The sequence below is a fragment of the Streptomyces hokutonensis genome (genome assembly GCF_042751305.1).
GTDB lineage: Bacteria > Actinomycetota > Actinomycetes > Streptomycetales > Streptomycetaceae > Streptomyces > Streptomyces hokutonensis_A.
This window is the reverse complement of record NZ_JBHYWD010000005.1, coordinates 181154-237971: the sequence shown is the minus strand read 5'-3', so window position 1 is coordinate 237971 and position 56818 is coordinate 181154. Positions and strand designations below refer to the sequence as shown.

The 56818-nt window shown below is 70.8% G+C and carries 48 protein-coding genes, 2 tRNA genes and 2 pseudogenes (2 of these 52 cut by a window edge); 33 read left to right on the top strand and 19 right to left on the bottom strand.

Going from position 1 to position 56818, the window contains the following annotated elements; genetic code table 11:
- On the top strand, positions 1-8 hold the 3' portion of the coding sequence (gene moeZ, locus ACFXC1_RS15980; RefSeq protein ID WP_019072108.1) for an adenylyltransferase/sulfurtransferase MoeZ. 1171 nt of this gene lie to the left of the window's left edge; only the last 8 of its 1179 coding nucleotides appear in the window; its start codon lies beyond the left edge, outside the window; its stop codon occupies positions 6-8.
- A gap of 98 nt (positions 9-106) precedes the next feature.
- Here the strand turns inward: moeZ and ACFXC1_RS15975 are convergent, their stop codons facing one another.
- From ACFXC1_RS15975 to ACFXC1_RS15965, 3 genes are all read right to left on the bottom strand, one after another.
- A complete protein-coding gene (locus ACFXC1_RS15975; RefSeq protein ID WP_381243039.1) occupies positions 107-1663 on the bottom strand; it encodes an alpha/beta hydrolase in 1557 nt (518 codons plus the stop codon).
- A 137-nt stretch (positions 1664-1800) separates the two neighbouring features.
- Complete coding sequence (locus ACFXC1_RS15970; RefSeq protein WP_381243037.1) at positions 1801-3345, bottom strand: alpha/beta hydrolase; 1545 nt, start codon at positions 3343-3345, stop codon at positions 1801-1803.
- A 94-nt stretch (positions 3346-3439) separates the two neighbouring features.
- On the bottom strand, positions 3440-6193 hold the full coding sequence (locus ACFXC1_RS15965) for a lysylphosphatidylglycerol synthase transmembrane domain-containing protein (RefSeq protein ID WP_381243036.1): 2754 nt from the start codon (positions 6191-6193) through the stop codon (positions 3440-3442).
- A gap of 186 nt (positions 6194-6379) precedes the next feature.
- Between ACFXC1_RS15965 and ACFXC1_RS15960 the strand changes: the two genes are divergently transcribed.
- The 5 genes from ACFXC1_RS15960 (at position 6380) to nudC (ending at position 16579) form a co-directional block, all read left to right on the top strand.
- Positions 6380-6766, top strand: a complete 387-nt coding sequence (locus ACFXC1_RS15960; protein WP_381243034.1) for an MGMT family protein — start codon at positions 6380-6382, stop codon at positions 6764-6766.
- A gap of 257 nt (positions 6767-7023) precedes the next feature.
- Positions 7024-10371 carry an ATP-dependent helicase gene (locus ACFXC1_RS15955; RefSeq protein WP_381243033.1) on the top strand — a complete coding sequence of 1116 codons (3348 nt, stop codon included), beginning with the start codon at positions 7024-7026 and terminating at the stop codon, positions 10369-10371.
- Between the two features lie 100 nt (positions 10372-10471).
- The gene (locus ACFXC1_RS15950) at positions 10472-13999 is read left to right on the top strand and encodes a UvrD-helicase domain-containing protein (RefSeq protein ID WP_381243031.1); all 3528 of its coding nucleotides are present in this window, start codon (positions 10472-10474) and stop codon (positions 13997-13999) included.
- 70 nt (positions 14000-14069) lie between these two features.
- Positions 14070-15482, top strand: coding sequence for a dipeptidase (locus ACFXC1_RS15945; RefSeq protein WP_381243029.1), 1413 nt, complete (start codon positions 14070-14072; stop codon positions 15480-15482).
- Positions 15483-15634: 152 nt separating this feature from the next.
- Positions 15635-16579 carry an NAD(+) diphosphatase gene (gene nudC / locus ACFXC1_RS15940; RefSeq protein WP_381243028.1) on the top strand — a complete coding sequence of 315 codons (945 nt, stop codon included), beginning with the start codon at positions 15635-15637 and terminating at the stop codon, positions 16577-16579.
- Between the two features lie 87 nt (positions 16580-16666).
- On the opposite strand, the gene ACFXC1_RS15935 is transcribed toward nudC, so the two are convergent.
- A complete protein-coding gene (locus tag ACFXC1_RS15935) occupies positions 16667-16909 on the bottom strand; it encodes a mycoredoxin (protein WP_019072117.1) in 243 nt (80 codons plus the stop codon).
- 184 nt (positions 16910-17093) lie between these two features.
- On the opposite strand from ACFXC1_RS15935, the gene ACFXC1_RS15930 reads away from it, so the two are divergent.
- The 5 genes from ACFXC1_RS15930 to ACFXC1_RS15910 all read left to right on the top strand — a co-directional run bounded on the left by ACFXC1_RS15930 (position 17094) and on the right by ACFXC1_RS15910 (position 21000).
- On the top strand, positions 17094-19292 hold the full coding sequence (locus ACFXC1_RS15930; protein ID WP_381243026.1) for an ATP-dependent DNA helicase UvrD2: 2199 nt from the start codon (positions 17094-17096) through the stop codon (positions 19290-19292).
- Positions 19293-19460: 168 nt separating this feature from the next.
- Positions 19461-19778 (top strand): hypothetical protein, encoded by a 318-nt coding sequence (locus ACFXC1_RS15925; RefSeq protein WP_381243024.1) that lies wholly within the window; start codon positions 19461-19463, stop codon positions 19776-19778.
- Positions 19779-19952: 174 nt separating this feature from the next.
- A complete protein-coding gene (locus ACFXC1_RS15920) occupies positions 19953-20321 on the top strand; it encodes a WhiB family transcriptional regulator (RefSeq protein ID WP_019072119.1) in 369 nt (122 codons plus the stop codon).
- Positions 20318-20647, top strand: coding sequence for a hypothetical protein (locus ACFXC1_RS15915; RefSeq protein WP_381243022.1), 330 nt, complete (start codon positions 20318-20320; stop codon positions 20645-20647). Before ACFXC1_RS15920 ends, ACFXC1_RS15915 begins: the two co-directional genes overlap by 4 nt.
- A 143-nt stretch (positions 20648-20790) precedes the next feature.
- Positions 20791-21000, top strand: coding sequence for a hypothetical protein (locus ACFXC1_RS15910; protein WP_381243021.1), 210 nt, complete (start codon positions 20791-20793; stop codon positions 20998-21000).
- A gap of 34 nt (positions 21001-21034) precedes the next feature.
- Here the strand turns inward: ACFXC1_RS15910 and ACFXC1_RS15905 are convergent, their stop codons facing one another.
- Together ACFXC1_RS15905 and ACFXC1_RS15900 are read right to left on the bottom strand one after the other, a co-directional pair.
- Positions 21035-22423: an ABC1 kinase family protein gene (locus tag ACFXC1_RS15905; RefSeq protein ID WP_381243019.1), complete on the bottom strand. Its 1389-nt coding sequence runs from the start codon at positions 22421-22423 to the stop codon at positions 21035-21037.
- Positions 22416-23642: a TOMM precursor leader peptide-binding protein gene (locus ACFXC1_RS15900; protein ID WP_381243018.1), complete on the bottom strand. Its 1227-nt coding sequence runs from the start codon at positions 23640-23642 to the stop codon at positions 22416-22418. Before ACFXC1_RS15900 ends, ACFXC1_RS15905 begins: the two co-directional genes overlap by 8 nt.
- 219 nt (positions 23643-23861) lie before the next feature.
- Between ACFXC1_RS15900 and ACFXC1_RS15895 the strand changes: the two genes are divergently transcribed.
- The 4 genes from ACFXC1_RS15895 to ACFXC1_RS15880 all read left to right on the top strand — a co-directional run bounded on the left by ACFXC1_RS15895 (position 23862) and on the right by ACFXC1_RS15880 (position 27696).
- A complete protein-coding gene (locus ACFXC1_RS15895; protein ID WP_201052424.1) occupies positions 23862-24458 on the top strand; it encodes a M48 metallopeptidase family protein in 597 nt (198 codons plus the stop codon).
- A 114-nt stretch (positions 24459-24572) separates the two neighbouring features.
- The gene (locus ACFXC1_RS15890) at positions 24573-26231 is read left to right on the top strand and encodes a TerD family protein (RefSeq protein WP_381243015.1); all 1659 of its coding nucleotides are present in this window, start codon (positions 24573-24575) and stop codon (positions 26229-26231) included.
- Between the two features lie 11 nt (positions 26232-26242).
- Entirely contained in the window at positions 26243-26923 is a 681-nt protein-coding gene (locus ACFXC1_RS15885) for an AIM24 family protein (RefSeq protein ID WP_093629034.1), read from the top strand.
- 17 nt (positions 26924-26940) lie between these two features.
- Entirely contained in the window at positions 26941-27696 is a 756-nt protein-coding gene (locus ACFXC1_RS15880) for an AIM24 family protein (protein WP_019072126.1), read from the top strand.
- 55 nt (positions 27697-27751) lie between these two features.
- On the opposite strand, the gene ACFXC1_RS15875 is transcribed toward ACFXC1_RS15880, so the two are convergent.
- Complete coding sequence (locus ACFXC1_RS15875; RefSeq protein ID WP_381243013.1) at positions 27752-28273, bottom strand: NUDIX hydrolase; 522 nt, start codon at positions 28271-28273, stop codon at positions 27752-27754.
- Positions 28270-29697, bottom strand: a complete 1428-nt coding sequence (locus ACFXC1_RS15870; RefSeq protein WP_381243011.1) for a zinc-dependent metalloprotease — start codon at positions 29695-29697, stop codon at positions 28270-28272. The genes ACFXC1_RS15875 and ACFXC1_RS15870 overlap by 4 nt, the downstream gene beginning before the upstream one ends.
- 192 nt (positions 29698-29889) lie before the next feature.
- Here ACFXC1_RS15870 and ACFXC1_RS15865 point away from each other — a divergent pair, with 192 nt between their 5' ends.
- The 4 genes from ACFXC1_RS15865 to ACFXC1_RS15850 all read left to right on the top strand — a co-directional run bounded on the left by ACFXC1_RS15865 (position 29890) and on the right by ACFXC1_RS15850 (position 33039).
- Entirely contained in the window at positions 29890-31002 is a 1113-nt protein-coding gene (locus ACFXC1_RS15865; protein WP_026179067.1) for an SDR family oxidoreductase, read from the top strand.
- 105 nt (positions 31003-31107) lie between these two features.
- Positions 31108-31569, top strand: coding sequence for a molybdenum cofactor biosynthesis protein MoaE (locus tag ACFXC1_RS15860; protein ID WP_381243009.1), 462 nt, complete (start codon positions 31108-31110; stop codon positions 31567-31569).
- 130 nt (positions 31570-31699) lie between these two features.
- Positions 31700-31888: a hypothetical protein gene (locus ACFXC1_RS15855; protein WP_381243567.1), complete on the top strand. Its 189-nt coding sequence runs from the start codon at positions 31700-31702 to the stop codon at positions 31886-31888.
- A gap of 53 nt (positions 31889-31941) precedes the next feature.
- Complete coding sequence (locus ACFXC1_RS15850; RefSeq protein WP_381243007.1) at positions 31942-33039, top strand: YlbL family protein; 1098 nt, start codon at positions 31942-31944, stop codon at positions 33037-33039.
- 102 nt (positions 33040-33141) lie between these two features.
- On the opposite strand, the gene ACFXC1_RS15845 is transcribed toward ACFXC1_RS15850, so the two are convergent.
- A complete protein-coding gene (locus tag ACFXC1_RS15845; RefSeq protein WP_381243005.1) occupies positions 33142-33684 on the bottom strand; it encodes a PPA1309 family protein in 543 nt (180 codons plus the stop codon).
- Between the two features lie 174 nt (positions 33685-33858).
- On the opposite strand from ACFXC1_RS15845, the gene ACFXC1_RS15840 reads away from it, so the two are divergent.
- The 4 genes from ACFXC1_RS15840 to ACFXC1_RS15825 all read left to right on the top strand — a co-directional run bounded on the left by ACFXC1_RS15840 (position 33859) and on the right by ACFXC1_RS15825 (position 39368).
- A complete protein-coding gene (locus ACFXC1_RS15840) occupies positions 33859-36810 on the top strand; it encodes a UPF0182 family membrane protein (protein ID WP_381243539.1) in 2952 nt (983 codons plus the stop codon).
- A gap of 72 nt (positions 36811-36882) precedes the next feature.
- Positions 36883-36956: transfer RNA gene (locus tag ACFXC1_RS15835), tRNA-Met, on the top strand.
- A 206-nt stretch (positions 36957-37162) separates the two neighbouring features.
- Positions 37163-39109, top strand: coding sequence for a tetratricopeptide repeat protein (locus ACFXC1_RS15830; protein WP_381243003.1), 1947 nt, complete (start codon positions 37163-37165; stop codon positions 39107-39109).
- Positions 39110-39294: 185 nt separating this feature from the next.
- Positions 39295-39368 (top strand) — tRNA-Met (locus tag ACFXC1_RS15825).
- Positions 39369-39416: 48 nt separating this feature from the next.
- Here the strand turns inward: ACFXC1_RS15825 and ACFXC1_RS15820 are convergent.
- The 6 genes and pseudogenes from ACFXC1_RS15820 to hisN form a co-directional block, all read right to left on the bottom strand.
- Positions 39417-40561 (bottom strand): annotated as a pseudogene (locus ACFXC1_RS15820) (ABC transporter substrate-binding protein).
- Positions 40558-41421: an ABC transporter permease gene (locus tag ACFXC1_RS15815; protein WP_381243001.1), complete on the bottom strand. Its 864-nt coding sequence runs from the start codon at positions 41419-41421 to the stop codon at positions 40558-40560. Before ACFXC1_RS15815 ends, ACFXC1_RS15820 begins: the two are co-directional and overlap by 4 nt.
- Positions 41418-42222, bottom strand: a pseudogene (locus ACFXC1_RS15810) (ABC transporter ATP-binding protein). The gene ACFXC1_RS15815 and the pseudogene ACFXC1_RS15810 overlap by 4 nt, the downstream one beginning before the upstream one ends.
- 155 nt (positions 42223-42377) lie before the next feature.
- Positions 42378-42794 carry a Fur family transcriptional regulator gene (locus tag ACFXC1_RS15805; protein ID WP_200689012.1) on the bottom strand — a complete coding sequence of 139 codons (417 nt, stop codon included), beginning with the start codon at positions 42792-42794 and terminating at the stop codon, positions 42378-42380.
- 98 nt (positions 42795-42892) lie between these two features.
- Positions 42893-43285 carry a CBS domain-containing protein gene (locus tag ACFXC1_RS15800; RefSeq protein ID WP_381242999.1) on the bottom strand — a complete coding sequence of 131 codons (393 nt, stop codon included), beginning with the start codon at positions 43283-43285 and terminating at the stop codon, positions 42893-42895.
- Between the two features lie 152 nt (positions 43286-43437).
- On the bottom strand, positions 43438-44238 hold the full coding sequence (hisN, locus tag ACFXC1_RS15795; RefSeq protein WP_019072141.1) for a histidinol-phosphatase: 801 nt from the start codon (positions 44236-44238) through the stop codon (positions 43438-43440).
- A 215-nt stretch (positions 44239-44453) separates the two neighbouring features.
- On the opposite strand from hisN, the gene ACFXC1_RS15790 reads away from it, so the two are divergent.
- Positions 44454-45074: a TetR/AcrR family transcriptional regulator gene (locus ACFXC1_RS15790; RefSeq protein WP_381242997.1), complete on the top strand. Its 621-nt coding sequence runs from the start codon at positions 44454-44456 to the stop codon at positions 45072-45074.
- A 4-nt stretch (positions 45075-45078) separates the two neighbouring features.
- Here the strand turns inward: ACFXC1_RS15790 and ACFXC1_RS15785 are convergent, their stop codons facing one another.
- The 4 genes from ACFXC1_RS15785 to ACFXC1_RS15770 form a co-directional block, all read right to left on the bottom strand.
- Entirely contained in the window at positions 45079-45402 is a 324-nt protein-coding gene (locus ACFXC1_RS15785) for a DMT family transporter (RefSeq protein ID WP_019072143.1), read from the bottom strand.
- Between the two features lie 86 nt (positions 45403-45488).
- Positions 45489-46499: a ribosome small subunit-dependent GTPase A gene (gene rsgA, locus ACFXC1_RS15780; protein ID WP_381242995.1), complete on the bottom strand. Its 1011-nt coding sequence runs from the start codon at positions 46497-46499 to the stop codon at positions 45489-45491.
- 12 nt (positions 46500-46511) lie between these two features.
- A complete protein-coding gene (gene aroA / locus ACFXC1_RS15775; RefSeq protein WP_381242993.1) occupies positions 46512-47840 on the bottom strand; it encodes a 3-phosphoshikimate 1-carboxyvinyltransferase in 1329 nt (442 codons plus the stop codon).
- A gap of 123 nt (positions 47841-47963) precedes the next feature.
- Positions 47964-48686, bottom strand: a complete 723-nt coding sequence (locus tag ACFXC1_RS15770) for a M50 family metallopeptidase (protein ID WP_381242992.1) — start codon at positions 48684-48686, stop codon at positions 47964-47966.
- A gap of 50 nt (positions 48687-48736) precedes the next feature.
- On the opposite strand from ACFXC1_RS15770, the gene ACFXC1_RS15765 reads away from it, so the two are divergent.
- From ACFXC1_RS15765 to cyc1, 9 genes are all read left to right on the top strand, one after another.
- Positions 48737-49552 carry an SOS response-associated peptidase gene (locus ACFXC1_RS15765; protein WP_026179072.1) on the top strand — a complete coding sequence of 272 codons (816 nt, stop codon included), beginning with the start codon at positions 48737-48739 and terminating at the stop codon, positions 49550-49552.
- A gap of 1 nt (position 49553) precedes the next feature.
- Complete coding sequence (locus ACFXC1_RS15760; protein WP_381242990.1) at positions 49554-50186, top strand: alpha/beta hydrolase family protein; 633 nt, start codon at positions 49554-49556, stop codon at positions 50184-50186.
- 236 nt (positions 50187-50422) lie between these two features.
- On the top strand, positions 50423-51106 hold the full coding sequence (gene sigR, locus ACFXC1_RS15755) for an RNA polymerase sigma factor SigR (RefSeq protein ID WP_019072149.1): 684 nt from the start codon (positions 50423-50425) through the stop codon (positions 51104-51106).
- Positions 51103-51405 (top strand): mycothiol system anti-sigma-R factor, encoded by a 303-nt coding sequence (rsrA, locus tag ACFXC1_RS15750; protein ID WP_200689034.1) that lies wholly within the window; start codon positions 51103-51105, stop codon positions 51403-51405. The genes sigR and rsrA overlap by 4 nt, the downstream gene beginning before the upstream one ends.
- Positions 51406-51520: 115 nt before the next feature.
- The gene (locus tag ACFXC1_RS15745; RefSeq protein WP_381242988.1) at positions 51521-52828 is read left to right on the top strand and encodes an HD-GYP domain-containing protein; all 1308 of its coding nucleotides are present in this window, start codon (positions 51521-51523) and stop codon (positions 52826-52828) included.
- The gene (locus ACFXC1_RS15740) at positions 52825-54081 is read left to right on the top strand and encodes an HD-GYP domain-containing protein (RefSeq protein ID WP_381242986.1); all 1257 of its coding nucleotides are present in this window, start codon (positions 52825-52827) and stop codon (positions 54079-54081) included. The genes ACFXC1_RS15745 and ACFXC1_RS15740 overlap by 4 nt, the downstream gene beginning before the upstream one ends.
- Positions 54082-54185: 104 nt before the next feature.
- Positions 54186-55166, top strand: a complete 981-nt coding sequence (locus ACFXC1_RS15735; protein ID WP_381242984.1) for a tetratricopeptide repeat protein — start codon at positions 54186-54188, stop codon at positions 55164-55166.
- A 197-nt stretch (positions 55167-55363) separates the two neighbouring features.
- Positions 55364-56014, top strand: a complete 651-nt coding sequence (def, locus tag ACFXC1_RS15730) for a peptide deformylase (RefSeq protein ID WP_381242982.1) — start codon at positions 55364-55366, stop codon at positions 56012-56014.
- Between the two features lie 309 nt (positions 56015-56323).
- A protein-coding gene (cyc1, locus tag ACFXC1_RS15725; RefSeq protein ID WP_381243537.1) for an epi-isozizaene synthase crosses the window boundary here: on the top strand, positions 56324-56818 show its start. 591 nt of this gene lie beyond the right edge of the window; the window shows 495 of its 1086 coding nt (coding positions 1-495); the start codon lies at positions 56324-56326; the stop codon falls past the right edge of the window.

Below are 56818 nucleotides of genomic sequence, written 5' to 3'. Positions count from 1 at the left end.
TCTACTAGGCACACGCCTTCCCGGGAGGGGCTCGGCACCACAGGTGCCGGGCCCCTTTCCGCTGTCCGGGTAGAGATTCGGGCGGCGGTCCGGGCGGAGGCGCACGCTACGAGGCGCAGACCTTGCCGTCCTCGGGCACCGTCCCCTTCAGCAGATACGCGTCCACCGTCGAGTCGACACAGTCGCTCCCACTGCCGTACGCGCCATGGCCCTCGCCCTTCCAGGTGAGCTCCACACCGACGCCCTTGCCCAGCTCGTCGACCATCTTGCGGGCGCCCTCGTACGGCGTCGCCGGGTCCCCGGTGTTGCCGACCACCAGGATCGGGGCCGCACCGGCCGCGCTGACCTCCGGGGTGTCGTACTGCCCGGCCACCGGCCAGTCGTGACACCACCCGGCCGTGTCCCAGCCCAGGAAGTCGCCGAACACGGGGGAGATCTTCTCGAACTCCGGCAGCAGCTTCTGCGTCTGCTCGGGCGTCGGCCGCTGCTTGTCGTCCAAGCACGATATGACCCGTTGTGAATGCGTCGTCGTGCCGTAGTGCCCCGCGCTGTCACGGTCGTTGTAGCCGTCGGCGAGCGCCAGCAGCTCCGAGCCGTCGCCCTCCTTCGCCGAGTCCAGGGCGCTGGTCAGTGTCGGCCAGCTCTCCTTGCTGTACAGCGGAAGGACGATGCCGGTCAGGGCGAGCGTCTGGGTCAGCTCGCGCCCCGTCGAGGTCGCCAGCGGTTTGGCGTCGATCTGCTTCAGCAGGGCCGCGATTTTCTTCGAGCCCTGCGCGGGGTCCTGTCCCGTCGACTTGAGGTAGTCGTCCAGGGCGCGCTGGAAGCCCCGGGTCTGGTTCAGCGCGTGGCCCACCGAGTCGGCGCTCGGGTCGACGACCGCGTCCAGGATCAGGCGCCCCACCTTCGTCGGGAACAGGTGGGCGTAGACACCGCCGAGTTCGGTGCCGTACGAGATGCCGAAGTAGTGCATCTTCGTGTCGCCGAGGACCTGGCGCATCAGGTCCATGTCGCGGGCCGTGTCGGTCGTCGACACGTGTGACATCAGCTTTCCGGCGGCCTTCTCGCAGCCCTTGCCGAAGTCCGTGGCGTCCTGGAAGTACGCCTTCTCCTCGGCCTGTGTGTCAGGGGTGGCGTCCACGTCCTCCGCGGCCTGGATCGCCTTGTCGCTGCGGCAGCGGACGCCCTCGCTGGCCGCGACTCCGCGCGGGTCCCAGCTCACCAGGTCGTAGTGCTCGTGCAGCGCGGACACGGTGGTGGAGTACGCCGGCATGTAGCCCACGCCCGAGCCGCCGGGGCCGCCGAAGTTGAACAGCAGCGAGCCGATACGGTCGCCGCCGGTCGCCTTCGAGCGGATCAGCGCGAGCCCGATCGTGGAGCCGTCCGGCTTCGCCCAGTCCAGCGGCACCTTGAGCGTCGCGCACTGCCAGTCGCTGCTGGGCGCGGCCGAGTCGCCGGTGGCCTTGCACCGCCCCCAGCCGAGCTTCTGCGCGGTCAGCGACGCCGGCAGCGCGGCCGTGGTGGACGTGGAAGAGGACGAGTCGGCCGCTGACGGCTTGGCGTCCCCCGCGCCGTCCTTGCCGTCGTCGGACGAGCCGCTGCTACAGCCGGCCGTCAGCAGTGCGGCGACGGCCATCAGGGCCGTCCACCGTACGAATCGCGCCATGTGCATTCCCCCCTCGCAGGCCGTCCGCGTCACGCCGCGGATGGCGGTCAGGCCATAGTAGGCGGCGCGAGCCGAGCCCGTGACGGCCTGTGGATAACCGTTTGACCTGCACTTTTGCCCGAATTTCGGACGGAGGGTCAGGAGCAGACGGTGCCTGCCGCCGGCACTCTTCCGTTCAGCAGATAGCCGTTCACCGCGCTCTGCACGCACCTGTTCTTGCTGTCGTACGCCCCGTGCCCCTGGCCCTTGTATGTCAGCTCGACCGCGACACCCTTGCCCAGCGCGTCCACCATCTTCTTCGCGCCCTCGTACGGCGTGGCCGGGTCACCGGTGTTGCCCACGACGAGGATCGGCGCCGAACCGGCCGCGCTCACGTCGGGATGGTCGGCGGCGCCCGGCACGGCCCAGTCGGTGCAGCTGACCATGGACCAGGCCAGGAAATCCCCGAACAGGGGAGAGGCGGCCCGGAACTCTGGCAGTTTCTGCTCCACGTAGTCGGCCGTGTAACGGGGCTTGTCGTCGGCGCAGTTGATGGCGACGTTCGCCGCGGTGATGTTGCTGTACTCGCCGTTCTCGCTGCGCCCGTTCATCGAGTCGGACAGCGCCATGAGGACCTTGCCGTCACCGCTGTAGGCCTGTTCGAGCCCCTCGGTGAGGTACTCCCAGAAGTCCTTGGAGTACAGCGCCTGCGCGATGCCGTTCGTCGCGGCGGTCTGGGTCAGCTGGCGGGGGAAGATGCCCGGGATCGGCTTGCTGTCGAGGCCCTTGAGCAGCTTGGCGATACGGTCCTTGACGTCCTGCGCGGTGTCGCCGATCGGGCAGTCCGTGGTCTTCGACGTGCAGTCGTCGGCGAAGTTGTCGAGCGCCAGTTGGAAGCCCTTGGCCTGTCCCAGGGAGCCCTGTTCGGAGTTCTGGGTGGGGTCGACGACCGCGTCGAAGACGGCACGGCCGACGTGCTCGGGGAACAAGTGGGCGTAGACACCGCCGAGTTCGGTGCCGTAGGAGATCCCGAAGTAGTGCAGCTTGTCGTCGCCGAGGACCTGGCGCATCAGGTCCATGTCGCGGGCCGCGTCGGTGGTGCGCACCTGGGGGAGCATCTTCTTGGAGTTCTTCTCGCAGGCCGCGTTGAACTGCTTGGTGTTGGCCAGGAGCTTGGTGCGTTCGGCCGTGTTGTCCGGTGTGGCGTCCTGCTGGAAGTACTCGTCGAGCTGGGAGTCGCTCTCGCACTTGACGCCGGCGCTGCGGCCGACTCCGCGCGGGTCGAAGCTCACCAGGTCGTAGCGGGTGCGCAGGGTCGCGTAGTCGTCGCCGAACGCGGGCAGTGTGGTGACGCCCAAGCCGCCGGGGCCGCCGAAGTTGAAGACGAGCGAGCCGATCCGCTTGTCCGCGGCACCGCTGGCCTTCGCCCGGACCAGCGCGAGCCCGATGGTGTCGCCCTTGGGCTTGTTCCAGTCGAGCGGCGCCTTCATGGTGGCGCACTGCCACTTGTCGCCGTTCGGCAGCGGCGACGGCGCCGCGCCGCCGCCCTCCGACTCGGACGGGGCCGGGCAGTCCTTCCAGCTCAGCTTCTGGGCCGTCGGATCCTCGTCCTTGGAGTCGCCGCTGCAGCCCGCCAGCGTGGCGGACAGCAGGACGACGGTGGCGGTCAGGGCAGCGGCGCGCAGCCGGGAGGGGTTCGGCATGACCCCATCCTGAGGTCGTACCCGGCGGGGCGCTCGGGGCACGGGCCGTACGAGGTACGCGCGCGCGTGCCTCGCGTCCGTCCGTACCCGTGCCCTACAGGGAGCCCTTGCGGGACAGGTGGTTGAAGAACAGCCAGCCCGGCAGCACCGGAATCCACAGCGTCAGCAGCCGGTACAGCAGCACCGCCGGAGCGGCGACCTCCTTGGGCAGGCCGACGGCGATCAGACCGAGCGTCAGGCTCGCCTCGACCGCGCCCACACCACCCGGTGTGGGGGCCGCGGAACCGAGGGCGTTGCCCGCGAGGAAGACGACGGCGACGCTGGCCAGGCTGAGCGAGGTCGACTGGTCGCCGAACGCGCGGATCGACGCGTCCAGGCACATCACGAAGCAGGCCGTCAGCAGCAGCATGCCGCCGATCCCGGTGACCAGCTTCTGCGGCCGCTGCAACACGTCCAGCATGCGCGGGATGACACCCGCGAACAGCGACCGCACGCGCGTGACGAGGAACTTCCGCAGGAACGGCACCGACGTCACCACGAGCACGAGCACCGCCACCGTCAACAGCCCGGCGATGACCGTCCTGGAGGGTGACAGCGACGGCGTCTTCTCGGTGCCGGTCAGATAGCCGAACGACAGCAGCATCAGGATGTGGCAGCCCAGGCCGAACAGCTGCGAGGCGCCGACACTCGCCACCGCGAGCCCGGGCCGCACCCCGGCACGCTGCAGGAAGCGCGTGTTCAGGGCGACACCGCCCACCGCGGCCGGGGCCACGATCTTCACGAACGACCCGGCGACCTGCGCCGCCACGGCCCGCAGGAACGGCACCCGCTCCGGCACGAACCCCAGGAGGGCCATCGCCGCCGCGAAGTAGCTCAGCGCCGAGAACAGCACGGCCGCGGCCACCCAGCCCCACTGGGCGTTGGCGACGAGCGGCCCGAACTCGATGTGCGTGAGCTGCGTCAGCAGGAAGTACGCGCCGATCGCACCGGCGATGAAACTGATCAGCGTGCGTGGCCGCACCCGCTCCAGACGAGCCGGCTCGACCGGCGCCTGCGGCCTGATCAACAGCACCTGGTGGCGGATCTGGGTGAGCAGATCCTCCTCGCGCGCCTCGTCCAGGGCATCGTCGATGGCCCGCTTCTCGGCCCGCTGCTCCGCCCGTACGGCCTTCTTGTCGGGCTTCTCGAGTGCGGGCGCGGAGCCGCTCTCCGCGTGCGCCGCCGCGTGCGCCAGCCTGGTCTGCCGGGATGCCTCGAGGATCGCCTCGCGCTCCCGCTGGGCCCGCTCCCGGGACAGCCGGCGCAGTGTCGCGCGCGTGGAGCGCGACAGCGCGATGGGCTGGAGCATCGGCAGACAGTCGGCCACGGCGTCGGGGCCGAGGACACCGACCGCCGACGCCACCGCGCGCTCGGCGCCCACCCGCAGCCCGAGCGTCGTCACCAACTGGGCGACGTCCATGCGCAGCAGCAGTTCACCGGCCGCGATCTCGCCACCGCGCAGGTCGGTCAGGATCACCTTGCCGGAACGATCCACCAGAATCGCGTCACCGGCGAGCCTGCGGTGGGCGATGCGCCGTGACTGCAGCGCCTGCACCTGGTGCCAGGTCAGGCGCAGCAGATCGTCGGTGATCTCCTCGTCCGCGAGCGAGTCGAGCGTGCGCCCGCCGGTGTGCTCGTAGACGAGCATGACGGCGTCGGGGCCGAGTTCAGAGGTCGCGATCAGCTTGGGGGCGTTGGCCCCGGCGGCGATCGCCGCGTAGGCGAGCAGGGCCTCCTGCTCCAGCGCCTGGCGCAGCGACTGGAGGCTGCTGCGGGTCGCGAAGCCGCGCAGCGTCAGATTGCGCCACGCGCGGTAGAAGAAGCCCTGGGCCTGCTGTTCCCGGTCGACCACGGTGACGTCCAGCGGCGGACCGTCCTCCAGGGTGACGAAGTAGCGTCGGCCGCGGTCGCCGTTCTCGGTGTCGACGGCCTCCTCGCGGGCCGCGCCCACCGGGTGGAAGCCGACCGTCCGCAGGCCCGCCATCAGCGTCCGGCCGGTGGGACGGACGTTCGGGGAGCCCACCGCGTACAGCGTCCCGTAAGCCACGGTCCAGCCGATCAGCACCGTCAGGATGATCGAGAACGGAGTCGTGTACCCGGTGACCAGCATCGAGAAGGCGTCCAGCAGCAGCACGATCCACAGCACGGAGCGCCAGCGCGGCCGGCGGGACATGCCGACGGCCGTCATGTAGGCGATGACGGGCGCCAGATAGCCGTGCACCGGGTCGGTGAGCGCGTGGATGTCGCCGGGGGAGGGCTGGGTGAGCGCCTCCTGGATGGAGCCCGGGGCGCCCTTGGCGACCCACAGGTCCGTGGCGAGTGTCACTCCGTGCGCGAGGACCGCGGCGAGCACACCGTCGGCGATGCGCAGCCCGTCCCGCTTGATCAGCCGCTCGATCGCGAAGGCGACCGGCACCAACAGGATGGCGATGCTGGAGGCCAGCCCCGCGATCTTGATCAGCAGGTCGGGTGCCTGGCCGGTGCCCTTGTTGATGTCCTGTTCGAGCCCCGAGGTCGTGCCGTGCGCGAACGCGGCGATCGCGAGCAGTACGACGATCGCGAGCAAGCCCACCAGGAGGCGCATGAGATCGGAAGGACGGTGCACGCGCGCGGGGAGGAGCGGTTCGTCGCCCTCGACCTCTTCGGCGTGCGTGTCGTCGCAATCCTCGAGGCCGGCCACGGGGTCGGACGCGGGTGTCTCGGTGGGCGCCTCCGTGGGGTCCTGCTCGTTCTCGTCGGCGGTGTCCGGGCGCGACGCAGCGTCAGAGGTGCCCTCCGCGTCTTCGGGGTGCACACCCTGCTGTTTCATCGTCTCTTCTTGATCTCGTATCACCTGTCACCGCCCGCACGATGGTGGCATGCCCCACCGACACACGGGGGCATCAGGGTGCAAATGCGGGGGCGCACAGTCTGCCCCAAGCGCCGCTCCGGGGCGAGGGATACGCACAGTCGCCAGCGCGTCGCATTGTCGGTGGCGTGCGGCAGGATGGGACGGATGAGCGAGCAGAGCCTTCCGGACGACACCGGCCCGGAGCACGCGGACGCGCTGCCCGAGTACGCGGAGCGGGTCCTCGACGTGGCCGAACGCATTCCGCCCGGGCGCGTCATGACCTACGGCGACGTCGCCGAATGGCTGGAGGAGGGCGGGCCGCGCCAGGTCGGCCGCGTGATGGCCCTCTACGGAGGAGCCGTCGAGTGGTGGCGCGTCATCCGCGCGGACGGAGTGCTGCTCCCCGGCCACGAACTGGAGGCCCTCGCCCGCTACCGCGAGGAGGGCACCCCTTTGAAGGAGGCGAGCAGGGCCACCGAGGGCCACCTGCCGCGCGTCGACATGAGACGGGCGCGATGGGACGGCGGCGAACGCGCGGACGGTCACACCTGACAGCTTCCGCCACCGGACCCGCCCGGGTGCGGCCTGTGGCCCGTACGGGGGAAACAGGGCACGTCCGTGGCATGCCGTACGTTCGAGGGGCGAGGGACACACGGGTCGTGAGAGCCGTGCGGGAAGAAGCAGAAGTCCCGCTCCCGTACGACCCGCCGGCGTAGCGTCGGCTGCACGCGCCCCCCTCACCCCGCTGCCACCGCCCTCGACGCGCGACAGCCTGCCAACCAGTACACCCACCAGGACCGGCGAACCACGTGAGCTCCTCTTCCTCCACCAGGCGCCTGTCGCACCCCCAGGTGCGCCAGGGGAACCGTGGCGCTTACCGACTGGTGCGTACCCCGCCGACCCGGCCGGTCCCCCCTCACCTGGACGCGCCACAGCGCTCGGTGGTTGACCATGAGGCCGGTCCGCTGCTCGTCCTCGCAGGTCCCGGCACCGGCAAGACCACCACCCTCGTGGAGTCCGTCGCGGCCCGGATCGCCCGGGGAGGTGACCCCGCGCGGATCCTCGTGCTGACGTTCAGCCGCAAGGCCGCCGTCGAACTGCGCGACCGCATGGCCCTGCGCATCGGCGCCGCCCGCGCGCCCCGCGCCACCACCTTCCACTCGTTCTGCTACGCCCTGGTCCGCGCCCACCAGGACAGCGAACTGTTCGTCGAGCCCCTACGGCTGCTGTCCGGCCCCGAACAGGACGTCGCCGTACGCGAACTGCTCGCCGGCCAGCCCGACCTGGAGCGGCTCGGCCTCGCGCACGTGCGCTGGCCGGACGAACTGCGGGCCTGCCTGACCACCCGCGGTTTCGCCGACGAGGTCCGCGCGGTCCTCGCCCGCAGCCGCGAACTGGGCCTGGACCCCGACGCCCTCGACGCCTTCGCCCGCCGCATCGGCCGCCCCGACTGGCGGGCGGCCGCCGCCTTCCTCGCCGAGTACCTCGACGTACTCGACCTCCAAGGAGTGCTCGACTACGCGGAACTGGTCCACCGCGCGGTGCTCCTCGCCCACCGCCCCGAGGCCGCCGAACGGCTCGCCGCCCAGTACGACGCCGTGTTCGTGGACGAGTACCAGGACACCGACCCGGCCCAGGTACGACTGCTGCACGCCCTCGCCGGCGGTGGCCGCACCCTCGTCGCCTTCGGCGACCCCGACCAGTCGATCTACACGTTCCGGGGCGCCGACGTGAACGGCATTCTGGACTTCCCGAGCGCCTTCCCGCGCGCGGACGGCAGCCCCGCCCCCGTAGAGGTGCTCCGGACCTCCCGCCGCTCCGGCGCCACCCTGCTGACCGCCACCCGTCTGCTGACCCAGCGCATGCCGTTGACCCGGCTTCCGGCCCAGAAGGTGCGCGCCCACCGCGAGCTGTCCCCGGTGCGCGACGGCGGACGCGTCGAGGTGTACACGTACCCGACGCCCGGCACGGAGCTGGACAACATCGCCGACATCCTCCGCAGGGCACACCTGGAGGACGGCGTCCCCTGGAACGACATGGCCGTCCTGGTGCGCGCCGGCTCCCGGACGATCCCCACGGTCCGCCGCGCCCTCACGGCGGCAGGCGTCCCCCTGGACATCGACGGCGACGACCTGCCCCTGCGCCACGAGCCGGCGGTGGCCCCCCTGCTCACGGCGCTGCGGGCGGTGGCGGGCGCGGAGGCATCCGGGGACGCCCCGGCCGAAGCGGACGATTCCGACTCCGACGCGTCCGACGAGAGCCCCACGGGCACCTCCTGGCTCGACACCGAGACCGCCCTCACCCTGCTCGCCTCTCCCCTCGCCGCCATGGACGCCGCCGATCTGCGCCGCCTGGGCCGGGCGCTGCGGGAGGAGGAGCGGGCCGGGGGCAACCCCGTGCCGCCGCCCTCCGACGAACTGCTCACGCGGGCGCTCGCCGAGCCGGAGCGGCTGGTCGCGCACGACCCCACGTACGCGCGTGGCGCCCAGCGCCTGGGCGCGCTGCTGCGCAAGGCGCGGGAGCGCCTGGCGGGCGGCGGCACGGCCGAGGAGGCGCTGTGGGACCTCTGGCAGGGCACACCCTGGCCCGGGCGCCTGGAGCGGGCCACCCTGCGCGGCGGCGCGGCCGGGCGCAACGCGGATCGGGACCTGGACGCCGTCTGCGCGCTGTTCGCGACGGCGGCCCGCGCGGAGGAGCGCACCGGAGGCCGCGGCGCCCTCAACTTCCTGGAGGAGATCGACGCAGAGGACATCGCCGCCGACACCCTCACCCGGCGTGCCGTACGCCCCGACGCCGTACGCCTGATGACCGCGCACCGCTCCAAGGGCCTGGAGTGGCGCCTGGTCGTCGTGGCCGGTGTCCAGGAGGGCCTGTGGCCGGACCTGCGCCGCCGCGGCTCGCTCCTGGAGGCCGACCGCATCGGCCACGACGGACTAGCCGAACCGCTCACCCCGGGAGCCCTGCTCGCCGAGGAGCGCCGCCTGTTCTACGTCGCCGCCACGCGCGCGCGTGAGCGCCTCGTCGTCACCGCCGTGAAGGCACCCGCCGACGACGGCGACCAGCCGTCCCGCTTCCTCACCGAACTCGGCGTCGAGCCCAAGGACGTCACAGGGCGCCCGCGCCGGCCGCTGTCCGTCGCCGCACTGGTCGCCGAGCTGCGCGCCACGACCGTCGACCCGCGCGTGTCCGACACCCTCAGGGAAGCCGCCGCGCGGAGGCTGGCCCGGCTGGCCGCGCTCGCCGACGAGGACGGGCGCCCCCTGGTGCCGTCCGCGCACCCGTACCGCTGGTGGGGCATGTTCGAGCCGACCGAGAGCAAGGTGCCGCTGCGCGACCGCGACCAGCCCGTCGTGCTCTCCGGAAGCGCCCTCGACCAGCTCGCCAACACCTGCGCCCTGCAATGGTTCCTTGGCCGCGAGGTGAAGGCCGACGCCCCCGCGACCGCCGCCCAGGGCTTCGGGAACGTGGTGCACGTCCTTGCCGACGAGGTCGCCTCCGGACGCACCCCCGCCGACCTCGCCGTCCTCATGGAGCGCCTCGACACCGTGTGGAACGCGCTCGCCTTCGACGCGCCCTGGAAGTCCGCGCAGGAGAAGGACAACGCGCGCGTGGCGCTCGAACGCTTCCTGAAGTGGCACGTCGACTCCAACAGCCTCCGCGCGGGCCGCACCCCGGTCGCCAGCGAGCACGACTTCGACGTCACCCTCGAAGCGGGCGACTACGAAGTGCGCATCCGCGGCTCCATGGACCGCGTCGAGACGGACCACGAAGGGCGCGCCTACGTCGTCGACTTCAAGACCGGCAAACAGACGCCGACCGCCCGCGAGGTCGAACGCCACCCCCAGCTCGCCGTCTACCAACTCGCCGTCCAGGAAGGCGCCGTGGACGACGCCTTCGACGGAGTGCGCCCCGAACCGGGCGGCGCCGAACTCGTCCAGCTGCGCCAGGGCGCCGCCGTACGGGACGGCGGCGAGACCCTGCCCAAGGTGCAGGCCCAGGAACCCCTGGAGGGGGAGTGGGCCGGTGAACTGCTGGCCACGGCCGCGGGCAAGGTCCTCGACGAACGGTTCACGCCGAAGACCGGCCAGCACTGCGCGCACTGCGCGTTCCGGGCCTCGTGCAGCGCGCGGCCCGAGGGGCGGCACGTGGTCGAGTAGCGCGCGTGACACATCGCACCACATGTGCTGACCTGCGCTTCTTCTTCCTCCGAGGGCGATTGGTCCTCGACTGTCAGTGGCCGCCGCTAGCCTCTCCGACATGCCCGCCCGTATCACCGATCCCGATCAGCTCAAGGAGCTCCTCGGCATCCCCTTCACCCCGGAGCAGACGGCCTGCATCATCGCGCCGCCCGCCCCGCAGGTGATCGTGGCCGGAGCCGGGTCGGGCAAGACGACGGTGATGGCGGCCCGCGTGGTGTGGCTGGTCGGCACCGGCCAGGTCGCTCCCGAACAGGTCCTCGGCCTGACCTTCACCAACAAGGCCGCCGGTGAACTCGCCGAGCGCGTCCGCAAGGCGCTGATCAAGGCGGGCGTCACCGACCCCGACGTCATCGACCCGGACAACCCCCCGGGCGAGCCGGTGATCTCGACGTACCACGCCTTCGCGGGCCGCCTCCTGACCGACCACGGCCTGCGCATCGGCCTCGAACCGACGTCCCGCCTCCTCGCGGACGCCACCCGCTTCCAGCTCGCCGCGCGCGTGCTGCGCGAGGCCCCCGGCCCCTATCCGGCGCTCACCCGCTCCTTCCCGGACCTCGTCAGCGACCTCCTCACCCTCGACGCCGAGCTCGCCGAACACCTCGTACGGCCCGAGCAGTTGCGCGCGTACGACGCCGAGCTGCTGCGCGCCCTGGAGAGCGTCAAACTCGGCAACCCCGAACTCCGCAAGGTCCCCGAGGCGGCCGCCGCCCGCCGTGAACTCACTGAACTGGTGAGCCGCTACCGGGCCGCCAAGCGCGAGCGCGACCTGCTCGACTTCGGCGACCAGATCGCCTTGTCCGCGACCCTGGCGCGCACCCGCCCCGAGGTCGGCGAGATCCTGCGCGACGAGTTCCGGGTGGTGCTGCTCGACGAGTACCAGGACACCTCGGTCGCCCAACGCATCCTCCTGGCAGGCCTGTTCGGCTCCGGCACGGGCCACCCGGTGACCGCCGTCGGCGACCCCTGCCAGGCGATCTACGGCTGGCGCGGCGCGTCCGTCGCCAACCTCGACGACTTCCCCGAGCACTTCGCGCACGCCGACGGGCGCCTCGCCGCCCGCCAGTCGCTCAGCGAGAACCGCCGCAGCGGCGGCCGCCTCCTCGACCTCGCCAACGGCCTCGCGGAACCCCTGCGCGCCATGCATGCGGGCGTGGAGGCCCTCCGCCCGGCCCCCGGCGCCGAGCGCGACGGCATGGTGCGCTGCGCGCTGCTGCCCACCCACGCCGAGGAGATCGACTGGCTGGCCGACTCCATCACCCACCTCGTACGGGCCGGGAAGGCACCCGGTGAGATCGCCGTCCTGTGCCGCACGGCCACCGACTTCGCCGAGATCCAGGGCGCCCTGGTGGCCCGCGACATCCCCGTCGAGGTGGTCGGCCTCTCCGGGCTGCTGCACCTGCCCGAGGTCGCCGACCTCGTCGCCGTCTGCGAAGTCCTCCAGGACCCCGGCGCCAACGCCTCCCTGGTCCGGCTGCTGACCGGCCCGCGCTGGCGCATCGGCCCCCGCGACCTCGCCCTCCTGGGCCGACGCGCCCGACTCCTCGTGGCCCACGCGCGCGTGGGGGACGACGACGACCCGGACCGCAGGCTCGCCGCAGCCGTCGAGGGGGTCGACCCCTCCGAGGTGATATCGCTCGCCGACGCCCTCGACACGTTCCTGGAGACACCCCTCTACGGCGCGGACGGCACCGGGGACGACGACGGGCTGCCCTTCTCACCGGATGCGCGCGTGCGCTTCGCCCGCCTCGCCACCGAACTGCGCGACCTGCGCCGCTCCCTGTCCGACCCCTTGATGGACGTCCTGCACCGCGTCCTGGCCGTCACCGGCCTGGAGGTCGAACTCGCGGCGTCCCCGCACGCCCTGGCCGCCCGCCGCCGCGAGACCCTGTCGAACTTCCTGGACGTCGCAGCCTCCTTCGCCGCGGGCGACGGCGAAGCGACCCTGCTCGCCTTCCTCGGGTTCCTGCGCACCGCCGCCCAGTACGAGAAGGGCCTCGACAACGCCCTCCCGGGCGGCGAGAACACCGTCAAGGTCCTCACCGCGCACAAGTCCAAGGGCCTGGAGTGGGACGTCGTAGCAGTCCCCGGCCTGGTCACCGGGACCTTCCCCAGCAGCCAGGGCCGCGAGAAATGGACCGCCCAGGGCAAGGTCCTCCCGCACGCGCTGCGCGGAGACACCGCCACCCTGCCCGACGTCGTCTCCTGGGACTCCAGAGGCATGAAGGCCTTCCACGAGGCCATGAAGGACCACCAGCGCACCGAGGAACTCCGCCTCGGCTACGTCACCTTCACCCGCCCCCGCTCCCTGCTGCTCGGCTCCGGCCACTGGTGGGGTCCCACGCAGAAGAAGCGCCGAGGACCGTCCGACTTCCTCCAGGCCCTCTACGACCACTCCGCGGCCGGATACGGCGAGATCGAGGCCTGGGCGGACGAACCCGAGGAGGGCGAGGAGAACCCCGCCCTGCAGACGGCCACAGCCGACCAGGCCTGGCCGCTGCCCCTGGACGACACGGCGATGGCCCACCGCCACAAGGCCGCCAAGATGGTCATGGACCACCTGGAGCGCCTCGCCTCCCACGACGAGAGCCACCCCGCGGCCACCCACGACCCGGACACGCACGAGGACCCGGACTGGCCCCCGCCACCGGAGGACGACGAGCCGCCCTACGACGAGCCCCTCTACGAGGAAACTCCCCTCGACGCCGAAGACGGCCTCCCGGAGGACGACCCCGCCGACTGGGACGCCTGGACCACGGACCGCCCGACCGTCCCGCACCAGGCGACGGCCCCGCACCCCGCCGAGGACTCCGGTGTGCCGAGGGGCGTCCGCCCGCACCCCACGGAGCCGCCCGGCACCCGCCTCACCCCCGAGGAAGCCCGGGCCATCGCCTCGTGGGACCGCGACCTCGACGCGCTCACCGGTGAACTTCTGCGCGCCCGCCGAGGTGTCACCGACGTCCCCCTGCCGGCCTCCCTGACCGCCACCCAGCTGCTGCACCTCGCCGCCGACCCGGACGGGCTCGCGCAGGAACTCGCGCGCCCCATGCCACGCCCTCCGCAACCCGCCGCACGTCGAGGCACCCGCTTCCACGCCTGGGTGGAATCACGCTTCGAAGAACTGACCCTGCCCATGCTGGAGCCGGAAGAACTGCCCGGCAGCGAGGCCGAGATCGCCGACGAACGAGATCTGGAAGCACTCAAGGACGCCTTCGAACGCACCGAGTACGCCCGTCGCACGCCCTACCGCGTCGAGACCCCCTTCCAGCTCTCGATCGCCGGCCGCGTCGTACGGGGCCGTATCGACGCCGTCTACAAACAGGGCGACGGCGACGAAGCGACGTACGAGATCCTCGACTGGAAGACCAGCAGCACCCGCACCGCCGACCCGCTCCAGCTCGCGATCTACCGGCTCGCCTGGGCCGAGCGGCAGGGCGTGCCCCTGGAAGCGGTCACGGCCGCGTTCCTGTACGTGCGCGGCGGCGAGGTCGTCCGGCCGGAAGGCCTCCCGGACCGGGCCGCACTGGAGCGGCTGCTGCTGGAGGAGCCGGGCGCGCAGGCGGAATCACCGGGCGCGCAAGAGGAGTAGCCGGCCGCGCAAGCAAACTGTGAGGAACCGCCCACCGAGGATGTCAGTGCGGGCCGATAGGCTCGTGACCATGAGCCACACCGTTGACAGTGCCGTCAGCGCGGTCCGCACGTACATCGAGCAGCACCGCGCAGCCTTCCTCGACGACCTCGCCGAGTGGCTGCGCATCCCGTCCGTGTCGGCGCAGCCCGAGCACGCGCCCGATGTCCGGCGCAGCGCGGACTGGCTCGCCGCCGCACTCAGGGAGACCGGCTTCCCGACCGCCGAGGTCTGGCCGACCCCGGGCGCACCGGCCGTCTTCGCCGAGTGGCCCTCCGACGACCCCGAAGCACCCACGGTCCTCGTCTACGGCCATCACGACGTACAGCCCGCCGCCCGCGAGGACGGCTGGGACAGCGAGCCCTTCGAGCCCGTCGTCCGCGGAAACCGCCTCTACGCGCGCGGGGCCGCCGACGACAAGGGCCAGGTGTTCTTCCACACACTCGGCGTCCGCGCCCACCTCGCAGCCACCGGCCGCACGGCCCCGGCCGTGCACCTGAAGCTGCTCGTCGAGGGCGAAGAAGAGTCCGGCTCCCCGCACTTCCGGGCACTCGTCGAAGAGCGCGCCGACCGGCTCGCCGCCGACGCCGTGATCGTCTCCGACACCGGCATGTGGTCCGAGGACACCCCCACGGTGTGCACCGGCATGCGCGGCCTCGCCGAGTGCGAGATCCGGCTGCACGGCCCCGACCAGGACATCCACTCCGGCTCCTTCGGCGGCGCCGTGCCCAACCCGGCGACCGCCGCCGCCCGCCTGGTCGCCGCTCTGCACGACGAGCACGCACGCGTGACGGTCCCCGGCTTCTACGACGGCATCGTCGAACTCACCGAGCAGGAGCGCGAACTCTTCGCCGAGCTGCCCTTCGACGAGCGGGAGTGGCTGCGCACCGCCAAGTCGTACGCCACCCACGGAGAGGCCGGACACACCACTCTGGAGCGCATCTGGGCCCGCCCCACCGCAGAGGTCAACGGCATCGGCGGCGGCTACCAGGGCCCGGGAAGCAAGACGATCATCCCGTCCTCGGCCATGGTGAAGCTCTCCTTCAGGCTGGTCGCCGGCCAGGACCCCGACCACATCGAGAAGGTCGTCCGAGACTGGGCGGACTTGCAGGTGCCCGACGGCATCCGCATGGAGATTGAGTTCAGTGCCGCCACGCGCCCGTGCCTGACCCCGCTGGACCACCCGGCCCTGCAGTCCGTCGTCCGCGCCATGGCCGTCGCCTTCGAGAAACCGGTCCTCTTCACCCGCGAGGGCGGCTCCGGACCGGCAGCCGACCTCCAGGAAGTCCTCGGGGCGCCCGTCCTCTTCCTGGGCATCTCCGTCCCCTCCGACGGCTGGCACGCCCCGAACGAGAAGGTCGAACTCGACCTCCTCCTCAAGGGCGTCGAAACCACCGCCCACCTGTGGGGAGACCTCGCCGACACCTGGCGCCACGCGCCCTGACGAACCACGCGATCCGGAACGGCAACAAGCGCGAGGCACACTGGAAGAACTGCCCCGCCACCCGTCCCGCCCGACCCGGTCGCCTCCTGCCGTACGTCCCGCTGAACCGCCCGCCGAAACAATCCGCATTGCCGGGGGAGTTGGAAGCACCCGTGACCACCTGGACCGACCACACAGCCGACCGACCCATCTCGCTCACCGCCCCGAGCGGCATCGATCGAGCCGCCCACCACCGGCTCGACGAGGCCTGGCTCGCCGCGGCGTGGAGCCACCCCACCACCCGTTGCTTCGTGGTCTCCGGCGGCCAGGTCCTCATCGACGAGACACCCGACGGCAAGACCGAGCTCGTCATGACCCCGTCCTTCGAGGCCCCCCTCACCGAGGCGCACCGCTACTTCCTGGGCACCGACGACGACGGCGTCAGCTACTTCGCCCTCCAGAAGGACGCCCTGCCCGGCCGTATCGACCAGTCGGCGCGCGCCGCGGGACTGCGCGAGGCCGGACTGCTGCTGTCGCCCCGGGACGTGGGCCTGATGGTGCACGCGGTCGCCCTGGAGAACTGGCAGCGCCTGCACCGCTTCTGCTCCCGCTGCGGCGAGCGCACGGTGATCGCCGCGGCCGGCCACATCCGCCGCTGCCCGGCCTGCGGTGCCGAGCACTACCCGCGCACCGACCCCGCCGTGATCATGGCCGTCACCGACGAGGAGGACCGCATCCTGCTCGGCCGCCAGGTCCACTGGCCCGAGGGCCGCTTCTCGACGCTCGCCGGCTTCGTGGAGCCCGGCGAGTCCATCGAGCAGTCGGTACGCCGCGAGGTCTTCGAGGAGGCCGGTATCACCGTCGGCCACGTCGAGTACGTCGCCAGCCAGCCCTGGCCCTTCCCGTCCAGCCTCATGCTGGGCTTCATGGCCCGCGCCACCTCGACGGAGATCAACGTCGACGGCGACGAGATCCACGAGGCCCGCTGGTTCTCCCGCGAGGAACTGCGCGCAGCCTTCGAGTCCGAAGAGGTCCTGCCCCCGTACGGCATCTCGATCGCGGCCCGTCTGATCGAACTCTGGTACGGGAAGCCGCTGCCGACACGCAGCTTCGTCTGAGGCCGGCGACAAGCAGCGGACAGCAGGAAGGCGGCCCCTGACCTGTCAGGGGCCGCCTTCTGCGGAGCTGCGCGCGCCGATCGCCGATCAGGCGCCGACCTTCTGCTTGACCTGGGCCAGCGAAGGGTTCGTGAGCGTCGAACCGTCCGCGAAGAGCAAGGTCGGGACCGTCTGATTCCCGCCATTCGCCTTCTCGACGAACGCTGCGGAATCCGGGTCCAGCTCGATGTTGACCTCGTTGTACGCGATGCCCTCGCGGTCCATCTGGCTTTTCAGCCGACGGCAGTAACCGCACCAGGTGGTGCTGTACATCGTCACGGTGCCCGACATTCTCTCGCGCTCCTCAACAGCTCAGGGAATATGTCCTCGCAGTGGAGGAAACGTACGCGAGGCACCCGCCATTCCCGCCGGGGGTATCCCACAGCACGTGACGCCTGCCGCATTAGTACGACTGCGGGTGCCTCCCTGTGGACAACCGGCTCACCCGTCTCCGGCGACCTGGCAGCATGGCCGTGTGACAGCAGCAACGCACTCCCCCCTCTTCCCGCAGGTACCGGACTCGGCCGACGCGGTGCTCGAAGGGCTCGACCCCGAGCAGCGCGAGGTGGCGACCGCCCTGCGCGGTCCGGTGTGCGTGCTGGCGGGCGCCGGCACGGGCAAGACACGGGCGATCACCCACCGCATCGCCTACGGAGTGCGCGCCGGGGTCCTGCAGTCCTCCAGCGTGCTGGCCGTCACGTTCACCAACCGCGCCGCCGGAGAGATGCGCGGCCGGCTGCGCCAACTCGGCGCCACGGGAGTGCAGGCACGTACGTTCCACTCGGCCGCCCTGCGTCAGCTCCAGTACTTCTGGCCGAAAGCGATCGGTGGCAGCATCCCCCGGCTCGTCGACCGCAAGATCCAGCTCGTCGCCGACGCGGCGGCGGCCTGCCGCATCCGACTCGACCGCGGCGAACTGCGGGACGTCACCGCCGAGATCGAGTGGTCCAAGGTCACCCAGACCGTCCCCTCCGACTACGCAGCCGCGGCGGCCAAGGCGGGCCGCGACGTCCCCCGCGCCCCCGCCGAGATCGCCCAGCTCTACGCCGCCTACGAGGACGTCAAACGCGACCGCGCGGTCATCGACTTCGAGGACGTCCTGCTGCTGACCGTCGCCGTGCTCCAGGACCGGCACGACATCGCCGAACAGGTCCGCTCGCAGTACCAGCACTTCGTGGTCGACGAGTACCAGGACGTCAGCCCGCTCCAGCAGCGCCTCCTGGAGCTGTGGCTCGGCGACCGCGACAACCTGTGCGTCGTCGGCGACGCCAGCCAGACGATCTACTCGTTCACCGGGGCGACCCCCGACCACCTTCTCGACTTCCGCGCCCGCCACCCCGGCGCCACCGTCGTCAAGCTGGTCCGCGACTACCGCTCCACACCCCAGGTCGTCCACCTCGCCAACGGCCTGCTTTCCCAGGCCCGCGGCCGGGCCGCCGACCACCGACTGGAGCTGATCTCCCAGCGCGCCGCGGGTCCCGAGCCCGTCTACGCCGACTACACCGACGAGCCCGCCGAGGCCGAGGGTGCCGCGCGCCGCATCCGTGACCTGATGGCAGCGGGCGTGCCGGCGAGCGAGATGGCGATCCTGTTCCGCACGAACTCCCAGTCCGAGACCTACGAACAGGCCCTCGCCGACGCCGGAGTCCCCTACCAACTGCGCGGGGCCGAGCGGTTCTTCGACCGCCCCGAGGTCCGCAAGGCCGGAGTCGCCCTGCGCGGCGCGGCGCGCTTCGGCGGCAACGACTCCCTCCTCGACGACGTAGTCGACCTGCCCTCCCAGGTCCGTGCCGTCCTCTCCGGCGAGGGCTGGACCTCCGAGCCACCGGCCGGCTCCGGAGCCGTCAGAGAGCGCTGGGAGTCCCTGGCCGCCCTGGTCAACCTCGCCCAGGACTTCGCCGCGGCCAGACCCGGAGCCACCCTCGCCGACCTGGTCGCCGAACTCGACGAGCGGGCGAACGCCCAGCACGCCCCGACCGTCCAGGGCGTCACCCTCGCCTCCCTGCACTCGGCCAAGGGCCTGGAGTGGGACGCCGTCTTCCTGGTCGGCGTCGCCGAGGGCATGATGCCGATCTCCTACGCGAAGACCGACGAACAGATCGAGGAGGAGCGCCGTCTCCTGTACGTCGGAGTCACCCGCGCCAGGGAACGGCTCCACGTCTCCTGGGCCCTCGCCCGCTCACCCGGCAGTCGCCCCAACCGCCGCCCCAGCCGCTTCCTGGACGGCCTGCGGCCCGGTTCGAGCGGCGCCGCGGGCAGACCCGGTCTGGTGGCCCCCGGCGGCATCGAGCGCGGCTACACGAGCACCGGCCCCCAAGCCGTTCCACGGCGGGCACAGCGCACCGTGGCCCGCTGCCGGGTCTGCGGCCGCACGCTCACCGACGCCGGCGAGATGAAACTGATGCGCTGTGAGGACTGCCCCTCCGACATGGACGAGGGCCTCTACGAGCGGTTGCGGGAGTGGCGGGAGGTCCAGGCGCAGCGCAGCGGTCAGCCGGCGTTCTGCGTCTTCACCGACAAGACGCTGATGGCGATCGCCGAGACCGTCCCCGACGACGAGGGCGAACTCGCGCGGATCCCCGGCGTAGGAGTGCGCAAGCTCAACCGCTACGGGGCCGATGTCCTGGCCATCTGCGGCGGTCAGGAGCCTGCGGAGGGTGCCGCGGGGGGCTGATGAAAACTCGTCGGAAAAATAGTTTGCGCATGCCCCAGCGATCCCCATAGGTTCTAAGCCACGGGAACAGAAGGCCTTCTCGGAGGCCCTGATTCCGTGATGTACTTGCATATCCGAAGGACCGGGCTCATCCCCGGTCCCCCGAGACGCCGAGAGGAGGCGATTCCAGTGATCAGCATCAACACCAGCTCCGCCAGCACCGTGAAAATGACCGATCCCTCGGTCGTCTCCCTGTGCATGCTCGGCGTTTCGAACCTGGGCACCGGTCTGTCCGGCATTTCTGCCGCCCGTCCGGCGTCCGCCCTGTCTCTCGCGGTTCTTCCCATCCGCGAGCGCAATGAGCGACCGACCAAGGCACTGGAAGCAGTAGGAGCACAGGCGCAGGCCTATGCCTTTGCGCCCGGTGCCGGAAGCCGGAAGCAGACGACGCAGCACCACCAGATGTGGGCCTTCCGTGGGCCAGAACCCTGGAGTGATCCAGCCTGATCGATCAGGCCGGCGCCTTCAGGGCCGCGGAACCCCATCCGGGATCCGCGGCCCTTCTGTTTGTCCCCGAACGGGGATGACGGAGCGAAGGGGCCTCGGGACAAGAAAAGAACCCGGTACCAAGCCGACACCCGGCCCAACAGGGCCGGACCGACCAGACGAGGAACAACAACCGTGCAACTCGAAGCGCACGCCCCGTCCGTACCGCCTTCCGAAACGATCCCCCCGCCCGGCCTCACGGAGGACTCCACCTTGACTCCGCTCACTGCGCTCACCGCGCTCGACGACGCCATCGAGAACCTCGGCGTACCCGTCCCCTGCCGTTCCTACGACCCGGAGGTCTTCTTCGCCGAGTCGCCGGCCGATGTCGAGTACGCCAAGTCCCTCTGCCGCACCTGCCCGCTGATCGAGGCCTGCCTCGCCGGCGCCAAGGAGCGGCGTGAGCCCTGGGGCGTCTGGGGTGGCGAGCTCTTCGTCCAGGGTGTCGTCGTGGCCCGCAAGCGGCCGCGTGGCCGTCCGCGCAAGAACCCGGTCACGGCATGAACACCACCCTCGGAACGATCGACCGCCCCCTCACGCACGACCCCAAGAAGCAGGCCCCGATGAAGCCGTCCACTCCCAGCGAGCCCGCGGGCTCCGCGATCCCAGACTTCACCACCCCGGGTGCGACCGAGTCGCGCCAGAACAGGACCCGAGAGATGCAACTCATTCCAGAAGCCCTGGCCCGTGCGCATATGCACGAGCGCCTGCAGGAGGCCGAGCGGGAACGGCAGGTCACGCGCCTGCTGGCCGCCCGCCGGATGCAGCGCAGGGCCGAGCGCGCCTCGCTGCGCGCCCGCCGTGCGCTCGCCATGGCCGTCATGCAGTAACCGATCACGCCTGAAGCGGTGGCCTCCCCAGCCCAGGAGGCGAATGCTCCCCGCGGGGGGGGGGGGGGGGGGGCCCGCCCCCGCGCCCCCCCCCCCGCGGTGCGTTCTGTCCCGATACCCGGCCGCGGCGATATCGTCGCCGGGTGACGAGTCGTCCCGTAGGCAGCGACACCAGCGCCTCCACCGCGGAGCCCCAGCCCCTTGTGTGCGCTCGCTGCGGCACCCGGTCCGAAGGCCCAAAGCCCACCTGGACCTGCTCGGTGGAGAACGGCACCCGGCAGTACTTCTGCGACACCTGCTCCAGGGAGAACCTCAGGGCGATCGAGGGACGCCTGGACTCCGACTGGTGGTAGGCCGCGACCGATCGCGGCCGTCCGCACGTGAGGCTCAGGCCTCCGCCGCCGCTTCCTCCTCGTCCCCGAACTCCTCGTACTCGTCCGGGTCTTCGGGCACGAACCCCGGCAGCCACTCCTCCAGTTCCTCGCGCAGCCGCACCGTCGCACCCAGCTGACACAGAACGCCGATTGTGCTCAATGTCACTCGATGTATCAGGAGGTACGCCGGGGGCAGGTTGAGCTGCTTGCCCAACTGGTGGGCGGGGGAACGGGGATCGGCGATCCGGGCGGCCTGACTGCGCATCCAGCCGCGGGTGAAGGTGAACTCGTCGACCTGGGCCGGCTCGATGATCGGCACCAGGTAGTCGAGGACGGCGTCCGGGTCCAGCTCTATCGACTCCTTGACGAAGCCCTCCGCGCACAGCAGTTCGTAGACCGCCTCGGCGTCCCCGTCGAGCGTCATACGCAGGGAATCGCCGATGGTGGTCGGCAGACCGCCGGGCAGCCGGTCGACCGTGCCGAAGTCCAGGACCCCCAGGCGCCAGTCGCCCTTGCCGTCCGGGCCGGCGGGCAGCAGACGGAAGTTGCCCGGATGCGGGTCCGCGTGGAGCAGGCCCGTACGGGCCGGGCCGGAGAAGAGGAAGCGGGCCAGGAGCTGGCCTGCCCGGTCGCGCTGCTCCTGGGTGCCGTCGGCGATCACCTCCGACATCGGAATCCCGTCGATCCACTCCGTGACCAGGACCTGGTCGCACTGGTGGACCACGGCGGGCACCACGACATCCGGGTCGCCCTCGAACTCCTCCGCGTGCACCTGCTGGGCCTGTGCCTCCAGGCCGTAGTCCAGTTCCTCGGAGACCCGGTCGCGGAGCTCGGCGATGAGGGGCTTGATGTCCATCCCGGGGATGAGCGGGCCCAACAGGCGGGCGAAGCGGCTCAGTTGGGTCAGGTCGGATAGGAGGGCCTCGCCTGCGCCCGGGTACTGCACCTTGACCGCGACCTCGCGGCCGTCGTGCCATACCGCCCGGTGCACCTGGCCGATGGACGCCGCGGCCGACGGTTTGTCCTCGAACTCCACGAACAGCTCGCGCCAGTCCTCGCCGAGCCGCTCCGCCAGCACACCGTGCACGGTGCGCGTCGGCATCGGCGGCGCCGCCTCCTGGAGCTTGGTCAGCGCGGCACGGTAGGGACCGGCGACCTCCTCTGGCAGCGCCGACTCGAATACGGACAGCGCCTGCCCGAACTTCATCGCACCGCCCTTGAGCTCGCCGAGCACCTTGAACAGCTGCTCCGCCGTGCGCTGTTGCAGCTCGCGGCCGACGATCTCCGCGGACTCGCCCACGATCCGTTTCCCGAGCCCCCACGTGGCTCTCCCGGCGAAGCCGAGCGGGAGCGCGGCGAGCTTGGCGGTACGGGTGACCGCCTTGCGGGGAAGATCAGACATGAGCCCTCCAAGTCCCAGCCGGCCGGGCCGAGTCTGCCTTACGGCGCACGTCCCTCGACGGCCGGTCCTCTGCCATTGTCGCGTGCCGATCCTCGTCCGTAGAGGGGTGTCCCTCCTTACCTTTCTCCGCCTCCTTTTCCGCGGCCCCGCAGGGGCATGCGGAATGCGCCCAAACCGGTCGCGCGTGCCAGTGCAGACCGGGCAGCGAGACCTCCCACCGCGCGCCCGCGCTCGACGGCGACTGCCCGTCCAGGAAGGCGAGCGCGTGCGTGGCAGCCAGTCCGGCGACGGTCGTGGCCAGCGCCAGATCGCAGGGCCGCACCCGGGGCTGCTTGCCGGAGCGCCACTGCGCGACCAGCCGCGGCCACGTCGGGTCCCGGTCGGTGCGCGCCTGGTGCAGACAGCCCGCGCACGCCGACTCGCCGGGCAGCACCAGCGGGCCCACCGTTCCCGTGCCCTCCACGACACCGGCGTACAGATGAGGGGTCCCCGAGGCGATCAGGTCGGCGGCGGCGGACGGGTCCGGCGCGTGCACGGCGACATCGTCGCGCGGGGCGAGGACCACCAGGGAGAAACCGGGTTCGCCCTCCTCCCTCGCGGTCCCCGACGTCCGGCGCGGCGACCGGTCCGGAGCCGCCCGGCGTACCGCCCGCCGCGCCGACTCGTCCCGGCGCTCGCCGACGGCCTCGGCGGGCAGTCCGCCCGGAGCGACGTCCCAGGGCTCGGTGTCACCGCCGTCGCGCACGTCGATCTCGCCGACCCCCGCACCCGACAGCAGTGAGGCCAGCACCGCGCCCACCCGGCCCGCGCCCCTCACCTGTACGCGCAGTCCACGGCGCGCCGCCAGCCGGCCCATCGCCGCGCCCGGCTCGCCGGTCGTCAGGGAGAGCGAGGCGAGGTCCGGGCGCAGCCGGTCCAGGACGTCCTTCTTCGCGCGGAGCGCGTCGGCCGCGGGACCGCCGCCTTTCGCGTCGTCGAGCAGGCCCGCGTGCGTGAGCTCCTTCACCAGCTGGTCGACATGGCCCTCGGGCAGATCCATCCGGTGGCCCTCCTCGCGCAGGAGCGGCAGTCCGCGAGTGCCGTTGAGCAGGTCCAGGAAACTGCCCGTCGCCGTGTCCATCGGACCGAGCGTCATCGCGTGCGCCGGTGTCATCCCGAACTGCACGGTATTGAGATCACGCCAGCCGCGCCGCAGCGCGGGCTTCACCATCGGATGCATGACAGGCCCCCGTAGCCGTAGGAAGTACGTCCCGTGTTCCGGTGGAGCTGGTCGGTGCTCCGCCGGTGGTGCCAGAGTGCCCGGCCGGGCCGGAGGACGCCGAAAGTTGTCCACAGGCGGTGGGGATTCGTCGTACGAATCAAACGCTTGGTGGGGGATCGACACCGAAACCGTCCCGGAGTCGGGACTTCCCGCGTGTGCAGAGGGTAACGTCATGGCGTGCCCGCCGACCCACTGCACAGCGCCGGAAAACCACAGCGCAGTACGACGAGCCAGCCGCCAAGCGGCTCGGGGGCGAGCGCGATCGAGGTTCGCAGGAGTGCGCGTCGGCGCAGAACGGTCTCCGCGTACCGCGAGGGCGATCGCACCGTCGTGCTGATCCCCGCCCGCATGTCCGAGGCGGAGGAGAAGCGCTGGGTCACCGTCATGCTCGACAAGCTGGCCGCCCAGGAAAGCAAACGGGTGCTCGGTGACACGGAGCTGGCCGAGCGCGCCGAGCGCCTGTCGGCCCAGTACTTCGACGGCCGTGCCCGGCCCACCTCGGTGCGCTGGGTCACCAACCAGAACACACGCTGGGGATCCTGCACGCCCTCCGAGGGCAGCATCCGGCTCTCCCACCGGCTGCAGGGCATGCCCGAGTACGTCGTCGACTACGTGCTGCTGCACGAACTCGCGCATCTCCTGGTGCCCGGACACGGTCCGCGTTTCTGGCGGCTCCTGGAGGCGTATCCGCGCACCGAGCGGGCCAAGGGGTACCTCGAAGGTGTGGTCGCGGCCGAGCGGCTGCCCCATCCGCCGGGCGCCCGCGAGGAGTGACCGTCCCCTGTGGGGGATTGTGTACCGGCTCTGTACCGACTTACTCCGGTGTCGGAGATTGCCGTTAGCCTGACGCGACGCACATCGCATCGGGATGGGGGACGGTCGTTACGCATGGCCAGGGAATTCCAACGCGGCCACAAGGCCAAGATCAGTGACCTCACCGCGGGCACCGATCTGTACGTAGGCGTACAGATCACCGGCCCCGGGCTGACGTTCGACATCAGCTGCTTCGGTCTCGACGCCGAGGAGCGGCTCTCGGACGACCGGTACTTCGTGTTCTTCAACCAGCCGAAGTCCCCCGAGGAGTCCATCCAGCTTCTGGGCGCCCAGGCAGGCGACGCCGAGTCCTTCCGGGTCACGCTCGACAAGATCCCGCCGCAGATCCACAAGCTGGCGTTCACGGCCACGATCGACGGCGCCGGACAGATGTCCCAGATCGCCCCCGGGTACGTCCGGATCGTCGCGGGCGGCGAGGAAGTGGCCCGCTACTCGTTCAACGGTTCGGAGTTCACCACCGAGCGGGCCGTGATGCTGGGCGACTTCTACCTGAAGGACGTCTGGCGGTTCGCCGCCGTCGGCCAGGGCTTCGACGGCGGCCTGGAGGCGCTGCTGAAGAACTTCGGCGGCGAGGTCATGGAGGAGGAGGCCCCCGCCGCGCCGCAGCCGCAGTCCGGCGCCGCCCCGGGCTTCGCCCCGCCCCCGCAGACCTCGGCGCCGCCCGCGTTCGGTGCCCCGCCCGCCCCGGCACCGGCCCCCGTGCAGGGCTTCGCGCCCCCGCCGGGAGCCACACCGCCTCCGGCCCCGGCGCCCGCGCCCTCCGTGCACGCCGCGCCGACGATCATCGCCCCGATGACCCCGCCAGGCCCTGGAACCGTGCCGCCCCCGGGCCCCGTCCCCGCGCCCTACGGCCAGCCGCCGCAGCCGTACGGGCAGCAGGCCCCCGGCCAGACCGCGCCGCTGCCTCCGGGCTACGGCCAGCCCCCGGCCCCTCCCGGCTACGGTCAGCCCACCCCGCCTCCCGGCTACGGCCAGCCGCCCGCCCCTCCGGGATACGGGCAGGTCCCGGCCCAGCCGGCCGGCTACGGAGTGCCCTCCGGCGCTCCCCAGGGCGCCGGTGTGTCGGCCGCGCTGCAGAAGTTCAAGGAGACGCCCACCGGGCAGCGCTGGACGCAGCAGAACAAGAAGCTGATCCGCGTCGACCTCGGCATCGGCGGCCAGCCCGTACTGGCCCGTCAGGGCAGCATGGTGCTCTACCAGGGCAAGGTCGACTTCGGCTACAAGGGCGCCGGGTTCGCCGGCCGGCTCGTCGGCAACGCGACCGGCCAGGAGATGCAGCTGATGCGCTGCACGGGCCAGGGCCAGGTGTTCCTCGCCGAGAACTCGACCAACCTGCACCCCGTCGAGCTCCAGGGGGACGCGATCTGTGTCTCCGCCGAGAACGTCCTCGCCTTCGACGAGAGCCTCCAGTACGAGGTCAGACGCATCGAGGGACACGGCATCCCCGGAGGCGCGCTGTTCACGATGCAGTTCCAGGGGACCGGCACCATCGTCGTGAAGACCCACGGCGAGCCCGTCGTCCTGCCGGTCACGCCGACCACGTTCGCCGACTGCAACGCGGTCGTCGCCTGGTCCGCCGCCGCCCAGGTGATCGTCTCCAGCCAGGTCCGGATGCGCCGCAACGCGTACCCCGGAGACACCGGCGAGAGCGTCAACCTGCAGTTCCGGGCCGCCCCCGGCAATTTCGTCGTCGTCCAGCCGTACGAGGTCTGAGGGAGCCCGTCATGAACCAGCCGCTCGCGGGCTACGCCCCCGCACCCGTCACCGCCCGCATGGAGAACCACGGCAACAACATGCTGAAGGTCGCCATGCAGACCGGAAGCGACCTCTTCGCGCGCGTGGGCTCGATGATCGCCTACGAAGGCTTCATCCAGTACGAACCCAACCCGCCGGCCGTGCGCCAGATCGCGCGCGACTGGATGACCGGCGAGGGCGCGCCCCTGATGAAGTGCTCCGGGGACGGACTGCTCTACCTCGCCGACTACGGCGCCGATGTCGTCGTGATCAACCTCAACGGCGACGGGATCTCCGTCAACGCCACCAACCTGCTCGCCTTCGACACGTCCCTCACCTGGGGTGTCGAGCGCGTCAAGGGGCTCGCCAAGTTCGCCGGGCAGGGCCTGTGGAACACCAAGATCAGCGGCCAGGGCTGGGTCGCGCTGACCTCCCGGGGCAAGCCGATCGTCGTCGACTGCGGAGGCGGCGACGACGAGACCTACGTCGACCCGGACGCGCTCGTCGCCTGGTCCCCGAACCTCAAGGTGAAGGGCAAGCGCAGCTTCAAGGCGCAGTCGCTGATCGGCCGCGGCAGCGGCGAGGCCTACCAGATGGCCTTCTCCGGGCAGGGCATCGTCGTCGTCCAGCCCAGCGAGGACAGCACCGACCGACTCCGGTTCCGGGGCTGAGGGGGGAACACGACACCATGCAGAGCCCGCTTTTCGCGTTCAACGACTCGCAGTCCCAGGACCGCTACAGCCTCCAGAACAAGCAGATGCTGCGCATCGTCCTGGAGGGCCACGACGACATCCTCGCCCGCAAGGGCACGATGGTCGCCTACCAGGGGCTCGTCGAGTTCGACGCCGAGTACCAGAACACCCAGCAGGCCTACGCCCGTGCGGCCACCGGCGAGGGCCTCAGCCTGATGCGCTGCCACGGGCAGGGCACGGTCTTCCTCGCCAACCTCGCCCAGCACATCCACGTGGTGGACGTGGAACAGGACGGCCTCACCGTCGACAGCAGCTACGTCCTCGCGATGGACTCCTCGCTGCACCACGAGGTCATCGCCGTGGACAGCCAGTACGGCATCTCCGGCTCCGGGAAGTACCAGCTCAACATCACCGGTCGCGGCAAGGTCGCCCTGATGACCTCGGGCGCGCCCCTGATGATGCAGGTCACGCCCGACAAGTACGTCAACTGCGACGCCGACGCGATCGTCGCCTGGTCCACCGGCCTGCGCGTCCAGATGCAGGCCCAGACGCACTCCTCCGGGGTGTGGCGGCGCCGCGGCAACACCGGCGAGGGCTGGGAGCTGAGCTTCATGGGCAGCGGTTACGCGCTCGTCCAGCCCAGCGAACTGCTGCCGCCGCAGAACGCCGGGATCGGCCAGGGCCTCGCCGCGCAGTACGGCATGGGCCAGCACGGCGCACACGCCCAGAACCAGGGCAACGCCTGGAGCTGAGCGTCCAGTAGCCGAACGTAAGGGGCGCCCGCACTTGCGGGCGCCCCTTACACGTTCACAGCCTGGCGCGCGTCGCCTCCAGCAGCCGCACGACCGACTCGTCCGCTACGGCCGCCACCTCGTCGTAGGCGAACCAGCGCAGGTCCAGGGACTCGTCGCTGATCTCCTGCACGGCGCCGGGCGGTGCCACGACCGCGTACTGGACGTCGTAGTGGAAGTGGCACGGTGCCGGGATGGGATGGAGGTCGAGGCGGACAGGACCGCCCGGCAGCAGGGTGAGCCCGGTGATGCCGGACTCCTCCGTGGCCTCGCGCAGGGCCGCCGCCTCCAGGGAGGTGTCCTCCGGCTCGCAGTGACCGCCCATCTGGAGCCACATCCGCAGCTTCTTGTGGAGCGTGAGCAGCACTCGCCCCTGCTCCGGGTCGACGATCAGGGCACTCGCTGTGATGTGCCCATCCCCGCAGGACTTCCACAGGCCGTCCGGGTGAGCGGCCAGGTGGTCCAGGTAGGCCTGGCGCAGCTCCGTCTGGTCCTCGTAGCTCTTCAGTACGAGGACCGCGTCGTCGTACAGGGTCACTCGGAGTCGTCGTCCTTCTTCTTCAGGTCCGGCTTCTCCTCCGTGCCGCTCGCCGCCTCGCCGAGCAGCTTGTCCAGCTCGGAGAAGTCCAGCTGCTCGCGGTGCACGAAGCCGTCCGGGTCGTCCAGGTCGGAGGCCGTCGGCAACATGTCCGGGTGGGCCCACAGACCGTCACGGCCGTCGACACCGCGCGCGTCCGTGAGCGAGGCCCAAAGCCGGGAGGCGTCGCGCAGCCGGCGCGGGCGCAGCTCCAGGCCGATCAGCGTGGCGAACGTCTGCTCGGCGGGACCGCCCGTCGCGCGACGCCGCCGCAGGGTCTCGCGGAGCGCGTCGGCGGACGTCAGACGAGGCTTCGCGGCGGCGTGGACCACCGCGTCCACCCAGCCCTCGACGAGCGCCAGAGCCGTCTCCAGACGGGCCAGGGCGGCCTTCTGCTCGGGCGTGTCCTCCGGCTGGAACATGCCCTGCTGAAGGGCGTCCTGGAGCTGCTCCGGGTTCTGCGGGTCGAACTGGCCGACCACGTCCTCCAGCTTGGCCGTGTCGACCTTGATCCCGCGCGCGTACCCGTCGACCGCGCCGTACAGGTGCGAGCGCAGCCACGGCACATGTGCGAACAGGCGCTGGTGGGCGGCCTCGCGCAGGGCGAGGTAGAGCCGCACCTCCTCCTGGGAGATGCCCAGGTCCTTGCCGAAGGCCTCGATGTTCAGCGGAAGCAGCGCGGCCTTGCCGACCGGGCCGAGCGGAAGGCCGATGTCGGTCGAGCCGACGACCTCGCCCGCGAGCACGCCCACGGCCTGCCCGATCTGCGTGCCGAACATGGCGCCGCCCATGGAGCGCATCATGCCGATCAGCGGGCCCGCCATGGCCTGCATCTCCTCCGGCAGGACATCGCCCATGGCCGCGCCGACACGCTCGGCGACCGGGTCCACGAGTTCCTTCCAGGCGGGAAGTGTCGCCTCGACCCACTCCGCGCGGGACCACGCCACGGCGGAGCCGGCACCGGACGGCAGCGAGGTCGCGTCGTCCAGCCACAGGTCCGCGAGCCGCACGGCCTCCTCGACCGCACTGCGGTCGGCGGGGCCGATGCTCGCGTCCTTCGTGCCGTCCTGAGTGCCCTGGGAGACCGTCTGGCGGGCGATCTGCTTGGCCATGTCCCAGTTCACCGGGCCGCCCTCGTACGAAAGCATCTGGCCCAGCTGCTGGAACGCGGCGCCCAGGTCGTTGGGGTTCAGGGAACCGAACATGGCTGCGAGCGGATTGTCCGCACCGGGGCCGCCAAAGCCCCCGGCACCGGGCAGCCCGCCAAATCCGAACGGGTTGGCCGGTCCCTGACCACCACCGCTCTCCTGGTCCTTCTTCTTGCCCTCGTCGCCGTCGTCCGGCTCCTCCGGCGGAAGGCCGAATCCGAATGGGGTGTCACTCACGGGATTCCTCGGCTGTTAAGGCCGCCGGTTCTCTCCGACGGCACGACTGCCCTTCAACACCACCCAGCGTAGACACCGAAGGCCGATCGGGCCTCGGTGCTTCGCCGAGACCTGGCCTGCGGCAGGATGGATGCCACCTGGTCCGGACGCGTCTGGCGCGTCCGTACTGAAGACAACCGCTGGAGACGCCCGGTGAGTTCCCCAGATCCGCAGGTTCGCGCAGCGCGAAACCACTCAACCAGTCCCGCCGTGCGCGGGCCCGTCGTCGCGGTCACCGGCGCCGCGTCCGGGATCGGGGCGCTCCTCACCGAGCGGCTCGCCGCGTCCGAGGAGATCAAGCAGGTCATCGCCATCGACGAGCGGCGCGGCGAGTGCGCGGCGGCCCAGTGGCACATCCTCGACGTACGGGATCCGGCCATCGCGGAGAAGCTCCGCGGCGCCGACGTCGTCGTACACCTGGCGTTGGACCTCGATCTGGAGACCGACCCGGCCGCCCGTTCGGCGTACAACGTGCGGGGGACGCAGACCGTGCTGACCGCCGCCGCGGCGGCCGGGGTCCACCGGGTCGTGCTGTGCACCTCGGCGATGGTCTACGGAGCGCTGCCCGACAACGAGCTGCCGCTGTCGGAGGACGCCGAACTGCGAGCCACCGCGGAGGCCACCGGTGTCGGCGACCTCCTGGAGGTCGAGCGGCTCGCGCGGCGCGCGCCCCGGGCGCATCCCGGGCTCAATGTCACCGTCGTCCGCCCCGGAGTGCTCGTCGGCGGCACCGACACCGCGCTGACCAGGTACTTCGAGTCGCCCCGGCTGCTGGTGGTGGCCGGGTCGCGGCCCGCCTGGCAGTTCTGCCATGTCGAGGACCTGTGCAGCGCCCTGGAGTACGCCGTCCTGGAGAAGGTCGACGGGGAACTCGCCGTCGGCTGCGACGGCTGGCTGGAGCAGGAGGAGGTCGAGGAGCTCAGCGGCATCCGGCGGATGGAGCTGCCGTCCGCGGTCGCGCTCGGCGCGGCGGCCCGGCTGCACCGGATCGGACTCACGCCGTCCCCGGCCGGCGACCTGGCGTACACGATGTACCCCTGGGTGGTCAGCGGAAGCCGGCTGCACGACGCGGGCTGGCGGCCCCAGTGGACCAACGAGGAAGTGCTCGCGGAGCTCCTGGAGGAGGTCGCCGGACGGCACACGGTCGTCGGACGACGCCTCGGCCGCAAGGACGCGACGGCGGCGGGTGCCGCCGGCGCGACGGTCGCACTGCTCGGCGCGGCGGCGGTCGTACGACGGGCGCGGAAGGCCCGGCGCCGGATCTGAGCGGGGCCGGGAACGGCCTCCTGTAGGACGCTCCAAACAGGCACACGCGCGTGCCTGACGAAAGTGCTATTCCGCGCTGTCGGCGGGGTGCGGCACGATGGAGGCATGGCACCCACGATCGACCACCCCGGTGAGCAGGCCGCGCAGGATCCCGTCAAGCTGATCGGGATCCGGGAGACGCCGCTCTCCGTGGACGAGGTCTTCCGGGCGGTCGGGGACGACGCGGCGGGCGGGACGGCGCTGTTCGTCGGGACCGTGCGCAATCACGACGGCGGCGCCGACGTCGACCGCCTCGGGTACTCGTGCCACCCCAGTGCCGAGGCCGAGATGCGGCGCGTCGCCGAGAAGGTCGTCGCGGACTACCCGGTGCGGGCGCTGGCCGCCGTCCACCGGGTGGGGGATCTCGGGATCGGGGACCTGGCGGTCGTCGTCGCCGTGTCGTGTCCCCATCGGGGCGAGGCCTTCGAGGCGTGCCGGAAGCTGATCGACGATCTCAAGCACGAGGTGCCGATCTGGAAGCACCAGCAGTTCTCCGACGGCACGGAGGAGTGGGTCGGCGCCTGCTGAGGCCGGCCCACCGCGCCTGCTGATGCGCACTCACGTACTTCTCACCCGCCCTCCGGTTGCGTAACCGCCCCCCTGCCACGAGCGTTGTCAGTGGGCCTGGCTAATCTGCTGATCAGGCAGTTGAGTTCACTTGTCCCGGGGTTGGGAGGTCGGCATGGCGGCGCTCGCCTGGTTGTTGATTCCGCTGGTGGCTGCGATAGGCGCCGGTCTGTGGGGCAGCTGGGCCAACAGGACCCGCAAGGTGCGCAGCGACGGTCCGGAACTGGACGGCTATGCCCGCTTCCGTGAGGCGATGGACAAGTCCCACTCCGGCACCTGAGCCGAAGGCGGCCCTGACGGTGCGCTGACAGACGCGTCCCGTACTGTCGTGCCATGCCACGCCGCACCGCGACGATGCTCGCCTCCACCCTGATGCTGATCGCGCTCCTGTGCGCGGGAGTCCTCATCAACGTCCCGTATTCGGAGATGTCACCGGGCCCGACGGTGAACACGCTCGGGGACCACGACGGCGAGCCGGTGCTGCAGATCACCGGGCGCAAGACCTACCCGACGACCGGTCACCTGAACATGACGACGGTCCGGGTCACCAGCGCCGACTACAACATGAACCTCATCGAGGCCGTGTACGGCTGGCTCGCCCACGACGACAAGGTCGTCCCGCACGACACGCTGTACCCGGACGGCAAGACGGAGCAGCAGTCGACGCAGGAGAACGCCGAGGAGTTCAGCCAGTCCCAGGAGAGCGCCAAGGTCGCGGCCCTGGACCAGCTGGGCATCCCCGTGAAGTCCTGGGTGATCGTCTCGACGGTCCTCAAGGGCTCCCCGGCCGAGGGCAGGCTGCACGCCGGTGACGTGATCAAGGCAGTCGACGGTACGACGGTGAAGCAGCCCGACGACGTCGCGAAGCTGGTCACCAAGCACAAGCCGGGCCAGAAGGTCGTGTTCACGATCGTGTCGGCCAAGGACCAGGCGGCCGCGGTGAAGGCGAACAAGACGGCGACGGCCACGAAGGACATCACGATCACCACCGCGACCTCCGACGACACCGGCGCCAAGCGCGCCATCGTCGGCATCTCGGCCGGAACCGATCACACGTTCCCGTTCAGTATCGACATCAAGCTGGCCGACGTCGGCGGTCCGAGCGCCGGCCTGATGTTCGCGCTCGGCATCTACGACAAGCTCACCCCGGGCGACCTCACCGGCGGCAAGTTCGTGGCCGGCACCGGCACGATCGACGACACCGGCAAGGTCGGTCCGATCGGCGGCATCTCGATGAAGACGGTCGGTGCGCGCAGCAAGGGCGCCCAATACTTCCTGACGCCCGCCGACAACTGCGCGGAGGCCGCCAAGGACACCCCCAGTGGCCTGAGGCTCGTCAAGGTGAACACCATCAAGGACGCGATCAGCGACCTCAAGCTGATCAACAGCGGCAAGACCGCCGACCTCCCGAAGTGCAGCACCAAGGGCTGAACAGGCCTCTTCTTTAAGAAGACCTCTCTTCAAGTAGACCTCGCATACGACTCCGGGGGCGCCCTCAGGCCAAGGGCGCCCCCGGAGCCGTACCGGACGACGTCAGTCCTCGAAGGTCGCCGACAGGGCCTCCGCCAGGCCCGGGACGAGGGCGCCGCCGGTGAGGACCTCCGTGGGGGAGTCCTTCTCGCGCAGCCGCAGGGCCGAGTCGCGGGTGCCGTCGCGCAGGACCGCGACCGTCATCCGGACCTCCTGGCGGTCCGGGTGCTGGGCCACCCACTGGGTGAGCTTCTTCTCGCTGAGCCCCTCCGGGACGGAGGCTTCGGCGGACGGCGGCAGCATCAGCCGTTCGACGGTGAGCGCGCAGCCGGCCACCGCGTCGGGCCAGGCGATCGTGCCGAGGAACTCGTCCAGCGGCTTTCCCGCCGGGATCTCCTCCTGCTCGATCGGGGTGAGACCGGTGGTCTCGGGCTCTTCCCGCAGGCCGAGTTGGGCCGCGAGACCGGGCTCCTGGGCCCGCAGTCGCGCGGTGTCTACGAGGGCGAAGAGGCGAGCGGGCTGGTCCCAGCCGAGGCCGGAGGCGTACTCGTCGATCTCCAGTACGGCCCGGGTGAGGGGGTTCGCTGCCATGGGAGTGTTGGACATGGTCACAATCCTGCCTCGTTCATGGCCGGAATCGGGAACCGAGTAAACGGTGAGTAAGTTGCATAGGTGTGGGCCCGCGATCACGCGGGGCTACGGACGGTCCGCGAACCCGGGGGCCTGACGCAACGACAGCGACCAACAGCGAACTTCGAGGTGCGCACCTTGGCTTTCCAGATGCCGGACCGCGGCGGAGGCCCGCAAGGGCCGCGGATCAGAGTGGGCCGCCCGTCCCGGCGGGTCCGGACTTTGCTCATGACACTGGGCGTTCTTGCCGTACTCGGCATGGCGTTCACGATGTTCGCGGGCTTCTGGACGGACTGGCTCTGGTACCGGTCGGTGCATTACTCGTCCGTGTTCACCACCACCCTGTCGACCAAGATCGGCCTGTTCTTCGTCTTCGGCCTGCTGATGGCGGCCGCGGTCGGGGTGAACATCTGGCTGGCGCACCGGCTGCGCCCGCCGCTCAGCGCCATGTCGATGGAGCAGCAGAGCCTCGACCGCTACCGCATGGGCATCGCGCCGTACAAGAAGTGGCTGCTGCTGGCGATCACCTCTCTCGTCGGGCTGATCGCGGGCGCCTCGGCGTCCAGTCAGTGGCGGGTCTGGCTGATGTGGGTCAACGGCGTGCCCTTCCACCAGAAGGACCCGCAGTTCCACCTCGACGTCTCCTTCTACGCCTTCGACCTGCCCTGGTACCGCTTCCTGCTCGGCTTCGGCTTCGCCGCCGCGATCCTGTCGCTGCTGGCCGCCGCGCTGACGCACTACCTGTACGGCGGGCTGCGCATCACCAGCCCGGGCGCGCGGGCCACGGCCGCGGCCACCGGGCATCTGTCGGTGCTGCTCGGCATCTTCGTCGCCCTCAAGGCGGTCGCCTACTGGCTCGACCGCTACGGACTCGCGGTCAAATCCAGCGACTTCAAGGCGACGGGTGACTGGACGGGCCTCCGATACGTCGACGCGAACGCGTATCTGCCGGCCAAGACGATCCTGTTCTGCATCGCCGTCATCTGCGCGCTGCTGTTCTTCGCCACCCTGTGGCGGCGCACCTGGCAGCTGCCCGTCATCGGCTTCGGCCTGATGGTGCTCTCCGCGATCCTCATCGGCGGCCTGTACCCGGCGATCGTCCAGAAGTTCACGGTCCAGCCCAACGAGCAGGCCAAGGAAGCCCCGTACGTCCAGAAGAACCTCAAGGCGACGCGCGAGGCCTACGGCATCGACGACACCAAGGTCACGGAGTACTCGGGGACGAGCACCACCAAGGACAAGACCAAGCTCCGCGCGGACGTCGACTCCACGGCGAGCATCCGGATCGTGGACCCGAACGTCGTGTCGCCCACGTTCCAGCAGCTCCAGCAGATCAGGAACTACTACGCGTTCCCGACCAACCTGGATGTCGACCGCTACACCGAGGACGGCAAGGACCAGGACACGGTCATCGGGCTGCGCGAGCTGAACCTCAACGGCATCCCGAAGAACAACTGGATCAACGACCACTTCCGCTACACGCACGGCTACGGAGTGGTCGCCGCCAAGGGCACCGAGGTCGACTCCGAGGGCCGCCCGGTCTTCACCGAGTCCGATCTGCCGTCCACGGGTGACCTGGGCAAGTACGAGCAGCAGATCTACTACGGCGAGAAGACCACCACGTACTCGATCGTCGGCGGTCCCCAGAAGGAGATCGACTACTCCGACGACAGCGGTGAGAAGACCACCAGCTACAAGGGCAAGAGCGGGGTCAACCTCTCCAACCCGCTCAACCGGGCCGCGTACGCGGTGGCGTTCAACGAGCCGCAGATCCTCTACTCCGGTGCCATCGGCGAGGGTTCGCGGATCCTGTACAACCGCACGCCCAAGCAGCGCGTCGAGGCGGTGGCGCCCTGGCTGACCATCGACGGCGACGCCTACCCGGCGGTCGTGGACGGCCGTATCCAGTGGATCGTCGACGCGTACACGACCAGCAACGGATACCCGTACGCCTCCCGGACGACCCTCGGGGACACCACGGCCGACTCGCTCACCGCGACCAACAACAACCGCGCGGTGGTGGCCCAGCAGAACCAGGTCAACTACATCCGCAACTCGGTGAAGGCGACCGTCGACGCGTACACCGGTCAGGTCAAGCTCTACCAGTGGGACACCGAGGACCCGGTCCTGAAGACCTGGATGAAGGCGTTCCCCGGCACGGTCGAGCCCAGGTCGGACATCTCCGCCTCGCTGATGGCCCATCTCCGGTACCCGCAGGACCTGTTCAAGGTCCAGCGCGAACTGCTCACCCGCTACCACGTGACGGACGCGCAGACGTTCCTCAGCGGCAGCGAGGTGTGGCAGGTGCCGGACGACCCGACCAACAAGTCGGGCAGCGCGGTGCCGCCGTACTACCTGAGCATGAAGATGCCGGACCAGAGCTCGCAGGCGTTCTCCCTGACGACGACGTTCACACCGAACGGGAGAGACAACCTCAGCGCCTTCATGGCGGTCGACTCCGAGGCCGGCAGCCCCGACTACGGCAAGATCAGAATCCTGAAACTGCCGACCAGCACGACCGTCGGCGGCCCCAAACAGGTGCAGAGCGCCTTCAACTCCCAACAGGACATCGCCGAATCCATCAAGCTGCTCAAGGGCGGTGACTCCGACATCGAGTACGGCAACCTGCTGACGGTGCCGCTCGACGGAGGACTGCTGTACGTGGAGCCCGTCTACGTACGCGGTGGTGGACTCAAGTACCCGCTCCTGCGCAAGGTGTTGGTGGCCTACGGCAACAAGACCGCCTTCGAGGACACGCTGGACGAGGGGCTCAACAAGGTCTTCGGGGCGGAGACTTCGACCACGCCACCGGATACCGGCACCACGACTCCGCCGACATCCAGTAATCCGACGGTCCAACAGGCCCTGACCGACGCCCAGAAGGCCTTCGACGCGGGGCAACAGGCCCTGAAGAAGGGCGACTGGGAGGCGTACGGGCAGGCGCAGAAGGATCTGCAGGCCGCGCTGAAGCGGGCCGAGGAGGCGCAGTCCGCTGCCGAGAAGAGCAGCGGCAGCGACAAGAGCAGTGCGAGTCCCAGTAGTAGTCCGAGTCCGAGCAGTAGTCCTAAAGCCAGCAGCAGTCCGAGCAGTGCGAGTGGTTAGCGCAGCTCAGACGGCAGTTGATCACTAGGTCAGAGGTCCACCCCGCACCGTGGTACGGTTGCAACACAACGGCGCGGGGTGGAGCAGCTCGGTAGCTCGCTGGGCTCATAACCCAGAGGTCGCAGGTTCAAATCCTGTCCCCGCTACTGATCGCGAAGGCCCGGATCCTTTCAAGGATCCGGGCCTTCGCGCTGTGCGAACGCATGTGCCGACAAGGGTGACGGCCGTGCCGCCCGGGGGACTTGGTGGAACCGTGTTTCGCTTGTCTCTCTGTGGGCATGTCGACAAAACGCTGTAGAGACCTCACTGGCTGCGGTATACCAGGTGTACCCAGGTTGCAGGTGGTGCGACGATGGACGTTATGGGGGACAAGGCAACTCTGTTGGATACAGGGCGTTTTGTGCAGCCTTCCGACCGGGACGAGACCGGTGAGGGGGAGGTTGTCGACGAGGCACGCACACGGCTCGCCGCACAGGCCGGCGACGTCGAGGCGACGAGTGTCCTCGGAGCGATGCTGCTGCGCCGCGGTGATCTCGACGGAGCCGAGCCCCTGCTGCGTGCCGCCACCGCCGAGGGCGACCGGGCCGCGGCCAACAACCTGGGTGTCCTCCTGCACCAGCGCGGATACGCCGACGAGGCCGCCGGATGGTGGCGGATCGCCGCCGTGGCCGGTTCCGCCGCCGCCGCGCACGCACTCGGCCGGTACCACCGCGAGCGCGGTGACGAACCCGCCGCCGAGTACTGGCTGCGCCAGTCCGCCGAGCAGGGCCACGCGCTCGGCGCGTACGCTCTCGCCGACCTGCTGGAGCACCGCGGGGACAGCGCGGCCGAGCAGTGGATGCGGTCCGCCGCGGAGCGCGGACACCGCGAGGCCGCGTACCGGCTGGCGCGCGCGCTTGATCGGCGGGCGCCGCACGAGGACGAATACGGGACCGGAGACGGCCATGGGGTCGGAGACCGGGACGGGATCTCGGACGGGGGCCGGTACGGGGAGAGGGCCGGCGGTCGCAGCGAGGGCGCCGGCGCGGGCACGGCGGACGGTGGTGCCGGATCGGCTTCCGGTGTCCCCGCGGGCTCCGCGACCCCGGTTCCCGGCAACGAAGCCGAGCAGTGGTACCGGCAGGCCGCCGCCCGTGGGCATCAGCGGGCCGCGCTGCAGCTCGGGGCGATCCTCGAGAAGCGGGGCGAGCTCAAGGAGGCCGGGCGCTGGTATCTGACGTCCGCCAAGGACGGCGAGGCCCGTGCCGCCTGCGCGCTCGGGTTCCTGCTGCGCGACGCCGGTGACACCGAGAGCGCCGCCGTGTGGTGGCTGCGCGCCGCCCAGGACGGCGACGGCAACGCGGCCAACGCGCTGGGCGCGCTGCACGCCGAGCGCGGCGAGACCCAGACCGCCGAGCGGTGGTACCGGGCGGCGATGGACGCCGGTGACGTGAACGGCGCGTACAACCTCGGGCTGCTCTGCGCCGAGCAGTCCCGTACCGCGCAGGCCGAGCAGTGGTACCGGCGCGCGGCCTACGCCGGACACCGCGAGGCGGCCAACGCGCTCGCCGTGCTGCTGCTCCAGGGCGGCGACGCGACCGGCGCCGAGCCGTGGTTCTCCAAGGCCGCGGAGGCCGGCAGCGTGGACGCGGCCTTCAACCTCGGGATCCTCTTCGCCGGGCGGGGCGAGGAGACCGTCGCGCTGCCCTGGTACGAGCGGGCTGCTGCCGCCGGGCACACCGAGGCTGCCTTGCAGGTCGGGATCGCGCGGCTGCGGGACGGCGACGAGCGGGAGGCCGAACGGCATCTGCGGTGCGCCGCCGGCGGGGGGAGCGCGGAGGCGGCGTACCGGCTGGCCTCTGTGCTCGACGCGCGGCGGCCGCCGGCGCCGGCGCACGAGCTGGGTGAGCAGGTGCACGAGAAGACCGAGTGCGAGGAGTGGTACGAGCGGGCGGCTTCGCAGGGGCATCGGCGGGCCCAGGTGCGGGTCGGGATGCTGTCCGCTGCGCGCGGGGATGTGGTCGAGGCGGCTCGGTGGTACCGGGAGGCGGCCGAGGCCGGGTCTCGTAACGGGGCCTTCAATCTTGGGCTGTTGCTGGCTCGGGAGGGGAGCGAGCCCGAGGCTGCGGTGTGGTGGGCTCGGGCCGCGGATGCCGGGCACGGTCGGGCGGCGTTGCGGCTGGCGCTGGTTTACGCGCGTCGTGGGGAGCTGGCGGAGGGGCAGCGGTGGGCTGATCGGGCGGTGACGCTCGGCCCCGGTGAGGTGTCTGAGCGGGCGGCTCGGTTGCGGGATGCGTTGCGGCAGGAGCTGACGGCGTAGGGGTGGAGTGTTTTTCGCCCCCGCCGCCCCTACCCGTCCCGTCCCTGGGGGCTGCGCCCCCAGACCCCCGCTTCGGCCCGGACGGCCCCGTCCTCAAAGACGCCGGACGGGCTGAGCCCAGCTGACCTGGGCTGATAACTGATTTGCTTCTCTCGGTACGACTGACGTAGTGTCGTGTTTACCGACGCGGGGTGGAGCAGCTCGGTAGCTCGCTGGGCTCATAACCCAGAGGTCGCAGGTTCAAATCCTGTCCCCGCTACTGAAGGCCGAGGGCCGGAATCCGAAAGGGTTCCGGCCCTCGGTGTTTCTACGGCTGGTGGCCCACCGCCTCCTCGTACAGCGAGCGGTCCACGGTTTGTGACTCAGGGAGCGCGGCGCCCTTCGACACGGCCGCCGCCTTGTACGCGGCCTGTAGGCGAGTCGTCGTCCCGGCGCGGATCTCCCAGTCCATGGTGAGCGACGGGGTGGATTTCAGGACCGTCTCGTCCGTCTTCAGGAGTTTCGCGAGGTACGTGACGAAGGCGGGGTCGCTCTTGTAGTCGCCCGCGAAGTACGTGTTCACCGTGCGGATGTAGGCCCTTAGGAGGGCCACGCCGGCGTCCACGTCGTCGTGCAGGAGGCTGCGGCCGTACTGCATGCCGCCCAGGGGTTCGCCGAGGGGCTGGCCGCCCAGGAAGGCGTACACGGGGTTGCCGTCGACCTTGCGCCAGACCGGGTCGAGGAGCCAGGCGGAGTCGACGCCGCTGTTCTGGAGGGCGGTGAGGACGTCGGCCGAGCCGAGCTGCTGGTACTGGATCTTGTCGAGGGCGCCGCCGTGGGTCGCGAGGGCCTTCTCCATGGGGTACGCGATCACCGAGCCCTTGCCGATCATCGTGCCCATCCTGCGGCCCGCCATCCGGACGTCCGCCGCGGCCTCGCCCTTCTTCAGCTTCACCCACAGACCGCTCTTCGACTCGGGGTCGGGCGAGAAGTTCCCGGCGACCCACTTGATGTCGAAGCCACCCTCGACGCCGTTCATGACGGCCGCCTCCGGGGCCGCCCACATCGCGTCGATGTCCCCTTCGCGAGGAGGGGGAGTGCGTCCGGGGTCGGGAGCACCTTGAGCGTGACGTCCAGGCCCTCCTTCTTGAACTCGCCTTTTTCCAGGGCGACTTCGAGCGCGGCCACGTACTCCGCGCTGAGCGTCCCCGTCGCGATCGTCGACTTCGTGGTCTTGGGGATGGGCCGTGGGGCGGGGGCGCCCGGTCGGCAGCGGGCCGGGGTGCGGGTGGGGGAGAGGTCCGACGGGTCCGTCCAGGAGGACCTGCCGCAGCCGTCCACCGGTTTGACCGTGCGGTTGCCTGCGGCCGCCGTGGCGGAACTCCCGTTGTCGTCCGCGTACTTGGACGAACAGCCCGCCGACGCCAGCAGCGCCGCCTCGACGACCACCACACCGTACGTACGACGTCTCATGACTGGCCCCGTCCTCGGTCACGCGGTGCCCACGGTGTGAGCAACCGGCCCGCCACACGCACCAGTTCGGAGAAGACGACCCCCAGGGTCGCGACGCACACGATGCCGACGAACATCACGTCGTTCTGGAACAGCGTGCGGGAGTCGAAGATCAGATGCCCCAGGCCGTTCGTCGCGGCGATCTGTTCCGAGGCGACGATGACCAGGACGGCCACGCCAGCCGCGATCCGCGCGCCGACCAGGACCGCGGGGAGGGAGGCGGGGAGGAGGACATGGCGGAACATCTGCCAGGGGGAGGCGCCGAAGACCTGGCCCGCGTCGCGATGTCCGGAGGGGATCGCGACGACCGCCGACATGGTCGAGATCCACACGAAGAAGAACACCGTGGCGGCCACCAGCGCGAGTTGGGGGCCCTCGCCCAGGCCGAACATGTTCAGGAAGATGGGCAGCAGGGCCAGTTTCGGTACGACGTACAGGGCGTCCAACAGCGGTTCCAGCGCGGCCCGTACGAGCGAGAGGGAGCCCATCAGCAGGCCCAGGACGTAGCCGGCCGCCGTGCCGATCGCGTAGCCGCCCAAGACGCGCCGGGTGGTGGCCCAGACGTCCGGCCACAGGTCGCCTGCGGTGGCGCGGTCCCAGCCGTCGGAGAAGATCGTGGAGGGGGCCGGGTAGACGCGGGGGTCGATCCAGCCCTGGGTGGCGGCCAGTTGCCACCAGAGGATGAGGGCGAGCGGTACGGCCGCGGCTAGGGAGAGTTCCAGTGCGCGCCGGCGGCGGTGGGTGCGTACGGGATGGAGTTCCTGAGGGCCGGGGCGGCGGACCAGGACCGCATCCTCGCGGTCGTGGGCGATGGTCGTCATGCGGGCACCGCCTCCTTCCGCAGCAGCTCCCACAACTCGCTTTTCAGGGCGGTGAATTCGGGGGTGTCGCGGATGTCGCCGGTGCGTGGGCGCGGGAACGGCGGGCGGTGTTCGGCGATGATCCTCCCCGGGCGTGCGGACATCACCAGCACGCGGTCACCGAGCACGAGCGCCTCCTCCAGGCTGTGCGTGATGAAGAGGGTGGTCGTGCGCAACGCCTGGGTGAGGTCGAGGAGTTCGTCCTGGAGGATCGTGCGTAGCTGGGCGTCCAGGGCGGCTGGGGGTCCCCCCCCCCGCGCCCGTTCAGGGCAGTGGGGGAGGCTCGTCCGTCAGCAGGAGTTCGGGTTCTACGGCCAGTGCGCGGGCGATGGCGACGCGCTGGCGCATTCCGCCGGAGAGCGTCGCGGGGTAGGCGTCCGCGAAGTCGGCGAGGCCCAGGCGGGTCAGCCACTCGTCGGCGCGGGCGTTGGCCTCGCGGCGTGGGACGCGCTGGACGTCCAGGCCGAAACGGACGTTGGCGCGGACCGGCTTTCAGTCGTAGATGCCGTAGTCCTGGAAGATCATGGCCGCCGGGCGGGGGCTGGACGTGCGGATCTCCAGGATGCCCGTGCTGGGACGCAGCAGGCCGGCGGCGATGCGGAGGAGGGTGGATTTTCCGCAGCCGGACGGGCCGACCAGGCAGACGAACTCGCCCGGGGCGACGGTGAGTTCGAGCGGGCCGAGGGCGTGGACCTGGTGCGGGGCGCGGCCGAAGGCGCGGGTCAGGTGGGTGGCGTGGAGTTTTGGGTGCGGGTCTCCCACGGTTGCTCCTTGCGGAGTTCGGTACGGGTGTGAGTACGAGGGGTGGGGAGTGCCGCACGACGATATGACGGGCTGTCAGATTTCGGGAAGGCTGTAGGCAGCACAAAGCCCCGGCGTCCGTGTCGAACGGATGCCGGGGCCGGTGTGAGGACTTGCTACGCGCTCGCGCAGTTCGGGCACAGTCCGCGGTACGTCACCTCGACGTCGGAGACAGTGAAGCCGAAGCGCTCCGAGTCGGGGAGGTCGGCGAGGGGGTTGCCGCCCGGGTGGACGTCACGGATCTGGCCGCAGTTGGCGCAGACCAGGTGGTGGTGCGGGCTGTGCGCGTTCGGGTCGTAGCGCTTGGCTCGCTTGTCCGTGGCGACTTCGAGGACCTCGCCGAGGGAGACCAGTTCGCCCAGCGTGTTGTAGACCGTCGCCCGGGAGATCTCGGGGAGCTTGGCCACGGCGCGGGAGTGGACCTCGTCGGCCGTCAGGTGGACGTGGTCGCCGTCGAGCACTTCGGCCACGACGCGCCGCTGTGCGGTCATCCGCCATCCGCGTCCGCGCAGCCGCTCCAGAAGGTCACTCATACAGGTCAGCCTAACAGCAACGTGACCAGTTCCCGAATAGGTGTGACTTTGGAGGGCTGCTGGACTTGGACTGGATCCAACTGGACCGGGCGCGGTCGTCAGACCGGTACCTGCTGTCGTGCGGGTGCCCAGCAGCGGATGATGTCGCGGACCGAGACGATGCCGGCGGGCTCGGCGCGGTCGAGGACGATGAGATGGCGGAAGCCGCCGTGGGCCATCGCGCTCGCCGCGTCCTCCAGGGTCCAGGCCGGGGTGGCGAACACGACGTCGGTGGTGGTGTGGGCGTGGGCGCGCTCGGTGTCCGGGTTCTGGCCCCGGCCGATCGAGTTGAGGATGTCCCGTTCGGTGAGGATCCCGATGCCGCCGGCGTCCGGGTCGAGGACGACGGCCGCGCCGACATGGCGCGAGGACATCAGGGCGGCTGCCTGGCGGAGGGTGTGGGCGGGGCCGATGGTGAGAACCACCGTGCTCATGGCGTCGCGGACCAGCATGGGATGAGGCCACCTCCTACGGAATCCGGATGAGCTAGTTCCCGGATTCACAAGTTCACAAGTGGGGGGACTCTCAGAGTCGCAGGTAAAGCACGGGTCAACAAGAGGGCGCGCGCGGCCGGTTGGGGGCGTGTGCAGGCGTCCCGTTGTGCTCAGTAGCGCATGTTGAGATACCCAAGGAACTCGTCGTGCAGGATGCCGTTCGACGCCGCCGCGTTGCCGCTGTGCGGGCCCGGGCGGCCGTCGAGGCCCGTGAAGGTGCCGCCGGCCTCGGTGACGATGATTGCGTTGGCGGCCATGTCCCACAGGGAGAGTTCCGGTTCGGCGCAGATGTCGACCGAGCCCTCGGCGACCATCATGTAGGGCCAGAAGTCGCCGTACGCGCGCGTGCGCCACACCTCGCGGGTCAGGTCCAGGAAGCCGCCGAGCCGGCCCTGGTCCTCCCAGCCGGTGAGCGAGGAGTACGCGAAGGAGGCGTCCGTCAGCTTCGAGACCTGGGAGACGCGCAGCCGGGACGCGGAGGACAGACTGCGGCCCGTGTAGGCGCCGTGGCCCTTCGCGGCCCACCAGCGGCGGCCCAGCGCGGGCGCGGAGACCAGGCCGACGACGGGCTGGTAGCCGCCCTCCGCCGCCTCCGTCAGGGAGATCAGCGTGGCCCACACCGGGACGCCGCGTACGTAGTTCTTGGTGCCGTCGATCGGGTCGATCACCCAGCGGCGCGGGCCGGTGCCCTCGACGCCGTACTCCTCGCCGATGACCGCGTCGCGCGGGCGGGCGCGCTGGAGATGGCCGCGGATGAGTTCCTCGGCCGCCTTGTCCGCCTCGCTGACCGGAGTCATGTCCGGCTTGGTCTCGACCTTGAGATCGAGCGCCTTGAACCGGGCGGTCGTCGCGGCGTCGGCGGCGTCCGCGAGGACGTGGGCGAGGCGCAGGTCATCGTGATAGTCGGCCATGCGTGAACCGTATCTTCAGGGGTCGGCGCGGGGCTACAGGGTCCGGTGGGCGAAACGGGAGGTGGGGGACCTTGCGGAGATCGACAAAGGGGAACCCCCGCCCCAACTCCCGCGCGCAATGGCCGAAGTGCGCCCCCCGGCGCCGTCGTGAACCCTTGACAGTGCTCCCGTGCGCGTCAAATCTGGGCGCAGAGCCGCTCGTCCCCGGGAGGCGAATGATGCCTGCAGCGCGGGAATCCCTGTTGGACGCCGCCTACACGGCGCTTGCCCGCAGGTCGTGGTCCACCGTACGGATGGTGGACGTGGCCGCCGCGGCCGGAGTGTCCAGGCAGACGCTGTACAACGAGTTCGGCAGCAAGGAGGGGCTCGCGCGGGCGCTGGTCAGAAGGGAGGCCGACGGCTATCTCGTCGGCGTCGACCGAGCCCTGGGCGCGCATGCCGACGCCCGTGAGCGGCTGACCGCGACCGCCGAGTGGACCACGTCGGCGGCCCGCGAGAACGCGCTGGTGCGGGCCATGCTCACCGGCTGCTGGAGCGAAAGGCTGCCCTCGCCGACCCTGTCCGCGGTGCCGTCCTCCTCCGCCGTACCGGCACAGCGCCGGGCCGACGGACCGCTGCCCTCGCCCGGCGACTTCGTGGCCGTCGTCCGCGACCGTGCCGTGGCCGCGCTCGCCGGACCCGGAGCGGCCCGGCCGGACACCGCCGACCTGGCCCGCTCCTGCGAACTCGTCGTACGCCTCGCCCTGTCCTGCGTGGCGGCGCCACCGGGCGAGGGCGGTGTCGGCGAACTGGTGCGCAGCGCTCTGACGCCGGCCCACCGGGCCCTGCTGACATAGAAGTTCAGTGCGCGGAACCGGACAGCTGGAGTCCGATCACCCCGACGATGACGAAGCTGATCGACACGAGCTTCAGCGTCGACACCAGGTCGCCCAGGAAGGCCATCCCGTAGATCGCGGTGCCGGCCGCGCCGATGCCGGTCCACACGGCGTAGGCGGGGCCCACGTCGAGCTTCTTCAGGGAGAGGGTGAGCAGGCCGAAGCTGCCCAGCGCGAAGGTGCAGAAGGCGACCGTCGGCCACAGGCGCGTGAAGCCGTGGGACAGCTTCAGGCACACGGCGAACCCGGTCTCCAGAATTCCGGCCACGACAACCAGCAGCCACGCCATGTGCTGTCCTCCCGTTTGTCCGGCTCGGTGCGATTATGCACTTACCGAACTTGAGTCCCCACAAACACGCGGTGGTCAGCCGGTGATCAGTCGCCCTCGGTCCGCTCCCGGGTGGCCAGCAGCCGCCGTAGCGAATAGAGCCGCTGCGGGTCGGCGTGGCCGTCGGCCACCCACTGGTCCAGGGCGCAGTCCGGCTCGTCGTGGCTGCACGCGCGCGGGCAGTCGACCGTGCCGGGCTCCAGGTCGGGGAAGGCCTTGATGACCCGGGACGGGTCCACGTGGTGCAGACCGAAGGAACGGACGCCCGGGGTGTCCACCACCCAGCCCGAGTCGTCCGGCAACGGGATCGCGCGGGCCGAGGTCGTGGTGTGCCGGCCGCGCCCGGTGACGGCGTTGACGATGCCGGTACTGCGCCGCCGCTCCAGCGAGACCAGCGCGTTGACGAGGGTCGTCTTGCCGACGCCGGAGTGCCCGACGAACGCGGTGATCTTGCCGTCGAGCTGCTTGCGCACCCGCTCCACCGCGCTGCCGTTCTCCAGCTCCTCGCGGCTCGTGACGACGTACGGGACGCCCAACGCGCCGTACAGCTCAAGGAGTTGGTCCGGTGACGCCAGGTCCGACTTCGTCAGCACGAGCAGCGGGTCGAGGCCGCCGTCGTAGGCCGCGACCAGGCAGCGGTCGATGAGGCGGGGGCGTGGCTCGGGGGCGGCGAGGGCGGTGACGATGGCGAGCTGGTCGGCGTTGGCGACGACCACGCGCTCGTACGGGTCGTCGTCGTCGGCCGTGCGGCGCAGCACCGAGGTGCGCGGCTCGATGCGGATGATGCGGGCGAGGGTGTCCTTGTCGCCCGACAGGTCGCCGATGATGCCGACCCGGTCGCCGACCACCGCCGCCTTCCGGCCCAGTTCGCGGGCCTTGACGGCCATCACGACCCGGTCCTCGACCAGGCAGGTCAGCCGGCCCCGGTCGACGGTGAGGACCATGCCCTCGACCGCTTCCTCGTGCTTGGGGCGGATGTTCGTACGCGGCCGGTTGCCCTTGCGGTTCGGGCGCTGGCGGATGTCGTCCTCGTCGGTGTTCTTGCCGTAGCGGCGCATGGCGTGAGTCCCCTACGCCCCATCGCTCCCGAGCATCCCGGCCCAGAGATCGGGGAAGTCCGGAAGCGTCTTCGCGGTCGTCGCCACGTTCTCGATCTGCACGCCCTCGACCGCGAGGCCGATGATCGCGCCCGCGGTGGCCATGCGGTGGTCCTCGTAGGTGTGGAAGATCCCGCCGTGCAGGCGGCGCGGGCGGATGTGCAGACCGTCGGCGGTCTCGGTCACGTCACCGCCCAGCTCGTTGATCTCCTTGGTGAGCGCGGCCAGCCGGTCCGTCTCGTGCAGGCGCAAGTGCGAGACGCCCCGGAGCGTGGACGGGGAGTCCGCGAGGGCGGCGACGGCCGCGATGCCCGGGGTCAGCTCACCGACCTCGCCCAGGTCCACGTCGATGCCGTGGATCGCACCCGAACCGGTGAACTCCAGCCCGTACTCGGTGAGTTCGCAGGAACCACCCATCTCGGTGAAGATCTCCCGCAGCCGGTCACCGGGCTGCGTCGTCCGCGCCGGCCAGTCCGGTACGACCACCTTGCCGCCGGCCACCAGCGCCGCCGCGAGGAACGGCTGAGCGTTCGACAGGTCCGGCTCGATGGTCAGGTCCCGGCCCAGCAGGGCGCCCGGGGTCACCCGCCAGACGTTCGGCTCGCCGCCCGACTCGGGGGTGTCCACCTGGGCACCGACCGCGCGCAGCATGTCGACCGTCATCCGGATGTGGGGCATGGAGGGCAGCGAGGAGCCGATGTGGCGGACCTCGACGCCCATGTTGAAGCGCGGGCCCGAGAGCAGGAGCGCGCTCACGAACTGCGACGACGAGGACGCGTCGATCTCCACCGGGCCGCCGTCCAGCGCGCCCCCGCCGTGCACCGTCAGGGGCAGCGCGCCCCGCCCGTCGTCGTCGATGCGGGCGCCGAGCACGCGGAGGGCGTCGATGACGCCGTTCAGGGGGCGTTCGTACGACCTCGGGTCGCCGTCGAAGCGGATGGGGCCGTCGGCCAGCGCGGCGACCGGCGGCAGGAAGCGCATCACGGTGCCGGCGTTGCCGACGTCCACCGTGGCCGGGCCGTGCAGGCCCGACGGGATGACCCGCCAGAACTCGCCGGAGCCCTTCTCCGTGCCCACGCCCTCCTCGATGCCGACGCCCATCGCGCGCAGGGCGGCCGCCATCAGGAGGGTGTCCCGGGAGCGGAGGGGGCGGCGGAGCCAGCCCGGTTCGCTGGCGAGGGCGGCCAGGACGAGGGCGCGGTTGGTGACGGACTTGGACCCGGGCACGTGGACCGTCGCGTCGACGGCTCCGGCGGCGGTGGGGGCGGGCCAGAGGGCGGATTGGTCGTGGTTCGGGGCCATGGGGTCACTGTATAAGCAGGCCGTCTTTCGAGTGCTTCGCCGTTGGGGCTGGTCGCGCCCGCGCGGCGGAGCCGCAAATAGACACAGCCCCGCGCCCCTGACGCCTGCCCCCTTCGGGGCTTGTCACAGCTCAAGCAACCATCGTCCGCCGCCTATCAGCGAGCACAGTGACACCAGGTGGAACAGGAACAGCCACAACCCCGCCGGTACGTGCGTCAGTCGCGCCAGTTGGTCCGCGTCCGAGTCGCCCGCACCGCCCCTCGATCGCTTCGCCTGCAACTCGAAGGCAGGCCGGACTCCCCCCAGCAACAAGAACCACACCACCGCGTACGCGAACGCCGCCTGCACCTGGGGACCCGTCAGCCACGACACCAGGAGGAAGGCCGCGCCGCTCAGGATCACCGTCAAGGCGCCGTACGCGTTGCGGATCATCACCAGCATGGCTATCAGGAGGAGGGTCGACAGCCACAGGAGGAGCGTGATGTGGCCCGCGCCCAGGAGAGCCGCGCCGCCCAGGCCGAGGAGCGGCGGAGCGGTGTAGCCGGCGGCCGCCGTGAGGATCATGCCGAGGCCGTGCGGTTTGCCGCGGCTGACGGTGAGGCCGCTGGTGTCGGAGTGGAGGCGGATGCCGGTGAGGGTGCGGCCGGTGAGGAGGGCCACCAGGCCGTGGCCGCCCTCGTGGGCGATGGTGATGGCGTTGCGGGAGACGCGCCAGAGTCCGTGCGGGACGACCACGGCGAGCGCGGCGACCATGGTGGCGATCACCACCCACAGATCCGGGTCGGGCTGGCTGCCGAAGACCTCGTCCCAGAGGGCGGGTATCGAGGCGATTGCGGTGCTGTCCATTGGCGGCGGAGGCTCCCGTGGGTGTCGTCGAATCTGGCAGTGTTGCACGTATGTGCGGACGGTATGCAGCGAGTCGTGGGCCCGAGGATCTCGCAGGAGTCTTTGAGATCGAGAAGTGGGAGCCCGAGGAGGTTCTGGCCCCCGACTACAACGTGGCCCCGACCAAAGAGGTATATGCAGTCCTCGACCGTCCACTTAAGGACGCGGACAGCCCGAAGCCGGTTCGCCAGCTGCGCAAACTCAAGTGGGGACTCGTGCCGAGCTGGTCGAAGACCCCGGAGGGCGGTGCGCGGATGATCAACGCCCGCGCGGAGACCGTGCACGAGAAACCGTCGTACCGTCGCGCCTTCGCCGCCCGGCGCTGCATCATCCCCGCCGACGGCTACTACGAGTGGGTCACCGCCAAGGACGAGCGGGAACTGGAGGTCGAGGGGAAGAAGAAGCGGCAGCGGAAACAGCCGTACTTCGTGCTGCCCGCCGACGGGTCGGTGTTCGCGATGGCCGGGCTGTACGAGTTCTGGCGGGACCGCACGCTGCCCGACGACCATCCGCTGGCCTGGTGGGTCACCTGCTCGGTGATCACGACCGAGGCGGAGACGACCCCGCTCGCGGTCGCTCCCGCCGACGGGCCGTACGCGCTCGCCGACATCCACCCCCGGATGCCCCTGATGCTCACCCCGGACCGCTGGGACGCCTGGCTCGACCCGGCCCGCACCGACCCCGACGACCTGCGCGAGCTGCTCGCCCCGCCGCCCGCCGGGCTGATGCGCGCCTACCCGGTGTCCACGGCCGTCAGCAATGTCCGCAACAACGGACCGGAGCTGCTGAAGGAGCTGGAGGGGCCCGAGGAGGGCACACTCTTCTGACGTGACTTCCAGCGAGATCATCGAGACCGACGCGGGGACCGCCCGCGTCACCTGGCACACGGCGAAGCAGGCGCGGCTCGTCCTCGCCGTCAGCCATGGGGCGGGCGGTGGCATCGAGGCGCGCGACCTCCAGGCCCTGGCGACCGTCCTCCCCGCGCACGGCGTGACCGTCGCGCTGGTCGAGCAGCCGTGGCGGGTGGCCGGGAAGAAGGTGGCGCCCGCGCCGAAGACGCTGGACGTGGGGTGGCGGGGCATCTGGCCGGCCGTCGCAAAGCCCGGGCTGCCGGTGGTCTCCGGGGGCCGTAGCGCCGGAGCGCGCGTGGCCTGTCGTACGGCGACGGAGCTGGGCGCCGCCGCCGTCCTCGCCCTCAGTTTTCCGCTGCACCCGCCCGGGAAGCCGGAGAAGTCGCGGGCCGACGAACTGCTCGGGGCCGGGGTGCCCACGCTCGTCGTGCAGGGCGGCAACGATCCCTTCGGGAAACCGGCGGAGTTCCCGGACGGCGACTTCGGGCTGGTCGAAGTGCCGTACGGAGATCATGGGTTCGCGGTGCCGAAGCGGGCGGAGACCGGTCAGGAGGAGGCCCTGGAGATCATCACGGGGCGAGTGGTGGAGTGGACTCGAACACTCGGGTGAAGGGCGGGAATGCCGGGACCCCTACCACTGTTGTGCCGAGCACAGAGAGTCGTAGAAAGGAAGTCCTCCGCATGGGTTCGACCTTCTGCCCGGCCCGTAGCAGCCGCCCCGACCTGGACTGGTCGGTGCTGCACGCGACCAAGGCCACCCCTATTGGGGCGGCGGGCGGACCGGATCGTCGTCTATCCTCCGATTCTGGTGGCATCGGCTTCGGTGCTGCCCGGAATCTTGAGGAGGTGGGTCCGGTTCCCGGTACCGACGCAGGGACCGAACACGGCCAGGCGGAGCAGCCCGAGGGCCAGGGCACGAGCACGGAGTCCACGGCGGAGCGCAGTGCGCGCTTCGAGCGGGACGCGCTCGAATTCCTCGACCAGATGTACTCGGCCGCGCTGCGCATGACCCGCAACCCGGCCGACGCCGAGGACCTGGTGCAGGAGACGTACGCCAAGGCGTACGCGTCCTTCCACCAGTTCCGTGAGGGCACCAACCTCAAGGCGTGGCTGTACCGGATCCTCACCAACACGTTCATCAACTCGTACCGCAAGAAGCAGCGCGAGCCCCAGCGCTCCGCGGCCGAGGAGATCGAGGACTGGCAGCTGGCGCGTGCCGAGTCGCACATGTCGACCGGTCTGCGCTCCGCCGAGTCGCAGGCGCTCGACCACCTGCCCGACTCGGATGTGAAGGAAGCCCTCCAGGCCATCCCGGAGGAATTCCGCATCGCCGTGTATCTCGCGGACGTAGAGGGCTTTGCGTACAAGGAGATCGCGGACATCATGGGGACACCCATCGGTACGGTGATGTCCCGGCTGCACCGGGGCCGCCGTCAACTGCGCGGCATGCTCGAGGACTACGCGCGTGACCGCGGACTGGTCCCGGCCGGTGCCGGAGAGTCGAACGAAGCGAAAGGCTCGGGCTCATGAGCTGCGGAGAGCCGCACGAAACGGACTGCAGTGAGGTCCTCGACCATCTCTACGAGTTCCTCGACAGAGAGATGCCGGACGCGGACTGCACCAAGTTCGAGGTGCACTTCGAGGAGTGCTCGCCGTGCCTGGAGAAGTACGGCCTGGAGAAGGCCGTGAAGAAGCTCGTGAAGCGGTGCTGCGGGCAGGACGACGTGCCGACGGACCTGCGCTCCAAGGTGATGGGACGCCTGGAGATGATCCGGTCGGGGCAGGTCGTGCCCGAGCATGATGTGGCGGCGTCTCCGCAGGAGTCCTGAACGGGCTGTCGTCACTCGAATGTGCTAATCCGCGGGTGATACGCCCGCGGCCTCCCCCTGATCGCCCTAGGCTCCTCGGCCTGGACAGGCATGGTCGGGGGGAAGGGCGTCAGCCATGGAGGCGACACCGGCACGGGCACGTGCGTACGTCCTCTGTGCCGTCCTCGGCGCCCTGCTCTGTCTGCTCCCGCTGCCGACCGTCCACGCACCCTGGTGGGCGGTCGTGCTGCTGGCAGCCCTTTACGCCGGCTGCGAGCAGATCGCCCGCCGCCGCTTCGCGGGCACCTTCTACCCGGTGCTGCTCGCCGCCGCCTTCCTCCTCCCACCGCCCGCCGCCGCGCTCGTACCGCTGCCGGGCGCGCTGTTCTCCCACGTCGAGCAGGGCTCACCCTGGCTGCGGCGGAGCTGGCGGGGCGCACAGCTCGCGCTCGCCGTGTGGGCGGCGGGCAGCGTGCACTGGGCGCTGGGCGGCCGGAACGCCGTCGTCGCCTCCGACTTCCCGTACGCCCTGCTGCCCGCCCTCGCCGCCGTCCTCGCCTTCTGCCTGGTCCTGACCGTCCTCGACGGCGGGATTCTGGCCCTCGCCGAGCGGATGCCGGTCCGACGGGCCTGGCGCGGTCTGTTCCTACGGTCCCTGGCGCCCATCGGTGTCCACGGGCTCGCCGGGCTGATGATGGCCGTCCTGTGGCGCAGCCCCTACGGCCCGGTCGCCGCGCTGCTCGTGCTGCTGCCGATGGGCGTGTCCTGGTGGGTGTTCGCCCAGTACCACCGCGAACACGCCGCCCACCAGGCCACCATCCGCGCCCTCGTCCAGGCCGTCGACATCAAGGACGGCTACACCCGCGGGCACAGCGAGCGGGTCGGACAGGCGTCGATGATGATCGCGCGGGAGCTGGGGATGGACGACTCCCGGGTGGAAGTGCTGCGCTTCGCCGGGATCCTGCACGACGTGGGCAAGCTGGGCGTGCCCACGCGCTTGCTGCGCAAGGACGGACCGCTCACCCCCGAGGAGCGGCGGGTGATCGAACTGCATCCCGAGTACGGGCACGAGATCGTGCGCGGGATCGCCTTCCTCGGGGAGGCCCGTGCGGCCGTCCTGCACCATCACGAACGGCTGGACGGCAGCGGGTATCCCTACGGGCTGCTGGGCAGTCAGATCCCCGAGTCCGCGAGGGTGGTTGCCGTGGCCGACGCCTTCGACGCGATGACGTCGACGCGGTCCTACAGGAGGGCTCGGCCGGTACAGGCAGCTCTGGCGGAGCTGGAGCGGTGTGCGGGGGCGCAGTTCGATCCGCGCATGGTGGCCGCGCTGATGCTGGCCCTCGGCAGGTACGGCTGGCGGCCCGCCGTGACCGCGGACGAACCGGCCGACCTCGTGCCGCCGGTCGCGCCGGTCCCGAGCCGGCCGGGAGTGCACCGATGACGCGGCGCCGCAACCTCCTGCCCCTCACCCTCATCCACACCTCCGCCGCCCTCCTCGCCACCACCTCCCTCGCCCTCACCCTCTGGACCGGCATCGAGGAACGCGGAGTCGCCGTCGCCTTCGGACTCCTCGTCGCCGTGGGGGAGTTGAGCCGGTGGAACGGGACGACCGGGCTCGGGCTGCGCGAGACCGCCCCGCTCGGCGCCGCCGGCGCCCTCGCCTACGCGCTGCTCGGCGCCGACGCCGGCCGGCCCACCCACCACGGCGCCTTCCAGGTCGTCACCGTGGTCGTCGCCGCCTCCCTCGTCGGCTGCGTGCCGCACATCGCACGCGGCCAGAGCGGTACGCCGGACCACATGGCGCGCCGCGTGCTGACCGTCGGCTTCGCCGCCGTCTGCTTCCAACCCCTCTACAACCAAGGGGTGTTCGGACCCTGGGGCGGCCCCGCCTACGCCCTCCTCCTGCTCGCGCTCCTCACCCTCACCGCCCTCTGCGACGCCGTGCTCGCCGCCGCCCTCGCCCACTCCCGCACCCGCTGGCCCTTCGGCCCGCTGCTCCGCGACGAGCTGCGCGGCATGCTCGGCATCGGGTCCGCCGTGTGCGCGACCGGCGCGGTGATGGCGCTCGCGGTCGCCGTCGTGGGGCTGTGGGCGCTGCCCGTCTTCTCCGTGCCGCTGCTGCTGACCCAGCTGTCGTTCCGGCGGTACGCGGCCGTACGGACCACCTACCGCCAGACCATCACCTCCCTCGCCCGCTCCACCGAGATCGCCGGCTACACCCCGGCCGGGCACGCCCGCCGGGTCGCCGCGCTCTGCCAGGCGGTCGGGCGGGACATGGGCCTGTCCGAACCCGACCTCACCGTCCTGGAGTACGCGGCCCTGATGCACGACATCGGCCAGCTCAGCCTCGTCGACCCGGTACCGGCCGGCGCCACCGCCGTACTCCCCGTGGCCGAGCAGCGGCGGATAGCCCTGCTCGGTGGGGCCGTCGTACGGCAGACCGGGGTGAGTCCCCAGGTGGCGGCCGTCGTGGAACGGCAGGCCGACCCGTGCCGGGAGCAGCCGGTCACCGCGCGAATCGTGCGGGCCGTCAACGCGTATGAGGAGAAAACCCGGGCAGGAGGCCCCGGCGGGCCCCTCCAGGCGCTGGAGGAGCTGCGCCTCGGGACCGCCGGGGACTACGCTCCCGAGGTCGTGGAAGCGCTGGCCCGGGTGCTCTCCCGTGGCTGTCTGACCTTGCCCTCGGCTGGGTAACCCATGGGTAATGAGCGCCCTCCCAGCCGTACGTGGTTGGATGCGAAGAAGAGGGTGTCCGGGGGCAGAGCCAGCCCAACGAACGGAACTGGCAGGCGGGAATCGTGAGGATCTTCGGCAAGGGACGGCACCGGCCCTCCGCCTCCTGGCGGCAGGCCACAGACCGCGCGTTCACGCTCATCGGCGACGGTCGCTACGAAGACGCGGGCGCGCTCCTGACACGTGCCGCCGATCTGGAACCCTGGCTGTCCGAGTCCTGGTTCAACCTCGCCCTGCTGCACAAGTTCCGGCACGACTGGGAGCAGGCCCGGGCGGCCGGGCTCCGCGCGGTCGCGCTGCTGGAGCGGGAGGCCGGCGCACCTGACTGGTGGAACGTGGGCATCGCGGCCACCGCTCTCCAGGACTGGCCGCTGGCCCGGCGCGCCTGGCAGGCGTACGGGCTGCGGGTCCCGGGCGGGGTCACCGCGGCGGGCGAACCCGCCGGGATGGACCTCGGCAGCGCGGCCGTGCGGCTCTCTCCCGAGGGGGAGGCCGAGGTCGTGTGGGGGCGGCGACTGGATCCGGCGCGGATCGAGGTGCTGTCCATTCCGCTTCCCTCGTCCGGGCGACGCTGGGGTGAGGTCGTGCTCCATGACGGAGTGCCGCACGGCGAGCGGACCACCGCCGCCGGGCACTCGTACCCCGTGTTCGACGAGATCGAGCTGTGGGCGCCGTCTCCTGTGCCCACATGGGTGGTGCTGCTCGAAGCTGCCGCCGAGGCCGACCGGGACGCGTTGGAGCAGCTGGCCGCCGATGCCGGGTTCGCGGCGGAGGACTGGTCGTCCTCGGTGCGGTTGCTGTGCCGGATGTGTTCGGAGTCGCGGATGCCTTCCGATGAAGGTGACGGGGAGCATCTTGATCCGCATGATCACAGTGAGCCTGGGCATCCTGGGCCGCTGGGGCATCGAACGGACGGGCAGCTGTGGGTGCCGGAGCGGGAGTGCGGGCTCGCGGCGCCCGCGTCGCTGGTTCGGGGGCTGCTGGACGGATGGGTCGCCGATAGCCCGGATACAAGGGACTGGCGGGATTTGGAAGAGGTCTGCTGAGGTCGGTGGGTCGCTGCGGGTCGGTTGTGGCTGGTCGCGCAGTTCCCCGCGCCCCTGAAAGACAGGGCGCTGTCGCTGGTCGCGCTCACGAGGCGGAGCCGCAGATATGCACAGCCCCGCGCCCCTGAAAGACATCCACGTACCCTGTAGCTGCAACATCTCCCCCCCCGTTTTACCTAGGAAGGCTTACGTCCGTCATGGCGCAGCAGGACACCGATCAGCAGCACGTGGGCGTGCTTCCCGTGGACGACGAGGGGTTTGTCGTCGACACCGAGGGGACCGAGGAGCGAGAGGCGGCCTGGCGGGAGCGGGGGACCTCGCGGGCGATCACGGTCGTCGGGAATCCGGTGCTGCACAAGGAGTGCGCGGACGTCACCGAGTTCGGTGCGGAGCTGGAGACGCTGGTGGCGGACATGTTCGCCTCGCAGCGCACCGCCGAGGGCGTCGGCCTCGCCGCCAACCAGATCGGCGTGAGCCTGAAGGTCTTCGTCTACGACTGCCAGGACGACGAGGGCAAGCGGCACGTCGGTGTCGTCTGCAACCCGAAGCTGGTCGACCTGCCCGCTGACAAGCGGCACCTGGACGAGAGCAACGAGGGGTGTCTGTCCGTGCCGACCGCGTACGCGCCGCTCGCACGGCCCGACTACGCCGAGGTGACCGGGCAGGACGAGCGGGGCAACCCGATCAAGGTCCGCGGCACCGGCTACTTCGCCCGGTGTCTCCAGCACGAGACCGATCACCTCTACGGCTACCTCTACATCGACCGGCTCTCCAAGCGCGACCGCAAGGACGCGCTGCGGCAGATGGCCGAGAACGAGCCCCGCTACCCCGTGGTGGCCAACGACTGAGTCCCAGGGAATCCCAGGGAGTCCCAGGGACGATCACAACCCCCTTACGTACGGCGTCTGTTCAGGTGCACCTCCCTGACCAGGCGCCGTTCGCATGTCCGTCGCACATTCGATCGTTTCTGCTCTTGCAGTGATCCAGAATCAGTCACACAAGGAGGGATTCTCGGCACTTGGGGGTAGTGAAGGGAGCAAATCCGTTCCCAGAACGGTCAGTTGTGGTGCTGAATGGGAAGTGCGGGGATACGCAACGGCGCACGCCCGGCACAGCCGGAGGGGCGTGTGCAACTGGCTGCTGAGAGGGGTTTGTTCGTGCCTGCTTTCTCGTACAGCACCACAACGGCGTCGACAGCGATCGCCGTTCCACCATCGCTCTCTCTCCCGGTGATCGAGGCGGCGTTTCCCCGGCGACTGCACCCGTATTGGCCGAGGCTCCAGGAGAAGACACGCGTCTGGCTGCTGGAAAAGCGTCTGATGCCGGCGGACAAGGTACGTGAATATGCCGACGGCCTTTGCTACACGGACTTGATGGCCGGGTACTACTTGGGCGCACCGGACGAGGTGCTCCAGGCGATAGCGGACTACAGCGCGTGGTTCTTCGTCTGGGACGACCGCCATGACCGGGACATCGTGTACGGCCGGCCCGACGCCTGGCGGCGGCTCCGGTTCCGCTTGCACGCCGCACTGGACTCACCGCGCCACCACCTGCTTCACCCGGATCCCCTGGTCGCCGGGTTCGCGGACTGCGTGACGCGGATCTACTCGTTCCTCCCCGCCACCTGGAACGCGCGCTTCGCCCGGCACTTC

What these genes read in the sequence shown, in the direction of transcription:
- ACFXC1_RS15975 (WP_381243039.1), bottom strand. Translation starts at nt 1,663, where the DNA reads ATGGCGCGATTCGTACGGTGGACGGCCCTGATGGCCGTCGCCGCACTG.
- ACFXC1_RS15905 (WP_381243019.1), bottom strand. Translation starts at nt 22,423, where the DNA reads ATGTCTGATCTTCCCCGCAAGGCGGTCACCCGTACCGCCAAGCTCGCC.
- ACFXC1_RS15840 (WP_381243539.1), top strand. Translation starts at nt 33,859, where the DNA reads ATGCCGGACCGCGGCGGAGGCCCGCAAGGGCCGCGGATCAGAGTGGGC.
- ACFXC1_RS15785 (WP_019072143.1), bottom strand. Translation starts at nt 45,402, where the DNA reads ATGGCGTGGCTGCTGGTTGTCGTGGCCGGAATTCTGGAGACCGGGTTC.
- rsgA (WP_381242995.1), bottom strand. Translation starts at nt 46,499, where the DNA reads ATGCGCCGCTACGGCAAGAACACCGACGAGGACGACATCCGCCAGCGC.
- hisN (WP_019072141.1), bottom strand. Translation starts at nt 44,238, where the DNA reads ATGGCCGACTATCACGATGACCTGCGCCTCGCCCACGTCCTCGCGGAC.
- ACFXC1_RS15740 (WP_381242986.1), top strand. Translation starts at nt 52,825, where the DNA reads ATGACGCGGCGCCGCAACCTCCTGCCCCTCACCCTCATCCACACCTCC.
- ACFXC1_RS15765 (WP_026179072.1), top strand. Translation starts at nt 48,737, where the DNA reads ATGTGCGGACGGTATGCAGCGAGTCGTGGGCCCGAGGATCTCGCAGGA.
- ACFXC1_RS15850 (WP_381243007.1), top strand. Translation starts at nt 31,942, where the DNA reads ATGCCACGCCGCACCGCGACGATGCTCGCCTCCACCCTGATGCTGATC.
- ACFXC1_RS15845 (WP_381243005.1), bottom strand. Translation starts at nt 33,684, where the DNA reads ATGTCCAACACTCCCATGGCAGCGAACCCCCTCACCCGGGCCGTACTG.
- ACFXC1_RS15880 (WP_019072126.1), top strand. Translation starts at nt 26,941, where the DNA reads ATGCAGAGCCCGCTTTTCGCGTTCAACGACTCGCAGTCCCAGGACCGC.
- ACFXC1_RS15965 (WP_381243036.1), bottom strand. Translation starts at nt 6,193, where the DNA reads ATGAAACAGCAGGGTGTGCACCCCGAAGACGCGGAGGGCACCTCTGAC.
- ACFXC1_RS15885 (WP_093629034.1), top strand. Translation starts at nt 26,243, where the DNA reads ATGAACCAGCCGCTCGCGGGCTACGCCCCCGCACCCGTCACCGCCCGC.
- ACFXC1_RS15900 (WP_381243018.1), bottom strand. Translation starts at nt 23,642, where the DNA reads ATGCATCCGATGGTGAAGCCCGCGCTGCGGCGCGGCTGGCGTGATCTC.
- ACFXC1_RS15800 (WP_381242999.1), bottom strand. Translation starts at nt 43,285, where the DNA reads ATGCTGGTCCGCGACGCCATGAGCACGGTGGTTCTCACCATCGGCCCC.
- ACFXC1_RS15745 (WP_381242988.1), top strand. Translation starts at nt 51,521, where the DNA reads ATGGAGGCGACACCGGCACGGGCACGTGCGTACGTCCTCTGTGCCGTC.
- ACFXC1_RS15915 (WP_381243022.1), top strand. Translation starts at nt 20,318, where the DNA reads ATGAACACCACCCTCGGAACGATCGACCGCCCCCTCACGCACGACCCC.
- def (WP_381242982.1), top strand. Translation starts at nt 55,364, where the DNA reads ATGGCGCAGCAGGACACCGATCAGCAGCACGTGGGCGTGCTTCCCGTG.
- ACFXC1_RS15815 (WP_381243001.1), bottom strand. Translation starts at nt 41,421, where the DNA reads ATGACGACCATCGCCCACGACCGCGAGGATGCGGTCCTGGTCCGCCGC.
- aroA (WP_381242993.1), bottom strand. Translation starts at nt 47,840, where the DNA reads ATGGCCCCGAACCACGACCAATCCGCCCTCTGGCCCGCCCCCACCGCC.
- ACFXC1_RS15805 (WP_200689012.1), bottom strand. Translation starts at nt 42,794, where the DNA reads ATGAGTGACCTTCTGGAGCGGCTGCGCGGACGCGGATGGCGGATGACC.
- ACFXC1_RS15960 (WP_381243034.1), top strand. Translation starts at nt 6,380, where the DNA reads ATGAGCGAGCAGAGCCTTCCGGACGACACCGGCCCGGAGCACGCGGAC.
- ACFXC1_RS15860 (WP_381243009.1), top strand. Translation starts at nt 31,108, where the DNA reads ATGGCACCCACGATCGACCACCCCGGTGAGCAGGCCGCGCAGGATCCC.
- ACFXC1_RS15830 (WP_381243003.1), top strand. Translation starts at nt 37,163, where the DNA reads ATGGACGTTATGGGGGACAAGGCAACTCTGTTGGATACAGGGCGTTTT.
- ACFXC1_RS15790 (WP_381242997.1), top strand. Translation starts at nt 44,454, where the DNA reads ATGATGCCTGCAGCGCGGGAATCCCTGTTGGACGCCGCCTACACGGCG.
- ACFXC1_RS15950 (WP_381243031.1), top strand. Translation starts at nt 10,472, where the DNA reads ATGCCCGCCCGTATCACCGATCCCGATCAGCTCAAGGAGCTCCTCGGC.
- ACFXC1_RS15770 (WP_381242992.1), bottom strand. Translation starts at nt 48,686, where the DNA reads ATGGACAGCACCGCAATCGCCTCGATACCCGCCCTCTGGGACGAGGTC.
- rsrA (WP_200689034.1), top strand. Translation starts at nt 51,103, where the DNA reads ATGAGCTGCGGAGAGCCGCACGAAACGGACTGCAGTGAGGTCCTCGAC.
- ACFXC1_RS15935 (WP_019072117.1), bottom strand. Translation starts at nt 16,909, where the DNA reads ATGTCGGGCACCGTGACGATGTACAGCACCACCTGGTGCGGTTACTGC.
- ACFXC1_RS15890 (WP_381243015.1), top strand. Translation starts at nt 24,573, where the DNA reads ATGGCCAGGGAATTCCAACGCGGCCACAAGGCCAAGATCAGTGACCTC.
- ACFXC1_RS15945 (WP_381243029.1), top strand. Translation starts at nt 14,070, where the DNA reads ATGAGCCACACCGTTGACAGTGCCGTCAGCGCGGTCCGCACGTACATC.
- ACFXC1_RS15970 (WP_381243037.1), bottom strand. Translation starts at nt 3,345, where the DNA reads ATGCCGAACCCCTCCCGGCTGCGCGCCGCTGCCCTGACCGCCACCGTC.